This window comes from Sphingomonas sp. AC449 (assembly GCF_979253475.1).
In genome coordinates this window covers 1-56,225 of record NZ_CEEDCZ010000007.1, presented here as the reverse complement: position 1 = coordinate 56,225, position 56,225 = coordinate 1, and the positions used below count along the sequence as shown (strand labels likewise).

Annotated in this window: 54 protein-coding genes and 1 pseudogene (1 of these 55 running past the window's edge); 33 read left to right on the top strand and 22 right to left on the bottom strand. The window is 65.6% G+C overall.

What is annotated here, in order from left to right:
• Positions 1–81, top strand: partial view of a bifunctional methionine sulfoxide reductase B/A protein gene (locus tag AC0CH3_RS12610; protein WP_354299602.1) — the end only. The gene continues 876 nt to the left of window position 1, outside the view; only the last 81 of its 957 coding nucleotides appear in the window; the start codon falls outside the window, past its left edge; its stop codon occupies positions 79–81.
• Between the two features lie 111 nt (positions 82–192).
• On the top strand, positions 193–558 hold the full coding sequence (locus AC0CH3_RS12605) for a hypothetical protein (protein WP_465237961.1): 366 nt from the start codon (positions 193–195) through the stop codon (positions 556–558).
• A gap of 51 nt (positions 559–609) precedes the next feature.
• Here AC0CH3_RS12605 and rsgA read toward each other — a convergent pair whose 3' ends face one another.
• Positions 610–1,647, bottom strand: coding sequence for a ribosome small subunit-dependent GTPase A (gene rsgA / locus AC0CH3_RS12600; protein WP_354299598.1), 1,038 nt, complete (start codon positions 1,645–1,647; stop codon positions 610–612).
• Between the two features lie 385 nt (positions 1,648–2,032).
• Here rsgA and AC0CH3_RS12595 point away from each other — a divergent pair, with 385 nt between their 5' ends.
• The 3 genes from AC0CH3_RS12595 (at position 2,033) to nhaA (ending at position 4,998) form a co-directional block, all read left to right on the top strand.
• The gene (locus AC0CH3_RS12595) at positions 2,033–2,872 is read left to right on the top strand and encodes a hydroxypyruvate isomerase family protein (protein ID WP_354299596.1); all 840 of its coding nucleotides are present in this window, start codon (positions 2,033–2,035) and stop codon (positions 2,870–2,872) included.
• Positions 2,873–3,054: 182 nt separating this feature from the next.
• Positions 3,055–3,618 (top strand): peptide-methionine (S)-S-oxide reductase, encoded by a 564-nt coding sequence (locus AC0CH3_RS12590; RefSeq protein WP_354299595.1) that lies wholly within the window; start codon positions 3,055–3,057, stop codon positions 3,616–3,618.
• A 171-nt stretch (positions 3,619–3,789) separates the two neighbouring features.
• On the top strand, positions 3,790–4,998 hold the full coding sequence (gene nhaA / locus AC0CH3_RS12585; RefSeq protein WP_354299593.1) for a Na+/H+ antiporter NhaA: 1,209 nt from the start codon (positions 3,790–3,792) through the stop codon (positions 4,996–4,998).
• A 22-nt stretch (positions 4,999–5,020) separates the two neighbouring features.
• Here nhaA and AC0CH3_RS12580 read toward each other — a convergent pair.
• A pseudogene (locus tag AC0CH3_RS12580) lies at positions 5,021–5,635 on the bottom strand (HAD family hydrolase); the annotation flags it as partial.
• Between the two features lie 555 nt (positions 5,636–6,190).
• On the opposite strand from AC0CH3_RS12580, the gene AC0CH3_RS12575 reads away from it, so the two are divergent.
• From AC0CH3_RS12575 to AC0CH3_RS12560, 4 genes are all read left to right on the top strand, one after another.
• Entirely contained in the window at positions 6,191–7,363 is a 1,173-nt protein-coding gene (locus AC0CH3_RS12575; RefSeq protein WP_333993143.1) for a zinc-dependent alcohol dehydrogenase, read from the top strand.
• A 76-nt stretch (positions 7,364–7,439) separates the two neighbouring features.
• The gene (locus AC0CH3_RS12570) at positions 7,440–7,943 is read left to right on the top strand and encodes a ferritin-like domain-containing protein (protein WP_354299591.1); all 504 of its coding nucleotides are present in this window, start codon (positions 7,440–7,442) and stop codon (positions 7,941–7,943) included.
• Between the two features lie 65 nt (positions 7,944–8,008).
• Positions 8,009–8,284, top strand: a complete 276-nt coding sequence (locus AC0CH3_RS12565) for a hypothetical protein (RefSeq protein ID WP_354299589.1) — start codon at positions 8,009–8,011, stop codon at positions 8,282–8,284.
• A 179-nt stretch (positions 8,285–8,463) separates the two neighbouring features.
• Complete coding sequence (locus AC0CH3_RS12560) at positions 8,464–9,651, top strand: DUF2252 family protein (protein WP_354299587.1); 1,188 nt, start codon at positions 8,464–8,466, stop codon at positions 9,649–9,651.
• 143 nt (positions 9,652–9,794) lie between these two features.
• Here the strand turns inward: AC0CH3_RS12560 and AC0CH3_RS12555 are convergent, their stop codons facing one another.
• From AC0CH3_RS12555 to AC0CH3_RS12515, 9 genes are all read right to left on the bottom strand, one after another.
• Entirely contained in the window at positions 9,795–10,982 is a 1,188-nt protein-coding gene (locus tag AC0CH3_RS12555) for a UxaA family hydrolase (protein WP_465237984.1), read from the bottom strand.
• A 56-nt stretch (positions 10,983–11,038) separates the two neighbouring features.
• Entirely contained in the window at positions 11,039–11,338 is a 300-nt protein-coding gene (locus tag AC0CH3_RS12550; protein WP_354299586.1) for a UxaA family hydrolase, read from the bottom strand.
• A complete protein-coding gene (locus AC0CH3_RS12545) occupies positions 11,335–12,369 on the bottom strand; it encodes an aldo/keto reductase (RefSeq protein WP_354299584.1) in 1,035 nt (344 codons plus the stop codon). Before AC0CH3_RS12545 ends, AC0CH3_RS12550 begins: the two co-directional genes overlap by 4 nt.
• Positions 12,366–13,244, bottom strand: a complete 879-nt coding sequence (locus tag AC0CH3_RS12540) for an amidohydrolase family protein (protein WP_465237960.1) — start codon at positions 13,242–13,244, stop codon at positions 12,366–12,368. Before AC0CH3_RS12540 ends, AC0CH3_RS12545 begins: the two co-directional genes overlap by 4 nt.
• 1 nt (position 13,245) lies before the next feature.
• Positions 13,246–14,100 (bottom strand): fumarylacetoacetate hydrolase family protein, encoded by an 855-nt coding sequence (locus AC0CH3_RS12535; protein ID WP_465237959.1) that lies wholly within the window; start codon positions 14,098–14,100, stop codon positions 13,246–13,248.
• On the bottom strand, positions 14,097–15,245 hold the full coding sequence (lldD, locus tag AC0CH3_RS12530) for an FMN-dependent L-lactate dehydrogenase LldD (protein WP_354299579.1): 1,149 nt from the start codon (positions 15,243–15,245) through the stop codon (positions 14,097–14,099). The genes AC0CH3_RS12535 and lldD overlap by 4 nt, the downstream gene beginning before the upstream one ends.
• 7 nt (positions 15,246–15,252) lie before the next feature.
• On the bottom strand, positions 15,253–15,999 hold the full coding sequence (locus AC0CH3_RS12525) for an SDR family oxidoreductase (protein ID WP_354299578.1): 747 nt from the start codon (positions 15,997–15,999) through the stop codon (positions 15,253–15,255).
• A gap of 15 nt (positions 16,000–16,014) precedes the next feature.
• Positions 16,015–17,316, bottom strand: a complete 1,302-nt coding sequence (gene fucP, locus AC0CH3_RS12520) for an L-fucose:H+ symporter permease (protein ID WP_354299576.1) — start codon at positions 17,314–17,316, stop codon at positions 16,015–16,017.
• Between the two features lie 222 nt (positions 17,317–17,538).
• Complete coding sequence (locus AC0CH3_RS12515; RefSeq protein ID WP_354299575.1) at positions 17,539–17,877, bottom strand: L-rhamnose mutarotase; 339 nt, start codon at positions 17,875–17,877, stop codon at positions 17,539–17,541.
• Between the two features lie 172 nt (positions 17,878–18,049).
• Here AC0CH3_RS12515 and AC0CH3_RS12510 point away from each other — a divergent pair, with 172 nt between their 5' ends.
• Together AC0CH3_RS12510 and AC0CH3_RS12505 are read left to right on the top strand one after the other, a co-directional pair.
• Entirely contained in the window at positions 18,050–19,063 is a 1,014-nt protein-coding gene (locus tag AC0CH3_RS12510; RefSeq protein ID WP_354299573.1) for a zinc-binding alcohol dehydrogenase family protein, read from the top strand.
• Between the two features lie 103 nt (positions 19,064–19,166).
• A complete protein-coding gene (locus tag AC0CH3_RS12505) occupies positions 19,167–19,982 on the top strand; it encodes an IclR family transcriptional regulator (protein WP_354299572.1) in 816 nt (271 codons plus the stop codon).
• 102 nt (positions 19,983–20,084) lie between these two features.
• Here the strand turns inward: AC0CH3_RS12505 and AC0CH3_RS12500 are convergent, their stop codons facing one another.
• On the bottom strand, positions 20,085–20,324 hold the full coding sequence (locus tag AC0CH3_RS12500) for a hypothetical protein (protein WP_354299570.1): 240 nt from the start codon (positions 20,322–20,324) through the stop codon (positions 20,085–20,087).
• Between the two features lie 294 nt (positions 20,325–20,618).
• On the opposite strand from AC0CH3_RS12500, the gene AC0CH3_RS12495 reads away from it, so the two are divergent.
• Complete coding sequence (locus tag AC0CH3_RS12495) at positions 20,619–21,593, top strand: glutathione S-transferase family protein (RefSeq protein ID WP_465237958.1); 975 nt, start codon at positions 20,619–20,621, stop codon at positions 21,591–21,593.
• An 84-nt stretch (positions 21,594–21,677) separates the two neighbouring features.
• On the opposite strand, the gene AC0CH3_RS12490 is transcribed toward AC0CH3_RS12495, so the two are convergent.
• Positions 21,678–22,472: a formate/nitrite transporter family protein gene (locus tag AC0CH3_RS12490; RefSeq protein WP_465237957.1), complete on the bottom strand. Its 795-nt coding sequence runs from the start codon at positions 22,470–22,472 to the stop codon at positions 21,678–21,680.
• A gap of 228 nt (positions 22,473–22,700) precedes the next feature.
• Here AC0CH3_RS12490 and AC0CH3_RS12485 point away from each other — a divergent pair, with 228 nt between their 5' ends.
• Complete coding sequence (locus tag AC0CH3_RS12485) at positions 22,701–23,381, top strand: cytochrome c oxidase assembly protein (protein WP_354299564.1); 681 nt, start codon at positions 22,701–22,703, stop codon at positions 23,379–23,381.
• Positions 23,378–23,869: a CopD family protein gene (locus AC0CH3_RS12480; RefSeq protein ID WP_354299562.1), complete on the top strand. Its 492-nt coding sequence runs from the start codon at positions 23,378–23,380 to the stop codon at positions 23,867–23,869. Before AC0CH3_RS12485 ends, AC0CH3_RS12480 begins: the two co-directional genes overlap by 4 nt.
• Here the strand turns inward: AC0CH3_RS12480 and AC0CH3_RS12475 are convergent.
• A complete protein-coding gene (locus tag AC0CH3_RS12475) occupies positions 23,839–24,363 on the bottom strand; it encodes a DUF2231 domain-containing protein (RefSeq protein WP_354299561.1) in 525 nt (174 codons plus the stop codon). The two genes, AC0CH3_RS12480 and AC0CH3_RS12475, sit on opposite strands and share 31 nt — an antisense overlap.
• Before the next feature lie 78 nt (positions 24,364–24,441).
• Between AC0CH3_RS12475 and AC0CH3_RS12470 the strand changes: the two genes are divergently transcribed.
• From AC0CH3_RS12470 to AC0CH3_RS12445, 6 genes are all read left to right on the top strand, one after another.
• Entirely contained in the window at positions 24,442–25,044 is a 603-nt protein-coding gene (locus tag AC0CH3_RS12470) for a cytochrome c oxidase subunit II (RefSeq protein ID WP_354299559.1), read from the top strand.
• Positions 25,041–27,527: a cytochrome c oxidase subunit I gene (ctaD, locus tag AC0CH3_RS12465; RefSeq protein ID WP_465237956.1), complete on the top strand. Its 2,487-nt coding sequence runs from the start codon at positions 25,041–25,043 to the stop codon at positions 27,525–27,527. Before AC0CH3_RS12470 ends, ctaD begins: the two co-directional genes overlap by 4 nt.
• Complete coding sequence (locus AC0CH3_RS12460) at positions 27,506–27,820, top strand: hypothetical protein (protein WP_465237955.1); 315 nt, start codon at positions 27,506–27,508, stop codon at positions 27,818–27,820. Before ctaD ends, AC0CH3_RS12460 begins: the two co-directional genes overlap by 22 nt.
• A gap of 120 nt (positions 27,821–27,940) precedes the next feature.
• Entirely contained in the window at positions 27,941–28,279 is a 339-nt protein-coding gene (locus tag AC0CH3_RS12455) for an HNH endonuclease (RefSeq protein WP_465237983.1), read from the top strand.
• A gap of 173 nt (positions 28,280–28,452) precedes the next feature.
• Positions 28,453–29,628, top strand: a complete 1,176-nt coding sequence (locus tag AC0CH3_RS12450) for an energy transducer TonB (RefSeq protein ID WP_354299556.1) — start codon at positions 28,453–28,455, stop codon at positions 29,626–29,628.
• A gap of 365 nt (positions 29,629–29,993) precedes the next feature.
• Positions 29,994–31,247 carry a DUF2254 domain-containing protein gene (locus AC0CH3_RS12445; protein ID WP_465237954.1) on the top strand — a complete coding sequence of 418 codons (1,254 nt, stop codon included), beginning with the start codon at positions 29,994–29,996 and terminating at the stop codon, positions 31,245–31,247.
• On the opposite strand, the gene AC0CH3_RS12440 is transcribed toward AC0CH3_RS12445, so the two are convergent.
• Both AC0CH3_RS12440 and AC0CH3_RS12435 read right to left on the bottom strand, forming a co-directional pair.
• Positions 31,227–32,711, bottom strand: a complete 1,485-nt coding sequence (locus tag AC0CH3_RS12440; RefSeq protein ID WP_465237953.1) for a DUF389 domain-containing protein — start codon at positions 32,709–32,711, stop codon at positions 31,227–31,229. The two genes, AC0CH3_RS12445 and AC0CH3_RS12440, sit on opposite strands and share 21 nt — an antisense overlap.
• Positions 32,712–32,725: 14 nt before the next feature.
• On the bottom strand, positions 32,726–34,060 hold the full coding sequence (locus tag AC0CH3_RS12435) for a chloride channel protein (protein WP_354299553.1): 1,335 nt from the start codon (positions 34,058–34,060) through the stop codon (positions 32,726–32,728).
• Between the two features lie 744 nt (positions 34,061–34,804).
• Here AC0CH3_RS12435 and AC0CH3_RS12430 point away from each other — a divergent pair.
• The 6 genes from AC0CH3_RS12430 (at position 34,805) to AC0CH3_RS12405 (ending at position 41,225) form a co-directional block, all read left to right on the top strand.
• Entirely contained in the window at positions 34,805–35,704 is a 900-nt protein-coding gene (locus AC0CH3_RS12430) for a hydrogen peroxide-inducible genes activator (protein ID WP_465237952.1), read from the top strand.
• Positions 35,705–35,792: 88 nt separating this feature from the next.
• A complete protein-coding gene (locus AC0CH3_RS12425; RefSeq protein ID WP_354299550.1) occupies positions 35,793–37,478 on the top strand; it encodes an ABC transporter ATP-binding protein in 1,686 nt (561 codons plus the stop codon).
• Positions 37,468–38,559: an efflux RND transporter periplasmic adaptor subunit gene (locus AC0CH3_RS12420; RefSeq protein WP_354299548.1), complete on the top strand. Its 1,092-nt coding sequence runs from the start codon at positions 37,468–37,470 to the stop codon at positions 38,557–38,559. The genes AC0CH3_RS12425 and AC0CH3_RS12420 overlap by 11 nt, the downstream gene beginning before the upstream one ends.
• Complete coding sequence (locus AC0CH3_RS12415) at positions 38,556–39,974, top strand: TolC family protein (RefSeq protein ID WP_465237951.1); 1,419 nt, start codon at positions 38,556–38,558, stop codon at positions 39,972–39,974. Before AC0CH3_RS12420 ends, AC0CH3_RS12415 begins: the two co-directional genes overlap by 4 nt.
• An 86-nt stretch (positions 39,975–40,060) precedes the next feature.
• Positions 40,061–40,321 carry a DksA/TraR family C4-type zinc finger protein gene (locus AC0CH3_RS12410; protein ID WP_354299544.1) on the top strand — a complete coding sequence of 87 codons (261 nt, stop codon included), beginning with the start codon at positions 40,061–40,063 and terminating at the stop codon, positions 40,319–40,321.
• Between the two features lie 601 nt (positions 40,322–40,922).
• Positions 40,923–41,225: a hypothetical protein gene (locus AC0CH3_RS12405; protein ID WP_354299542.1), complete on the top strand. Its 303-nt coding sequence runs from the start codon at positions 40,923–40,925 to the stop codon at positions 41,223–41,225.
• A 94-nt stretch (positions 41,226–41,319) separates the two neighbouring features.
• Here AC0CH3_RS12405 and AC0CH3_RS12400 read toward each other — a convergent pair whose 3' ends face one another.
• Positions 41,320–41,505: a hypothetical protein gene (locus tag AC0CH3_RS12400; RefSeq protein WP_354299541.1), complete on the bottom strand. Its 186-nt coding sequence runs from the start codon at positions 41,503–41,505 to the stop codon at positions 41,320–41,322.
• Between the two features lie 552 nt (positions 41,506–42,057).
• On the opposite strand from AC0CH3_RS12400, the gene AC0CH3_RS12395 reads away from it, so the two are divergent.
• On the top strand, positions 42,058–42,969 hold the full coding sequence (locus AC0CH3_RS12395; RefSeq protein ID WP_354299539.1) for an ABC transporter ATP-binding protein: 912 nt from the start codon (positions 42,058–42,060) through the stop codon (positions 42,967–42,969).
• 5 nt (positions 42,970–42,974) lie between these two features.
• Positions 42,975–46,562: an ABC transporter permease/M1 family aminopeptidase gene (locus AC0CH3_RS12390; RefSeq protein WP_354299538.1), complete on the top strand. Its 3,588-nt coding sequence runs from the start codon at positions 42,975–42,977 to the stop codon at positions 46,560–46,562.
• Positions 46,563–46,833: 271 nt separating this feature from the next.
• On the opposite strand, the gene AC0CH3_RS12385 is transcribed toward AC0CH3_RS12390, so the two are convergent.
• The gene (locus AC0CH3_RS12385; protein WP_465237950.1) at positions 46,834–47,568 is read right to left on the bottom strand and encodes a metallophosphoesterase family protein; all 735 of its coding nucleotides are present in this window, start codon (positions 47,566–47,568) and stop codon (positions 46,834–46,836) included.
• Positions 47,569–47,696: 128 nt separating this feature from the next.
• Positions 47,697–48,095, bottom strand: coding sequence for a RidA family protein (locus AC0CH3_RS12380; protein ID WP_354299535.1), 399 nt, complete (start codon positions 48,093–48,095; stop codon positions 47,697–47,699).
• A 155-nt stretch (positions 48,096–48,250) separates the two neighbouring features.
• Here AC0CH3_RS12380 and AC0CH3_RS12375 point away from each other — a divergent pair, with 155 nt between their 5' ends.
• Positions 48,251–48,847 carry a TetR/AcrR family transcriptional regulator gene (locus AC0CH3_RS12375; RefSeq protein ID WP_354299533.1) on the top strand — a complete coding sequence of 199 codons (597 nt, stop codon included), beginning with the start codon at positions 48,251–48,253 and terminating at the stop codon, positions 48,845–48,847.
• Between the two features lie 152 nt (positions 48,848–48,999).
• On the opposite strand, the gene AC0CH3_RS12370 is transcribed toward AC0CH3_RS12375, so the two are convergent.
• Complete coding sequence (locus AC0CH3_RS12370; RefSeq protein ID WP_354299531.1) at positions 49,000–49,341, bottom strand: hypothetical protein; 342 nt, start codon at positions 49,339–49,341, stop codon at positions 49,000–49,002.
• A 381-nt stretch (positions 49,342–49,722) separates the two neighbouring features.
• Entirely contained in the window at positions 49,723–50,784 is a 1,062-nt protein-coding gene (locus tag AC0CH3_RS12365; RefSeq protein ID WP_354299530.1) for a serine hydrolase domain-containing protein, read from the bottom strand.
• Between the two features lie 275 nt (positions 50,785–51,059).
• Here AC0CH3_RS12365 and katG point away from each other — a divergent pair, with 275 nt between their 5' ends.
• The 4 genes from katG (at position 51,060) to AC0CH3_RS12345 (ending at position 55,351) form a co-directional block, all read left to right on the top strand.
• The gene (gene katG / locus AC0CH3_RS12360; protein WP_465237949.1) at positions 51,060–53,285 is read left to right on the top strand and encodes a catalase/peroxidase HPI; all 2,226 of its coding nucleotides are present in this window, start codon (positions 51,060–51,062) and stop codon (positions 53,283–53,285) included.
• Between the two features lie 530 nt (positions 53,286–53,815).
• Positions 53,816–54,244, top strand: a complete 429-nt coding sequence (locus tag AC0CH3_RS12355; protein WP_354299528.1) for a hypothetical protein — start codon at positions 53,816–53,818, stop codon at positions 54,242–54,244.
• Entirely contained in the window at positions 54,241–54,444 is a 204-nt protein-coding gene (locus AC0CH3_RS12350; protein WP_354299526.1) for a helix-turn-helix transcriptional regulator, read from the top strand. Before AC0CH3_RS12355 ends, AC0CH3_RS12350 begins: the two co-directional genes overlap by 4 nt.
• Position 54,445: 1 nt before the next feature.
• Complete coding sequence (locus AC0CH3_RS12345; RefSeq protein ID WP_354299524.1) at positions 54,446–55,351, top strand: alpha/beta fold hydrolase; 906 nt, start codon at positions 54,446–54,448, stop codon at positions 55,349–55,351.
• 147 nt (positions 55,352–55,498) lie between these two features.
• Here the strand turns inward: AC0CH3_RS12345 and AC0CH3_RS12340 are convergent.
• Positions 55,499–56,225, bottom strand: a 727-nt coding sequence (locus AC0CH3_RS12340; protein ID WP_465237948.1) for a DUF4262 domain-containing protein, incomplete at its 5' end; no start/stop codon positions are given.

Below are 56,225 nucleotides of genomic sequence, written 5' to 3'. Positions count from 1 at the left end.
CTCGAGCGCAAGCCGAACGGCTATACCTGCCACTTCGTCCGCCCCGGCTGGACGCTTCCGCGCCGCGCCTCTGCGGGCTGACGCGTCTCCCGCCGCGTCGCAACGGTTCGCACGCGGCGTGGTTCGCTTGCGTCCTGGCCGTGTCCAAACGCCCGGCTTTCAGCTAGGCGGTTTGCGGTCAGGGTTGGAAGCATGATGAACGCAGTGTCGAAAGCATGGGATGGCGCGCTGGTGCGCAAATGGCTGGAGAGCCGTGTCGATGCCGCAAGGCTGGAGCAGGCCGCGGCGGACAGGCGCGGTTATGCGGCGCAGGACGATTATGACAAGGCGGCCGCCGAGGAATGGGTCTGCGGAAATCTGAAGACGTCGGGACATACCGACGATCAGGCGGGGTTCGCGGCGCGGGTCAAGACACTGCTCGCGCAGGAGGAATATCGGACGACGGGCATCCATGACGACCGCCGGTTCGACCGGTACGTCCGCGCCAACCTCCGGAAGATCGCCAAGATGACCAAGACGAATGATGGGTTCGCCAACACGCTGCGGTATCAGGGCTGACGCATCGCCACGCGGTCATGCATCGATGATGATGCTCGGGTGGGGCAATCGTCATCGCCGTTTTCGGGCCTTTCCAGCGCGCGAACGACGCCCCGCCGCGGTGCCGCTGTTCGCCGCATCCTCCTCGGCGAGCTTGCGCCACCGTTCGACGCGCGCGGGATCGAGCGTTCCCGCCGCGATCGCGGCACGGATCGCGCATCCGGGCTCGTCGGCATGGACGCAGTTCGCGAACCGGCACTCGAGCGTCACCGCCGTGACATCGTCGAAGACCTCGTCGACGCCCGAGGCCACTTCGGACATCTGGATCTCGCGCATCCCGGGTGTGTCGACAAGCCAGCCGCCCTCGCCCGCAGGACCGGCAACGCGGTGCATCTCGCGGACGGTGGTCGTGTGCCGGCCCTTGCCGTCGTTCTCGCGGACCGCCTGCGTCGCGATGCTGTCGGATCCCTTCAGCGTGTTGACGAGCGTGGACTTGCCGACGCCCGACGATCCCACCACCCCGACCGTTTCGCCGAGGCCGCAATATTCCGCGAGGTGCGCAGCGCTCGCCAGATCGCGCCCGTCGACCAGCTCCACCCGCAGTCCCGACTGGAGCGCGCGGGCCGCTTCGACCAGATGCTGGGGGGCCGGTGACAGGTCGGCTTTCGTGAGCACGACCACGGGCCGGACGCCAGCCTCGCGCGCGAGCACGAGATAGCGTTCGATACGCGCGACGTTGAAGTCCTGGTCGCAGGCGGTGACGACGAACAACGTATCGACGTTCGCGGCGATAAGCTGGATCCGGCGATCGTCGCCCGGTGCGGGCCTTTTGAACAGGCTCGTCCGGTCGAGGATGCGTACGAGGCTCCGCGTCGTCCGGTTGATCAGCAACCAGTCGCCGACGGTCGGTCGGTCTTCCGCCCCTGCTTGCACATGCCCGATCGAGGAGATCGAGTCCTCGACCCCTTCCCCGGCTACGGTCACCCGTCCGCGGTGGACCGACATGACGCGAACGGGCTGGCAGGCAAGGCTCTGCTCGGCGGAGACCTGATCGCTGAAGAAGCGCTTCCAGCCGAGCTGCGCGAGCGTGGGATCGGGCGAGTTGATCATCGCGTCAGCCGACTTACGATCCGCCGGGCTCATCCGCGTCCGGCGCCTTCTGTTCAGCCGCCCGCTTGTCGACCTTGGCCTGCGCCTTTTTGGCGGAGCCCGAAGCCTTTGCCATTTCGCGCTCGCGGCGCTCAAAGTCGTAATTCGGTTTGCGTGCTATGTCGGTAGCTCCGGACTCGGGGTCCCGGCTTGAGCAACACGCTCGACCTGAGGATCCGTACCTCCCGGTTACACGGATCGAGCGCGCGCGACTAGGGTTGCAGCAAAGGTCGCGCGTCCCTGCGCGTCGTTATTGGCAGACGTGCCTCCCGCCCGCCTTACGCGGGTGGCGGCTTCCGGTAGCAATACACCTTGCCGCCACGGCCTTCTGGATTACTGTGGCGGCATGATCACACGTCGCACCGCCATCGCTTCTTCTCTCGCTTTGTGCGCGACCGCGGGGATGGCCGCGGCGCCTGCGCGTCGCGGCCGGCTGAAGCAGTCCGTAAGCCGCTGGTGCTACCAGAATATTCCGCTTGATACGTTGTGCGCCGCCGCCGCGCGCATCGGGCTCCAGGGCATCGATCTGCTGGAGCCCGCGGATTACGAGGTGCCGCGCCGGCATGGATTGCGCTGCACGATGGGCTATGCCGCGGACATCATGACGATCCCCAACGGTCTGAACCGGCGTGAAAACCACGCGGCGATCGAACAGGCGTTCCGTATCGGCATTCCGCAAGCGGCCAAGGCGGGCGTACCCAATGTGATCGCCTTTTCGGGCAATCGCCGCGGCATGTCCGATGAGGAAGGCGCCGACAACGCCGTCGCGGGGCTGAACCGGGTCAAGCGGATCGCCGAGGATCATGGAGTGACGATCTGCATCGAACTGCTCAACAGCAAGGTCGACCACGCCGACTATATGGCCGACCATACCGCCTGGGGCGTGCGCGTCGCCAAGGCGGTCGCCTCGCCGCGCGTCAAGCTGCTCTATGATATCTACCATATGCAGATCATGGAAGGCGACGTGATCGACACGATCCGGAAAAATATCGAATGGATCGGCCATTTCCATACCGGCGGGGTTCCCGGGCGCCATAACCTCGACGACACGCAGGAGGTGAACTGGCACGCGGTTGCGCGCAGCGTTGCCGATGTCGGCTTCCAGGGCTTTTTCGCGCATGAGTTTGTGCCGGTCGGTGATCCGCTGACGGCACTCGCGCAGGCGGTCCGGACTTGCACCGTCTGACCCTCATCGGGCGTTGCTCGCTAGGTCGGGGCGTCGTCCAATAGCAGTCGGTAGAGGCACGGCGTGAACGCCTGACCGCAGGTGCGACCGGCGCATTCCGGCGTCGGCTTTGCAAGCGCCGAGCGGCGTCGCCATGTCACCAGCTCGACGATGTGCGCAGTCGGTGGCGCTGGAGATTGCCTGTGGAGAAGATCGGTTTTGGCGGTGGGTGCCATTGGTGCACCGAGGGCGTTTTCCAGGCATTGCGCGGTGTCGTCAGCGTCGACCAGGGCTTCATCCAGTCGGAAGCGCCGTCGGATGCATGGGCGGAAGGCGTCATCGTCACGTTCGATCCCCGCGTCATCGGTCTGGCAACGCTGGCAGAGGTTCACTTGAGGACCCATTCCGCAAACGGGACCTATTCGCCCGGCGGACGGTATCGGAGCGCGATCTACATCTTCGATGCGAGCCAGCGCGACGACGCTGCACGGACAGTCGGTCGCTATGCACGGGAAACGGGCGAGCCCGCCCGGACACTCGTATGTCCGTTCGTCGGCTTCAAGCCGTCCGACGCGCGGTATCAAGACTATTACCGAACCGACCCGAACAGACCGTTCTGCCAGCGGTACATCGATCCCAAGCTCGACTATATCCGGAACAACTTCGCGGACATCATGCTGCCCGATGCAAGGGGTCATGACGTCGAGCAACGCGGCCTTTCGACCGCGGCGCCTCTTGTGCCGCCAGAGGGCACCGGCGGGTCCTGATTCCCCCACGCCATTCCGAACGCCGCCGCTGCGTCTGAAAAGTCCAGCGACGCGGTTGTCCGGCACCGGATAGAATGCGATAGGGGTATCGGGTGTTCGCGGTGATGCGGGCAGGTTTTCCACGCTGGTCGGGCCGCCAGCGCCGAAAAACTGTGTCCGGAGACCGTCACGATGGGCCATGCGCCGCGCATCACGCCAAGTGCCATTCGCCGTTTTCTCGAAAGCCAGTCCTCGGCCGGTCTGGTGCTGATGGGCGCGGCCGTGCTGGCGCTCATCCTTGCCAACTCGCCGGTCGGGCCCAGCTACGACACGATCCTCCACGCCTATGTCGGGCCGCTGTCGATCGGGCACTGGATCAACGACGCGCTGATGGCGGTGTTCTTCCTGCTCGTCGGGCTCGAGATCAAACGCGAGATGCTCGACGGTCAGCTTTCGACATGGCCGCGTCGGGTGCTTCCCGGGATTGCGGCTGCAGGCGGCATGATAGTGCCGGCCCTGGTCTATCTCGCGCTCAATCGCGGCCCGACCGCGGCCGGCTGGGCCATTCCCGCTGCCACCGACATAGCGTTCGCGCTCGGCGTGATCGCGCTGCTCGGGACACGCGTTCCCGCATCGCTGCGCGTGTTTCTGGCCGCGCTCGCGATCATAGACGACCTCGGCGCGGTGGTGATCATCGCGCTGTTCTATACGGCGAAGCTGTCGATACCCGACCTTGCCGGGGCGGTTGCCGCGACCGGCGTCCTCATAGGGCTCAACCGGCTCGGCGTGCGACGCCTCACGCCATATCTGCTGGTGGGGGCGATCCTCTGGGTGCTGGTATTCCGTTCGGGCATCCACGCAACGCTTGCCGGCGTGATCGTCGCACTCACGATTCCGATGCGATGCACGCCCGGTCGTCCGGACGGTGACGCGGATAGCCCGCTGCATACGCTCGAGCACGCCCTGCACCTCCCCGTCGGCTTTATCGTCGTGCCGATTTTCGGCCTCGCCAATGCCGGGGTACCCGTGTTGATGCTGCCCGCCGAGGCGCTTGTTGCGCCTGTCACGCTTGGCGTCTCGCTGGGGCTGCTGCTTGGCAAGGTGACGGGCGTCTTCGGCTTTTCGATGCTGGCGGTTCGGCTGGGCCTCGCGGACATGCCCGCACATGCCGGGAAGCGGCAGCTGCTCGGGGTCGCATTGCTGTGCGGGATCGGCTTTACGATGAGCATCTTCATCACCCTGCTGGCCTTCCCGACCAGCCCGATCCTGCAGGCAGAGGCAAAGGTCGGGGTGCTCGCCGGGTCCTTCGTCTCGGGGCTTCTCGGTTACGCCCTGCTGCGCAGCGTACGCACGCCGGCACGACGCGCGGTCGATCAGCGTCCCAGCGGGGAGGTTGCATAGCCGGCGACAAGGCTGCGACGTCGTCATAGATCGCGACCGCGCCTGCTGCCTGAAGTTGTGCGTCCTCGAACTTGCCCGACCGGACGGCGACCGCGGCGATCCCGCATTTCGCCGCCGCCTCGATATCATAGGGCGTGTCGCCGACGACGATGACCTCCGAGGGATCAATCCCCGGCAATTTCTCGAGCGCGGTCGCGAAGATATCGGGCGCGGGCTTGGTCTTCTCGACGTCGTCGCTGCTCGTCGTCGCGGCGATGAGGTCGCGCGCGTTCAGCAGGCCGATATAGTGGTCGAGTTCTCCGCCCGAGGCCGATGACGCCAGCACGACCTGCTGACCCAGACCATGCGTATGCGCCAACAGGTCGTGCGCCTTTGCGAACGGCTTGGCGGTCTCGAGGTATTGCGCCTTGAAGATCGCACGGTGCGTATCGCCAAGCTCTTCCTGCTGATCCTCGTCGGCGTCGGGCAGTAGCGTCGGCACGAGCATGTCGGTGCCCTTGCCGATCTGGTCGTGGATCACCTGGCGATCGAACGACGCCCCCACGCGCGCGAAAGCCTCCTCCCACGCAAGGACGTGCATGTCGTTGGTATCGACCAGCGTACCGTCGATATCGAAGAGAATGGCTTTGATCTGCATGACATTATCCCGGTCGAAAGGCCTGCCGCCGCGCGTCTAAACGCCGAGGACCGTGGAGGTCGTCGCGTTCGAACAGCGTCGGCAGTGGGCGGTACCGTCCTAACGACCGGTTCGCCGAATGGTCCCCGTCTTCAGCGATCTCGTAATTCGCGGAGCCGGCTTTGCCATTGCCCTCCAGAAGTGCAAATTGTCGCGTCAAACTGTCCGGCGCTTCGGAAGCCAGATCGGCGTCACCGCAAGTCCTTGCAAACTATGAAGCTTTATCTGGCAACCCAATTCGTCTTCGGCGGATCGATACTGATATCTATCAATGCAAAATATAATCGCCCGTTTTGGGGATTTTTTCTGGAACGATACCGCAGGTAAGATCGCTATCTTATCCGGCTACAACAAGACGGGTAAACACAGCGCATCGATGTCCTGCAGTACTTGCAGGTAAAGACCAATGTCGTCTGCGTTGATAGATTTGTCACTCGACTATCGTTGATCACCGAACGTGCTGGCACTTGTATGGGTGCAAGTAACTTACCCCGATTTCAAGACGGAGACTTTCTGATGCGCGCACTGGTTTGGCATGGAAAAGGCGATGTTCGGGTCGATACCGTTGCAGATCCCGAGATCAAGCATCCACGCGATGCGATCATCAAGGTCTCGGCCTGCGCGATCTGCGGGTCGGATCTTCATCTGCTCGACGGCTACCAGCCGACAATGCAGGCAGGCGATATTCTCGGGCATGAAAATATGGGCGTCGTCGTTGCGCTCGGGTCGGAAGTAACCAATCTGAAAATCGGCGACCGCGTCGTCGTGCCGTTCACGATCAGCTGCGGCGATTGCTTTTTCTGCCGCAAGGGATTGTTCTCGGCGTGCGAGCGGACCAATCCCAATGCCGAACTCGCGATCAAGGCGATGGGCCATTCGCCCGCCGGTCTGTTCGGGTTCAGCCACATGCTGGGCGGCTATTGCGGTGGCCAAGCCGAGTATCTGCGCGTGCCGATGGCCGATATCGGCCCGATCAAGGTACCCGACAACGTCACCGACGATCAGGCGCTGTTCCTCTCCGACATCTTCCCGACCGGCTACATGGCCGCTGAGAATGCGAACATCGAAGAAGGCGATACCGTGGCGATCTGGGGCTGCGGCCCGGTCGGTCAGTTCGCAATTCGGTCGGCGCTGATGCTCGGCGCAGGCCGCGTGATCGCGATCGACGAGGTGCCCGAGCGTCTGGCGATGGCCGAGGCCGGCGGTGCGGAGACGATCAACTTCGCCGAGGTCGACAGCGTCTATGACGAGCTCCAGTTCCGCACCAAGGGTCGCGGCCCGGACAGCTGCATCGACGCGGTCGGTGCAGAGGCTTCGGGTCATGGCGCGATCGATGCGGTCATCGACAAGGTCAAGGCCGCGACATTCCTTGCGACCGACCGTGTCCATGTCCTGCGCGAGGCGATCATGAGCTGCCGGATGGGCGGCACCGTGTCGATCCCCGGCGTCTATGTCGGGATGGGCGACAAGATCCCGATCGGCGCGATGATGAACAAGGGTCTGACGATCAAGACCGGCCAGACGCACGTCCAGGCCTATACCAAGCCGCTGCTCGCGCGGATCGAGGCGGGCGATATCGACCCGAGCTTCGTCGTCACGCACCCAGCAAGCCTCGAGGATGCGCCCGAGATGTATCAGAAGTTCCGCGACAAGCAGGACGGCGTGATCAAGGTCGTGCTGCGCCCCTAATCCCGCCCGGTCCGATCCGCGCATGTCACATTCAACCGCCGGGCATCCCGCCCGGCGGCTTCCAGAGGACGATCCCATGTCTGCACCCGACGATCTCAAGGACATCTACACCGACGAGCTGAAGGACCTGTGGTCGGCGAACGACCAGATGAAAAAGATCCTGAAGAAGATCACGACCAAGGCGAGCGACGCGTCGCTGAAGGACATGCTTACCAAGTCGCAGGCGGACATCGAGACGCACACCGAACTCCTGAAGGCACTGATTGCCTCGAATGACGAAAAGGTCTCGAAGGAGCATTGCAAGGGCATGGAGGGCCTCGTCGCCGAAGCCACCAAGCACGTGCTCGAGGAAGGTCCCGACAAGGGTCCATTGCTCGACGTGATGATCATCGCGCAGTATCAGCGGATGACGCATTACGGGATCGCAGGGTTCGGCACGGCCGCGGCTTATGCCAAGGCGCTGGGCCTCAAGGATGACCACAAGAAGCTCAACGCGGCGACCAAGGACATCTATGGCGGCGACGAATATATGACGAAGCTCGCCGAGACGAGCGTCAACATCGAGGCCGAAGACGCCTGAGCCACCAGTGGCGCCCGCCGGCAGCGGGCGCCACCCGATGTACCCAGACGACGGGATCCACGACGATGACGACCTACCCTTTGAGCGAACCGGCCAGCATTGTTCCAGTCACGGCGTCCGGTGACCCCAGCCCCGCGGACATCGGACGGGGAACGCTCGAGGAGTGCGTCGCGATCGTCGCCGCGCAGTCGGCCGACAGACAGCGCGCGATGTCCATACGGATGGACAATCTCGACCTCGAGTTCGGGCCGGACGAGATCGGCGAACTCCTGCAATATCTGGGTGCGGAAAAACCGGGGCTCTCGGACACGCAGATTATGGAGATCAAGGCGGCTCTCTAGCGGTCGGCGCAGTTGCCGGCATCGTGAGAGGCAGCGCCTTCACCGATCTTCCGTCGTGACGGCGTATGTCGATTCCGCGGCCAACCCGGTAATTGCGTGGGCGCAGCGGTCCTCGTAGGCGCGCAATGCGCCATAGGAGGCGAACGCCGCTCCCCCCTCCCTTTCTGGAAAGCATGTCCATGGCCGTAGCTCCCGACGAACGCGCGGCCGCGCTTGCGCGCACCCGCTCGCTCAAGATGGCGCGATCGGTCCACGCGTATGTCCGCGGCAATACGGCGCAATTCTACGCATGGCTTGAAGAATCCCCCGTCGCTGCGCGCATTCCGCAAGGCCCGCCGGTATGGATTTGCGGTGACTGCCATCTCGGCAATCTTGGCCCCGTGGCCGATGCCGATCACCGCGTCGACATTCAGATCCGCGATCTGGATCAGACGGTCATCTCCAACCCTGCCTACGACCTGATCCGCCTCGGGCTGTCGCTCGAAACCGCGGCGCGGAGTTCGGACCTGCCCGGCGTGACGACCGCGCAGATGATCGAGGCGATGATCGACGGGTATAGCCGCGCGCTGACCCCGACCGTTGACGACGACCCGCGCGAACCCGACGTCGTCCGGTCCGTGAAGCGCGAGGCGATCGGCAGACGGTGGCGGCATCTGGCGAAGGATCGCCTCGAAGACGTCAAGCCCGTCATCCCGCACAACAAGCGCTTCTGGAAGCTCGCAAGCGCGGAAAAGACGGCAATTGCCGCACTGTTCGCCGATAAAGCCATTCGTGCCCGGTGCATGGAGCTCGCCGGCGTGGCCGGCGACGGGAGGCTTCGCGTCGTCGACGCCGCCTATTGGCGCAAGGGGTGCAGCTCGCTCGGGAACCTCCGGTTCGCGGTACTGATCGGCATTTCGGCTGGGAAGGCAAAGGAGGAACGCCTGGCGCTCGTCGATATCAAGGAGGCGGTCGCCTCTGTCGTACCGGTGGCGGGCGAGGTGACGATGCCGACTGACCCCGGCGAACGCGTGCTCGCTGGCGCGAGGGCATTGTCGCCAAACCTCGGGCAGCGAATGATCGCGGCGGACCTCATGGGGAAGCCCGTGTTCCTCCGCGAACTGGCGCCGCAGGACCTCAAGATCGAAGTTGCGCAGTTCAGCCGGAAGGAAGCCGTCGCCGCCGCATCCTATCTGTCGTTCGTCGTGGGCCAGGCGCACGCCCGGCAGCTTAGCGACAGCGCCAGACTGACATGGCGCGAAACGCTGACCGCCCGCGATGACAGCGTGAATGCGCCGTCATGGCTGTGGCAGGCCGTCGTCGCGATGGCCGGTGCCCATGAGGTCGGCTATCTCGAACATTGCCGCCGCTTCGGGCTGAACGGGTAATAAAGTCGCCGGGAGACGGGGTCCGCCCGCCTCGATCGCAGAAGTCCGTGCGGGAAGATGCGCAGAGCCTGATGGTGCTTTTTTGTAAAGGACATCACGGCGGATCGGGGCGGCAGATGCCGACCTCGATCCGCCGATCGCCATCATCGACATTCCGACGGGCGCGCCGGTGCGGACGCCTTGTACGTCAGGATGAACTCGGAATGCCCGAGCGCCTCGGATTTGGTCTGCGCGCCGTTCGCGATTGCCGTGATGAGATCGACGATCTCCGCGCCGACCTCGTCGAGCGAGCCAAGCCCTTCGAGGATGCGGCCCGCGTCGACATCCATATCGTCCGCCATCCGGCGATAGGTGTCGGGATTGGCGCAGATCTTCACGACCGGCGAGATCGCCGAGCCGACCACCGAGCCGCGCCCGGTGACGAACAGGTTGATATGCGCGCCGCTCGCCATCAATTCACCGATCTCGGCATTGTCGACGATGTTGGGGAAGCCGAACTTGGGATCGCCCGGCGGCACCACGTCGAGCAGATAGAGGCCCGGCCCCGGCACGAGCTCGGCCGGATCGATCACGCCGTCGATCGGGCGGCTCCCCGATTTGGCATAAGCGCCGGCGGACTTCTCCTCCTGGCTCGAGAGCCCGCCCTCGGCATTGCCGGGCGCAAAGCTGCCATAGCCCATCGCGCGGTAATAGATCTCGGCCTTGTGGACCGACGCGATCAGCGCGTCCGCGACTTCGGGCGTCGCGGCGCGGCTCGCCATATGGCCTTCGCAGCCGATCATCTCGCCGGTTTCCTCGAAGATGCACGCAGCACCCGCATCGATCAACGTGTCGAAGGCGCGGCCGACCGCGGGGTTGCCGGTGATCCCGCTGGTCCCGTCGGACCCGCCGCAGATCGTGCCGATCACGAGTTCGGACATGGCCATCGGCACGCGGTGCGCGCGCGCATCGGCTTCGGCGCGGACGCGCTCGACTGCGGCCATACCCGCCGCGATCGCCGGGCCGGTCCCGCCGACCTGCTGGATCACCACCGTCTCGACCGGACGGCCCCGCTCCCTCGCGTTCGCCCCGAGCAGTTCGCGGTTGAAGCTTTCGCAGCCCAGCGACAGCAGCACGACCCCGCCGACATTGGGGTGCGTCGTCAGCGCCTTCATCATCGCCAGCGCATAATCGTTGGGATAGCAGCCCGGAAACCCGATGAGCTGGACGCGCGGATCGTCGATCTTGTCGACGATCCGGCGTGCGACGTGATGCGCGCATTCGACCAGATACACGACCACGATGGCGTCGCGGATGCCCTTGCGGCCATCGGCGCGCAGCCAGCCGGTCATTGTCCAATCGTTCGGGGTCCCGTCGTTCGGGTTCATGGCGTTCCGGGTGATGGCGTTCATGAATGATCTCCTGCCGCGTCACGCAGGTGTGCGGGGATATAGTCGCTCTGCATGTTGTGCATGTGCACCCAGCCGCCCGCCGGCACGTCCGCCGTGGCCGACCCGATCGGCATCCCGTATTTGATGATCTTGTCGCCCATTTTCAAGTACGAGAGCGCGATCTTATGACCGAGATCGACCTTTTCGGTGATGGCCAGTGCGATCCCCTCGACCGCGATCGTCTCGCCGGGGGTCAGGTTGCGGCAGGCGACCGCGACGTTGTCGCTGGGCGACAGGCGGATTGCGGCGGCGGTCATGCTGTGCCCCCCGGCAGCGGCGCATCGGGGCGCAGCAGCCCCTCGCCGCGCAACTCGTCCCAGAACGCGGCCGGGATGGCGGCCTGATACAGGTCGACGGTCTGCGTCACGCGCGCGGCGCTGCCGATGCCCGGAATGACGCTGGCGACGAGCGGATGCGCGAGCACGAATGCGAGCGCTGCGGCAGGCAGGGCGACGCCGTGACGATCGGCAACCGCCTCGATACCGCGTACGCGCGTCAGCACGGGCTCGGGCGCGGGGCCATAGTCGTAATGGATCGTGCCGCCGCGCCGCGTACCGGTCGCGAGGATGCCGCTATTGTACGGGCCGCCGATGACGATCGACGTGCCCGCCGCCGCACAGGCCGGAAACAGCGCATCGAGCGCCGCCTGTTCGAGCAACGTATAGCGCCCTGCGAGCAGGATCGCGTCGAGCCGCGCCTCGGCCATCACGTCGAGACACACCTGGATCTCGTTGACGCCGATGCCGAAGCCCGCGATCGTGCCTTCGTCGCGCAACCGTTCGAGCGCCTTCAATCCGCCGCCGCTGGTCAGCTGCTGCCAATAGCCGTCCGCGGCATCGCCATGCGTGTACCGCCCGATATCGTGGACATAGAGCAGGTCGACCTGCGCGACGCCCATCCGCTGCAGGCTGTGCTCGTGGCTGCGCAGGATGCCGTCGTGCGTATAATCGTAGCGCATGCGGAACGGCATCGGCGAGCGGAAGCCGTTGCGGTCGCGATCGTCGGTGATCGACGCGTCCGGATCCATCAACCGCCCGACCTTGGTCGAAACGATGGTGTCCGGCTGCAACCGCACCGCGTCGCCGACACGGCGTTCGGACAGCCCGCGACCATAATGCGGCGCGGTGTCGACGTAGCACAATCCCGCGGCGAGCGCGACATCGATCGCGGCGCGCGCATCGGCGTCGGCGACCGGCGCGTAGAGATTGCCGAGCGAGGCGGCACCGAAGCCAAGTTCGGGCACCAACAGCGCGGTTCGGCCGATCGGCCGGCGGGGAATATGGGTCAAAGGTCGAGGTCCAGTCGGTAGATTCGGTTGGCGTTGCGGCCCCACAAATCGGCACGCTCGTCGTCGCTGCGATCGGCCAGCAAGGTCTCATAGGCCCCCAGCGTCTCGTCCAGCGTCGCGAACAGGCGGTCGGTGGGGAAATTGGTCGCGACCATCACGCGCCGCGTGCCGAACAGGTCGATCACCTCGGCGACGATGTCGGCAAAGGCGGCGGGGGCAAACGGCGCGTGGATGAACCCGGCGCCCGACAGCTTGATCGACACCTGCGGCATCGCCGCGAGCGCGGTCACCCCGGCGCGCCACTGGTCAAGCCCGTCGCCGGGAATCGGCAGGCCGAGATGATTGACGATGACGGGCACGCTCGGGTGCGCGGCGGCGATCGCGACCAGCCCGGGCAGCTGCGCCGGGAATCCGTGGAAATCGTAGCTGAGCCCGTGATCGGCGAGCAACCCGAAGCCGCGTCGCCATGCCGGATCGATCGTCAGGTCGCGCGGATAGGCTTGCCGCACGGCATCGGGGTGCCAGTTGACGAGATGGCGGATGCCGCGGACGCGGGGCCGCGCGGCCTGCCGCACGAGCAACGCCTCGACGTCGGGATCGTCGAGTTCGACGCGCGCGATGATCGCATCGGGCAGGCCGTGCGCATCGGCGACGTCGTTAAGCCAATCGGTCTCGCGCTCGCCATCGTCGCGGTGTGCGCCGGCGTCGATATGCACCGCGCCGACGAGGTTCCACGCCGCCGCCGCCGCACGGTGGTGCGCAACCGTATAGGTCGCCGCGATCGGCGCGGTCTCCGCGGTCTCGAGCCAGGGATAGCGCAGGCCATCCCTGTCCCAGAGGTGGAGATGCGCATCGACGAACGGCGGCCGGGTCATCTCAGCGCCGCGGCTGCCAGGCGACGAAGTCCTGGCGCTGCTCGCCCAGTTTCTCGATGCCGAGCGTGACGACGTCGCCCGCCTCGAGATACCAGGGCTCTGGCTTCTGGCCCATGCCGACGCCCGGCGGCGTGCCCGTCGTGATGATGTCGCCGGGTTCCAGCGTCATGATTTGCGAGCAATAGGCGACGATCTCGGCGACCGAGAAGATCATTGTCTTCGTGCTGCCGTCCTGCATCCGCTTGCCGTTGACGTCGAGCCACATCGACAGGTTTTGCGGATCGCCCACCTCGTCGGCGGTGACGAGCCACGGACCGACCGGGCCGAAGGTCGGGAAGCCCTTCCCCTTGTCCCAGGTCGCGCCGCGCTCGAGCTGCCAGTGGCGCTCGGACACGTCGTTGACCACGCAATAGCCCGCGACATGCGCCAGCGCGTCGGCGGTTTCGACATAGTCGGCGCGCGTGCCGATGACGATTCCCAGCTCGACTTCCCAGTCGGTCTTCTCGGAATCGCGCGGGATGACGACCGGATCGTTCGCGCCCTGCAGGCAGCTGACCCATTTGTTGAACACGACCGGCTCCGACGGGATCGGCAGGTTCGATTCGGCGGCGTGGTCGGCATAGTTCAGGCCGATCGCGACGAATTTTTGCGTGCCCGACACCGGCACACCGTAGCGCGGCGTCCCCTCGACCAGCGGCAGCGTCGCGGGGTCGATCGCGGCGAGCTTTGCCAGCACGTCCGGCGCCAGCGTCTCGCGGGTAATGTCGGCATGCCCGGTCAGCGCGCGCAGGCCGCCATCGGCATCGATCAGGCCCGGCTGTTCCTGTCCGGGGGCACCATAGCGACAGAGTTTCATAGATTATCCTTTGCAGAAACCAGAACGGAGCGATTGATCTTGGCGATCGTGTTGACGCCGGTGAGCGTCATCGCGACTCGCATTTCCTTTTCGATCAGGTCGAGCAATAGTGCCACGCCCGCCTCGCCCCGCGCGGCCAGCGCATAGAGCCACGCGCGCCCGAGCAGGACGCCGTGCGCGCCCAGCGCGAGCATCCGCACCACGTCGAGACCCGAGCGGACGCCCGAATCCGCCAGCACGGTCAGCCGATCACCAACCGCATCGGCGATCGCGGGCAGCGCGCGCGCGGTCGACAGCACGCCGTCGAGCTGCCGCCCGCCATGATTGGAGACGACGATCCCGTCCGCGCCGACATCGGCGGCGGCGCGCGCATCGTCGGGGTCGAGGATCCCCTTGATGATCAGCGGGCCGTCCCAGGCGGCGCGGATCCAGTCGAGATCGCGCCACTGGATCGACGCATCAAAATTGGCGCCGAGCCAGCCCATGTAATCGTTCATCCCGCTCGCATTGCCGAGCACAGGCTCCAGATTGCCGAGCCGGTGCGGCCGCCCGCGCAGGCCCACATCCCAGGCCCAGCCCGGTCGCCCCATCGCCTGCAACAGCCGGCGCAGCGGCGCGTGCGGCCCCGACATGCCCGAATGCGAATCACGATAGCGCGCGCCCGGCACCGGCATGTCGACCGTGAACACCAACGCCTCCGCCCCCGCCGCCTTGGCGTTCGCGATCAGGTCGCGCATGAAACCGCGGTCGCGCAGGACGTAGAGCTGGAACCACAACGGCCCATCGGTGGCGCGGCGGACCTCGTCGATCCCGCACAACCCGACGGTCGACAGCGTGAACGGCAGGCCGCGCGCATTGGCCGCCCGCGCCGCCTGCGTCTCGCCGCGGCGGCGGTACATGCCGCCGATCCCGATCGGCGCGAGTGCCACCGGCAACGGCATCGCGCGGCCGAACAGCGTGGTCGACAGATCGATCGTCGCCACGTCCTGCAACACCCGCTGGCGCAGCGCGACGTCGCCGAGATCCGCGGTGTTGCGGCGCAAGGTCTGCTCGGCATAGGCGCCGCCGTCCGCATAATCGAACAGGAAGCGCGGCAGCCGCGCCTTGGCGGCGCGCTGAAAATCGAGCGTGGAGGCGATCGTCACCATCGCATCAGGCCATGCACCAGCCGCCGTCGATCACGTGCAACTGCCCGGTGGTATAGGCGCTTTCGTCGGACGCGAGATACAGCGCGAGCGCCGCCACCTCGTCGGCCTTGCCGAGCCGCCCCATCGGCTGCCGCGCGACGAACGCGGCGCGCGCCGCGGCCTCGTCGCCGGTCGCCGCCAGTCGCTCGTCGAGCGACGGCGACTGGACCGTTCCCGGGCAGATCGCGTTGCAACGGATGCCCTTGGCGACATAATCGAGCGCTACCGAGCGCGTGATCCCCGCCACCGCGGCCTTCGACGCGCAATAGGCGTAGCGGTTGCCGACGCCGATAACCGCGCCCGCGACCGACGACATGTTGACGATCGACCCGCCGCCGCGCGCGATCATCGCCGGCAGCAGCGCGGTCAGCATGTGCGTGATCGCATGGACGTTGAGATCGAACGACAGGTCGTAACCCGAGTCCGCGGTCTCGAGCAGCACGCCCGCATCGACATAGCCCGCGCAGTTGAACAGCACGTCGACCCCCCCTGCACTTTCGGCGCCTGCACTTTCGGCAAACGTCCGGATCGCGGCGCGATCGGTCAGGTCGATGACGTACGGCGTGCATCCGGCAAGATCCGCCAGCGCGTCCGCGTTGCGATCGAGCGCGAGTACCTCGGCGCCCTCTGCGGCGAACAGTTCGGCCGCCGCGCGCCCGATCCCCTGGCCGGCGCCGGTCACGATCGCGCGCTTGCCCTTCAATCTATCCACGTCACGTCTTCCTTTTCAGATCGATGCCCGCGCGGCCGCACCGCGGGCGTAAAGCGCAAAGGCGAATACCGCTGCGAAACACGCGGCCGGCACCAGCATCGCGTGCGTGATCCCGGCGCGATCCGACACCCAGCCGATCAGCGCGGTCAGCGCCGCGCCGCCGATGATCGCCATGATGATCAGCGACGACCCCGCCTTGCGCAGCGGCCCGAGACCGTCGACGCCCAGCGCGAAGATCGTCGGGAACTGGATCGACATGAACAGGCTGGTCGCGACCAGCGCGTAGAGCCCGATCGTCCCGCCCACCGTGCCCGCAAACGCAGCCAGCAGCAGCGCGATCGCCGAGAAGATCGCCAGCAGCGCGACCGGCGCGAGCCGCGCCATCAGCGCCGTCCCCACGAAGCGCCCCGCCGCGAACAGCACCAGCGACACGAACAGCGCATCGGCCCCTCCCCGCTCGCCCATGCCCGCATTCGCCTGCGCATAGCGGATCGTATAGCTCCACAGACCGACCTGCGCGCCGACATAGAAGAACTGCGCGACGACCGCGGCGATCAGCTGCGGGCGACGGAACACGTCGGTGAAGCGCCCCGTCGGACCGTCATCGTCCGCGACGCTGCCGCGCGGGAACGGCACCAGCGCCGCGGCGACCGCGAACAGCAGCACGACGCCCGCGATCGCGACATAGGGCATCACCACCGCCTGCACTTCCGCACGGTAGAACGCGTCGCGTGCCGCATCGCTCATCGCGGCCATGCTGCGCTCGTCATGCTCGATTCCCGACAGGATGAAATTGCGCCCGACCAGGATCCCGGTGATCGCGCCGAGCGGATTGGCCGCCTGCGCCCAGTTCAACCGGCGCGTTGCGGTACGCGGATCGCCCAGTTCGGTCATCAGCGGGTTGGCCGAGGTTTCGAGAAACGCGAGGCCACATGCGATCACGAACAGCGCGAGCAGGAACAGCTGGTACATCCCCGCGACCGCGGCGGGATAGAACAACAGCGCGCCGCAGCCGTACAGCGTCAGCCCGGTCACGATCGCGGTCTTGTAACCGTACCGCCGCATCACCGACGACGCGGGAATCGCGACGACGAAATAGCCGAAATAGAAGACCTGCTGGACGAAGCTGGTGCCGAAATCCGACAGTGCGAACGCCTTGCGAAACTGTGCGATCAGGATGTCGTTGAGGTTGTTCGCCATCCCCCACAGGAAAAACAGCGCGACGGTGATCACGAGCGCCGCGACATAGCGCCCGCCGCCCTCGCGATCCGCCTTGCGGGGCGCGCCATCGGTCTGGATCATCGGCGATAAGGCCATCAGCCTGCGCTCCCTGCCATCGCGTCGTCAGGACCTTCCGGCGACGGGGCCGTCGTAGTTGCTACGGCTGACCACGGTGTTCGCCCGTCCGCCATCACCCAATGAGAATATCGACCCGCCATTCCAATCTCCGTTATGAGATTTCTCTCTCGCTAGCGATAGTGCAAACGTCAGGCGCTTCGTTTTTCCGCCGGGACGAGCCTGTCGCGGGACCGGATGCCGCTATTGCTCGTCGAGTGCGAAGATACGCGCCATCGGCGCCCATTTCTCGGTGGCAGCGGCGTGCGGGAGAGGCCGCTGGAAAGCGTCCATCGCGACCTCCCACCGATCGTCGGCCGCACCTTGTTCCGGGGTCAGCGACCGTGGCCAGTCCTCGGCGACCGTCGCAATCATCACCAGACGATCCGCGGCACGCCAGATTTCCATGTCGAGGAATCCCTTGGCACGGATGCCCGCAGTCACCTCCGGCCATACCGCGCCGGGCGCATGCGCGCGCTCATACGCGGCGATCAGATCCGCATCGTCGACAAGGTCGAGGGCAAAGCAGACGCGACGCGCCATCGGTTCTCTCCTGCTGCTCCGCGGGTCGAACGTCATGTCAGCGACCCCGTCTCACGGTTGCATGGATGATATCGCACTATCATCTAATGATCTAGGGACTGATATGCGGTATGACGCATCGAACGCGACCGGCTCGCTCGATATCCGGCTGGAACACGCGAAAGGAACGGCAATGAAGGCTTTGATATGCACCGCGCCGAACGAGGCCCGGATCGAGGATCGGCCGATGCCGCGCCCGGCCGATGGCGAAGTCCTGCTGCGGATGCGACGCGTCGGAATCTGCGGCACCGATTATCATATCTTCGACGGCAGCCAGCCCTTCTTCACCTATCCGCGGCTGATCGGACACGAACTCGCCGGGGAGATCGTCGAAGCGCCGCATGACAGCGGACTGGCGACGGGACAGATCGTCACGGTCAACCCCTACCTCGCCTGCGGGACGTGCGTTGCGTGTCGCCGTGGCCGCCACAATTGCTGTTCGAACATCCGCGTGCTCGGCGTGCATGCCGATGGCGGCATGACCGAGTATCTGGCCGTCCCCGCCGGATCGATCGTCCCAACCGAGGGGCTGACGCTCGATCAGGCGGCAATGGTCGAATTCCTGGCGATCGGTGCGCACGCGGTACGCCGCGCGGCGATCGAGCCGGGGACGCGCGTCCTGGTCACCGGCGCCGGCCCGATCGGCATCGGCTGCGCGCTGTTCGCACGGATTGCGGGTGCAGGCTCGGTCACGCTGCACGATCGCAGCGCACGCCGGCTGGCGACCGCGGCCGAGCGCTTCGGGTTCGAAACCGGGGTGGTCGCTGGTCCGGATGCCATGACGGAACTGGCACAGCGCACCGATGGCGAGATGTTCGACTATGTGTTCGACGCGACCGGCAGCATCCAGGCGATGAACGCGGGCCTGAGCCATGTCGCCCATGCCGGGACCTATGTCCTGGTCGGCCTGTGTCGCGACGACCTCATGTTTTCGGATCCCGAATTTCACAAGCGCGAAACCACATTGCTGGCGAGCCGCAACGCGCTGTCGGTCGATTTCCACCACGTCATCGCCTCGATCCGCAACGGCGCGGTGCCGACCGACCGCTTCCTGACCGATCGCGTCGACCTCGACGATGTGCCCACCGCGATCCCGGCGCTGATCGCACGGCAGGAAGAGGTGCTGAAAGCCATCGTCACGATCTGAGCAGTGGCGCCAGCACACGGCGCCGTGCGCGACGCTGGAACGATGGCTTTCTCCCCTCGACAAACCGGGATATGTTCGGCTCCTACGACATCGATGGAACACCATGCCTAAACAAGACGGCGCGACGGCGCAGCGCAAGGGCACCTATAATGCGCCCGCGCTCGACAAGGCCTTCCTCATCATCGAGCTGCTCGCGGACAATCCGCAAGGGCTGCTGGCAAGCGAGATGGCGAGCGCGCTCGGCCGATCGCTCGGGGAGTTGTTCCGCATCGTCGTGGTGATGGAAGACGCGGGCTATCTTCAGAAATCGTCGGCCACCGATCGCTATACGGTGACGTACAAATTCCTCGACGTCGCCTATCGCGCGACACCCGCGCGCAAGCTCGTCGTCACCGCGCAGCCCGAAATGCAGGTGCTGGCCGCGGCGATCGGCCAATCCTGTCATCTCGTCGTGGTGCAGGCCGGCGAGGGCATGGTGATCGCGCGCGAGGAAAATCCGGGCGTCCGCGGCTTTGCGCTGCGGGTCGGCGCCTCGATCGACCTCGTGCGCAGCTGTTCGGGGCATGTGCTGCTCGCATTTTCGCCCGAGGAAGCGACCGAGCGGATGTTCAGCCGCGCCGCTGCGCTTCGCAAGGAACCGATCGGCCAGTCGGTTCTGGCCGCGCGTCTGCAACAGGTCCGCGACCAGGGGTTCGGCCTGCGCGAAAGCCCGGTCACGCGCGGGGTAACGGACATCAGCTGCCCGATCTTCGGCTTCGACGGCGAACTGCTCGCGGCGCTGACGGTGCCGTTCCTCGAACTGATCGACGGATCGCAGCTCGTCTCGATCGACGATGCCTGCGCCGAACTCCGCCAGACCGCGCAGAGGATATCGACGGCATTGGGCTGGCAGCCCCAACGCGTTGCCGACGCGGTGTGATACCGCAGCTCTGCCTGTGGCATAGAGCTGCGCGCCTGGTCCGCGGCTTATGAACGTTCGGAAGCAGGCTGACGCTGATCGATACCAGATGGGCGGCATCTATTAAGCCGCGCGATTGAAGGCGGCCCCTCCTTCCAGGCTCGATCCAGCCCGAGGGCCCGACAGCGAGATGGGCTGTTGCAGCGTCTCCCGCGGAGCGACTAACAGCACGGACGCGATCTTCGCCGCTGCGTCGCGTGCCGCCACCTTCAGCACGTCGTCGCCGAATTGAGTCACATATTTGAGGCCAAGCACCACCGCCTCGGTTTCCGCAGTGCTCAACATGAGCGGCGGGCGAAACATCCCTTCCCGCAGGACATATCCGACGCCCGTCTCGGCAGAAATCGGGGCACCTTGCGCGGTAAGCTCGGCAAGGTCGCAATCAAGGGTCCGTTCGGCTACCTCTATCTACGGGTAGCGCAGGCGCACATCGGCGACGCGACGCGGCAGGCCGCTCGACCAACTGGGCGCGATTGAAAAGGTCGACAGACGGTCGGTCGCCAATCGCTCGCATGGGACGAAAAGGGTCGCTGGTCGTTCCCGAAGGACAAATTACGGCGGACCGTGTGTGAGGTCCGGCTTCGATGGAGCGATGACATGGGTAGAATGATCGACGGTGCGTGGCACGCGGGCAAGGTGACCGAAGACAGCAAGGGCGGCGCGTTCGAGCGGCAGGACACGGGCTTTCGCGACTGGCTGACCCCGGTGGGCAGCGCCGGCCCAGACGGGGAGCCCGGCCGTCCGGCGACGCCCGGCCGGTATCACCTCTATGTCAGCTACGCCTGCCCCTGGGCGCACCGGACGCTGATCGTGCGCGCGTTGCACGGACTGGACGACGCGATCGGTGTCTCGGTGGTCGATCCTGTCATGCTGGAGAATGGCTGGACCTTCGGCACGAGCCGCGGCGGCAGTGGCGATCCGCTGCACGACGCCGAGTTCCTGTGGCAATTGTACGCCCGCGCCAGACCGGATTATACCGGCAAGGTCACCGTACCCGTCCTGTGGGATCGCGAGACCGACACGATCGTGTCGAACGAATCGGCGGAGATCATCCGGATGCTCGCCGTGTTCGGCGCGTCAGGCCCCGACCTCTATCCCCAGGCGCAGCGCGAGCAGATCGACCGTGTCAACGACCGCGTTTACGACACGGTGAACAACGGTGTGTACAAGGCCGGGTTCGCGACCACGCAGGACGCGTACGAGGCCGCGGTGCACCCGCTGTTCGAATCGCTCGACTGGCTGGAGGAGACGCTGTCGGGCAGCGACTGGCTGGTCGGCGACGCGATGACGGAGGCCGATATCCGCCTCTTCACCACGCTGGTCCGGTTCGATGCGGTCTATCACTTCCATTTCAAGTGCAACGTGCGCCGCATCTCGGACTATCCGGCGCTGGAGGCTTACCTCGAACGGATGCTCGCCGATCCGCGCATCGCGGGGACGGTCCATCTCGATCACATCAAGACGCATTATTTCGCCAGCCACCGTGACCTCAACCCTTGCGGCATCGTCCCCGTCGGCCCTGCCCTCCCCTGGGCTCACCTTACCGCGGGAGGCGATCAGCACCTCACCTGAGCAGCCGCTCCGGCACCGACAAGCCGGTCCGCCTCGGCGACCGGCTTGTCGGTGCGGATGCTCGCGCCAGCGCTGATCGGTGGATCATTCTTCTCGAACGAATTTGCCGTGTCCGTACGCGAGAACCAGCGAAATGCTCGCACCGCCGATCACGTTTCCGGCGGTGCTAACTGCCAGATTGCGGAGACCGGCACCCCACGGAACGGCGGAATTCGGGTCAGCGGCCCAGCCGATCGGCAGCAGGGACATATTGGCGACCGAATGCTCGAAGCCCGCCGCGACGAAGACAGCGACGGGACCGACGATCACGGCGACCTTGCCCGACAGCGTTCTGGCGAACATCGCCATCCACACGGCGAGGCAGACCAGCATGTTCGCCAGGATACCCGACGTCAGCGTCGCGAGCACGGATTTGTCCAGCTTCGACTCCATCGTCGCGGCTGCTGCGTCGCCGATCGTCCCGTCGAGGCCGTCGAGCCCGCCGGCCGCGACGAACAGGCCGGCGACCGCAACGCTACCGACGAGATTGCCGACCCAGACCAGCGACCAGGCCCCTGCCACGCGCGCTGCCGTCACACCGCCGATCGCGGCCGGCAGGACCATCATCGTGTTGCCGGTGAACAATTCGGTGCCGGTGACCATCACCAGGATCAGCCCGACCGAAAACGCCGCGCCAGACAGCAACTGCGTCGGGCCCGAGACCGCGCCGCCACCCGCCTGCACGATCAGATAGGCGATCGCGCCGAATGCGATGAAGCCGCCCGCGGCGATCGAAAGGGCCGCCATGCGGGCCCAGCAATGGTGCGCCTTGGCGGCCAGGGCCTCCGCAGCCTGCTCGGCGATAACGGCACCTGCCGGGTCTTTCGTCGTGTCGGTCATCCGGGCTCTTTCCTCGTGTTAGCGGTCCTTTTCGTCGCCGGGACGTCTGACGGCGATAAGGGCAAACCCATTACGACTGGCGAAAGGTTCCAAAGCTGCGGTAATGCCCAGCCGATGCGGCCATGTGGTGCGGTGGGCGTTTAGGACTGACAGGCAAGACGAATAAGGGGAACGATCATCGGTTGGTGGCGCAGCTATTGCGGACCCGCTCCGGGCGTGGACGACTGGATGTCACGGTGGAATGGCGACCCGGTGCTGCTGCTCGCGCTGGCAGTATCGGCACTGGCCATGACGCAATTGGCGGGTGCGCGGCGCAGTGCAGGGCTTGCCGGTGTCGGGGTGCTGTTCGTCGCGTTCGTGTCGCCGCTCTGTGCGCTGACGACGGCGTTGTTTGCGGCACGCGCGGTGCATCATCTGCTTATCGTGACGGTCGCAGCGCCGTTGCTTGCGGTCGCGCTGCCGCCGCGGCGCGCGATCGGCATGGCCATCACCACCGCCATCGCCCTCCCGCTGTCGACCGCGATCCTGTGGGCGTGGCACGCGCCGGCGCTGTACGATGCGGCGCTCGGCCATGTCGGGATCTACTGGATCATGCAGGCGACGCTGCTGGCGGGCGGGTGGCTGTTCTGGACCGCGGTTCTGCGCGGGCGGCCGGCGGAGGCGACTGCCGGGATCATCGGCGGGGCGGTGCAGATGGGGTTTCTCGGCGCGCTGCTGACCTTTGCGGGCCGGCCGCTCTATGCGTCGCATCTGTCGACCACGGTCGCGTTCGGCATGGGGCCGCTCGCCGACCAGCAGCTGGCGGGGCTCGTGATGTGGGTGCCAGGGATGGCGCCCTATGCCGCCGCCGCATCATGGATCGCGACGCGGCGCTGGCGGGCGATGTCGCTTGACGGCGCGGCGGCATGATCATCACATTGGTCAAGGCGCTGCATATCGCCGCGCTGATCCTGTGGTGCGCGGGGCTGATCGCGCTACCGCTCGTGCTTGCCAAGCATGACGAGGGCGAAGCGCAGGCCGATTATGCGCGGCTGCGACGGATCACGCATTACGGTTATACCCGGATCGTGACGCCCGCCGCGGTGGTCGCGATCGCAGCAGGTACCGCGCTGATCTTCCTGCGCGGCGCGTTCGTGCCGTGGATGTTCGCCAAGCTGGTCGCCGTCGGCCTGCTGGTCGCGCTGCACGCGCTGATCGGGCATACGGTCGTGCAGATGAGCGAGCGCCGCGGCGACTATGTACCGCCATCGGCAGCGCCATTGCTGGCCGCGACGATGGCGATCATGATCGCCGTGCTGCTACTGGTGCTGGGCAAGCCGCAGATGCCGGACCTGACCCCGCGCTGGCTCGACACGCCGCAGCACCATCAATTGCCTTTCGGGGCGACACCGACGTGATATTCGAACACCAGCTTTCCGCCATGCCATCCGGTAAACCCGGTAAAGGCGGCCGCGAACGCCGACAGCAGGATGCCGTAGGGCAGCACCGCCGCCTCATAGCCGCCGAGCCGATAGCCCCAGTTCGCACCGAGCACGGAGAGCAGCATCACCGCGATCACGAAATGCGTCCAGCTCGACGCGCGCGCGCGGATGCCGGGCACCATCAGCAGTTCGACCGTGCCGGCGATCCCGGCGAGCACGCCCAGCAGGAAACCCGCGCCCGAGGCCCACAGCGCCGCGCGCGCCCAGAACAGGTCGCCCGTCCACCAGTAGAACAGGTCCGCGCCGAGCGTACTGGCGGCCAGTGCGACCGGAAAGGCGACGAGCATCGCGTGGATCGGATGCCCGGCAACCGCGATCTTCGATTCCGTCCGGTGGAAGGCCGGATCGTTTTCGATCGGATCGGTCAGCGTCTCGTCGATCGGCGTCGTCGTCGTCGTCGTCTCAGTCATCGTATCGCACTCCCGAAGCGACTCTTGCATATAGGGGGAACGGCGATCCCGACAGCGGGTTGCACCGGGCCCTTGTCGGTGATCGACCCCGCGGGTCCGCACGCCGCCGCCGTCGCGCGGCTCTGGTGGGTGATGCTCGGCGGATCGGCGCTGCTTGCGGCGCTGGTATTCGCGCTGCTGGCGGTGGCGATGCGACGCCGCGGGACGCGCGACGCCGACGCGCCGGACACGCGCGTGTGGATCGTCTGGCTGGGGCTGATCATGCCCTCCACCGTCCTGGCGGTGCTGCTCGGCTATGCGCTGATCCTCGGCGGGCGGATCCTGCCGACGCCCGCGCCCGACAGCGTGACGATCGGCGTCGAGGCGCGGCGCTATGCCTGGGCGTTCCGGCATCCGGGCCTCGGTGGCACACGCACCGTCCTGCACATGCCCGCGGGCCGCCCGGTCGACCTGCGCATCACGTCGACCGATGTGATCCACAGCGTCTGGGTACCGCGACTGGCGGGCAAGATGGACGCCATCCCCGGCCACACCAACACGCTGCGTCTCGTCGCCAGCCGCCCCGGCACCTATCGCGGCGAATGCGCGGAATATTGCGGGCCGGGGCACAAGGATCACGGGTTCACGGTCGTCGTGCACGACGCGCGCGGCTGGGCCGCCTTTACCGGAGCGGCGCGATGAAGGCCCTGAAACTCCACCACGACCTGACCACGATCTGGCGTACCGAGCCGGGCTGGCGCGGGGTGCTGCGCTCGGTCAACCATTCGGACATGGGCAAGCGGTTCATCGTCGGCGCGTTCGCGTTCTTCGCGATCGGCGGCGTACTGGCGATGCTGATCCGCGCGCAACTCGCGACGCCCGACAGCGCGTTTGTCGGGCCCGAGGTCTATAACCAGCTGTTCACGATGCACGGCAGCATCATGATGTTCCTGTTCGCGATCCCGATGTTCGAGGGGCTCGCGCTGTACCTGCTGCCCAAGATGCTGGGCGCGCGCGACATGGCGTACCCGCGGCTCTCGGCGCTCGGCTGGTGGTGTTATCTGTTCGGCGGCAGCATCCTGATCGTCGCGATGCTGGCGGGCGTCGCGCCCGATGCGGGGTGGTTCCTCTATCCGCCGCTGTCGGGCAAGCAATGGACGCCGGGGATCAATTCCGATGTCTGGCTGCTCGGCATCACCTTCGTCGAGATCTCGGCGATGTGCGCGGCGATCGAGATCGCGGTGTCGATCCTGCGGTTGCGTGCGCCCGGCATGCGGCTCGACCGGATGCCGCTGTTCGCCTGGTATCTGCTCGCGACCGCGGCGATGATGCTGTTCGGTTTCCCGCCGCTGATCCTCGGATCGATTCTGCTCGAGATCGAGCGCGCGTTCGGATGGCCCTTCTATACGCCCGCGCTCGGCGGGTCGCCGCTGTTGTGGCAGCACCTGTTCTGGCTGTTCGGCCACCCCGAGGTCTATATCATCTTCCTGCCCGCGGCAGGCGCGGTGTCGACGATCCTGCCGGTGATGGCGCGCACGCGCATCCTTGCCTATGGCGCGCTCGTCGCTGCGGTGATGGCGCTGGCGTTCCTCAGCTTCGGGCTGTGGGTGCACCACATGTTCACGACGGGCATCCCGCACATGGCGCTTGGGTTCTTTTCCGCTGCCTCCACACTGGTCGCCATCCCGACTGCGGTACAGGTGTTCGCGTGGATCGGTACCCTGTGGTCGGGACGCCCGCGGATGAAGCTGCCGATGCTGTATCTGATCGGTTTCTTCATCGTGTTCGTGCTCGGCGGTCTCACCGGCGTCATGCTCGCTGTGGTCCCGTTCGACCAGCAGGCGCACGACACTGCGTTCGTCACCGCGCATCTCCATTACGTGCTGGTCGGCGGATTCGTGTTCCCGATGCTGGCCGCGGCCTATTACTGGCTGCCGCATTTCACCGGGCGCGAGCGCGTGATGCAGCTGGGCGAGACCGCGTTCTGGCTGATCTTCATCGGCTTCAACATGACCTTCTTCCTGATGCACCTGACCGGGCTGCTCGGGATGCCGCGCCGGATCGACACCTATTCCGGCGCGATGGGCTGGACCTGGCTCAACCTGCTGTCGTCGGTCGGCAGCTTCGTGATGGCGTTCGGCTTCGCGCTGTTCACGATCGACGTCGGGCTGCAGATCTGGCTGGGGCGCCGCCACCGGCGCAATCCGTGGCAGGCCGGTACGCTGGAATGGGCGATGCCGATCCCGGCGCCCGCCTATAACTTCGCGAGCCTGCCGCAGGTGGCGGGGCGCGATCCGCTGCACGACCAGCCCGACCTCGGCGTGGCGCTGGCGCGCGGCGAGGGGTGGCTCGGCGCGGCGCGGCATGGCTGGCGCGAGACGATGGCGGTCGACATGGTCACCGGCGAGCCCGATCATATCGTGATCCTGCCGGGCAACAGCTGGCTGCCGATCGCCACCGCGGGCGTGCTGGCGGGCTTCTTCCTCACGATGCTCGCGGGGCTGTACTGGATCGCGCCGCTGTTCCTCGTCGGCGTCGGCGTGTTGGGCTGGCGCTGGGCGTGGACCAACGGGACGCGCGTAGACCACGGGGCGTTGCCCGCCGGGCCGGGCGTGGCCCTGCCGCTGTCGACCGAAGCGCCGGGGACGACCGGCTGGTGGGGCAGCGTGTTCGCGCTCGCCGCCAGCGCGACGCTCTTTGCCTCGCTGCTGTTCGGCTATTCGTTTCTGTGGACCGTCGCGCCCGACTGGCCGCCGCCGCAACTGATCGCGCGCACCGTGCTGGAACCGGCGCTCGCGCTGCTCGGGGCGGTGCTCGCCTTCGCCGCGGTGCGCCGCGCGGGTCCTGACGGACGCACAGCGCTCGCGGTCGCAGCGGGGGGGCAGATCGCACTCGTCGTAGCGCTCGTCCTCCTCGTCGTGCTGCGGCTGCCCTCGCCCGCCAGCCATGCCTATGCCGCGACCGGCGCGGTGGTGGCGTCCTATGCGATCTTCCACGCCGCGCTCGCCGCAACGATGCTCGGCTTTGCGCGCGCGCGCATTGGCAGCGGCCATATCGGCGGCGCGCGGCTCGGCGAATTGCGCATCATGCGGTTGTGGAGCGACCATGCGGCCGGCGCGGGCGTCGTCGCCACGCTGGTGCTCGCCTTGCCTGGGTGGGTCGCATGGTCGCCCTGGTCCGGATGAGCGCGGGACTGATCGTCTGGGCAGTCGCGTTCTGCCTGCTCTATGCGCTTCACGGTCTGGGCTGCGCGCGCGGCTGGGCGACGATCGGGCTGGGCGCGACAAGTGCGCATCAGGCGGCGCTGATCGCCGCGTGGCTGCTGTGCATCGGAACAGGGATCGGCGTCGCGCTGTGGCGATGGCCGGCGCGGAGCGGGACGCTGGTCGAGCGGACCGGCTGGCGCCTCGCACTGGTCGGCGTGGCCGCGACGGCGATAACCGGCCTGCCGATCGTCACGTTGCCCGCATGTCTCTAGATGTCAGCGGCGGCAGCCGAGCGACGGCACCAGACGTGCGACCCCGCCCCTCGCCAGCTGCAGGTCGCCCCTGAGCCAGTGCGCACTCGCATATGACCATCGAGCCCTCATATGGTGAGCATGGGCGGTCGCGTTAAACGGATAGCTGGGCTCGCGGAGGCTGCCGCGAGAGCCGAAACAGAGCCCAAAGACGAGGGCTGCGCATTATGTGGGCGGCTGCTCGGGCAACGCGTGGAGCGACATCACGTCGTTCCCAAGAGCGAGGGCGGCACGCAGACCGTGCCGGTTCATCCAATCTGCCACCGTACCATCCACGCCTTTGTGGCCAACCGCGATCTGGCATCGTCCTATGCCACGATGGATCGCTTGCGCGAACGCGACGACATACGGCAATATCTCCGATGGATCGCTGGCAAGCCCCCGGATTTCCGCGCACCTACCCGGCGACGTAACGCGTAACGGCGCCGCCGAAGCTGAAGGCGATGTTCGATGAGGACGCGGCCGGCGTGTGGCGGTGAAACCCGTATTCCCGGGTCAGCGATCGACCGCGAGTTGCCGCTCGCGCGACCCTATGGCAGTGTCGCTGCTGCGTGCGACCTGTCCCGACAGGCGTCTGGCACAGGAGGATTTGGATGAGCGTCATGCGTTGGTCGTGGATTCCGCTGGCGATCGCCGGATCGGTTGTTGCCGGGGCGCAAGGGATCAGGCCGCCGGTTCAATCATCACCACCACCGGTAATCCAGACGCACGACCATGCCGGGCCAAACAGCGCAGCGCCGGGCGCGCCGCAATCCACCATGACGATCTGGCGCGCGGGAGCGGCGACGTGCGGTGGGCAACCGGTCGTCGTGACACAGGCGCCGAACCCGTTACCGGCGCTGGGGTGGAGCGGGGTGACGGAGGCGCCGTTGCGCGCCATGTTCCGTATCGATGCGACCGGCCGGCCGCTGGCCATCGAGCGCGAGCAGCGGCGCTTCGGTCAAGCCACGGCTGACCTGCTGCCCGCACTGGCGGCCGCGCGCTTTGCGGCGGGTGCGGCGCGGACCGACTGCTCGATCACCTTCACGCCCGATCAATTACCGCTCGATCAGGTGCCGGCGGACATTGCGATGGCTTACACCGTGTTCCCGACCGGGGCCCGCGCTCCGGAGGCGCTGTGGCGGCGCATCCGTCCCGCCGACACGACGTGCTTCGACCCGACACCGGCACTGCTCAACCGCGCTTTTCCCGATTTCACGGCGATCGCAGGACAGCCAGGCCGACCGCTGTGGACCATGATAGGCTACGACATCGACGCCGACGGCAAGCCGGTGCGCGTCCGTACGCTGAATGGTTCGCGATCGGCTGCACTGGATGCCGCCTCGCGCCGTGCGGTGGAACAGTCCCGGTTCGTGAAGGGCGCGCGGCGAGGCTGCGTCTACCCCTATTGGAAAATCGCCGACCCAATGCCTGCGCCCGAGTCACCGGCCCGCGAGACCATGCCGGCGCAACCCGAGGCGTGCAACGCGCTCGGCGAGTGGACGCGCGCGCCGCGGCTCACCTACCCGAACGACTATCGCCGTCGCGGGATCGAGGGCTGGGCAATCGTCTCCTACGACGTCGCGCCGTGGGGCGCGCTCGGGAACGTGAAGGTGCTTATGGCCGAGCCGACGAGCGATTTCGGCGACGCCGCCAGGAGCATGTTTACAGGGCTCAGCCGCAAGCCGTCCGAAACCGGTGCAAGCGGGTGCATGGAGCGGGTGCGGTACGTCATGGGTGCGCCAGGCACGTCTCCGCCAGCCGACGAGGGACCGTTGCCGCTATACTAGCGGACGCCGGCTGGTTCGAATGATGGGACGAAAGCGGGCGCGGGTTGGGGCACGCATCGGCCTTCCTACCAGAGGAGATGCTCGGTGATCACGCCCGCTCTGACAGGAAAACCCAGGGCCGCTCCCACGCACAGGATGGCTCCATACACCGCGATGGCGCGCGTTCGACTGCGACGATCCGTTTTCTAGCTCAATCCCGCCCCCTTATCTTTCGTTTCCAACAAGGTTGACCGATCATACCCAGCACAACATCCGGACGAAACCGCCCGGCAAGGCGCATTAAGCGCGGGTAGCACGCGTCGTTTTCGCGAAGTCAAGGGTTTCAAGCGTGGCGATCGCGCGAACACTGATCAGGGGAACATGATATGAAACGATGGACGTGGATCCTCCATCGCATCGTCCGGCAAATCTGGTTCCGCGCAGGCGTCATCAGCCTGCTCAGCGTGGCGCTGGCGATCCTCGCCGGCATCGTCACGCCGTACCTCCCCTACACGTTCGACGTGGATATCGGCCAGCGCTCGGTCGGCACCATTCTCCAGATCATGGCATCGAGCATGCTGGCGGTGACGACGTTTTCGTTGACGGCGATGGTCAGCGCCTATTCGTCCGCGACGCAGCTCGCCACACCACGCGCGACGCAGTTGATGGTCAGCGATCCGACGTCGCAGAACGCCTTGTCGACGTTCCTCGGCGCGTTCGTCTTCTCGATGGTCGGCATCGTCGGGCTGAACACGAGTGCCTATGGCCATGACGGCCGCATCATCCTGTTCGCCGCCACCGTCGGCATCATCATGCTGGTGGTCGGCACGCTGTTGCGCTGGATCGGCCATATCACCGCGTTCGGGCGCATGGCCGACGTGATCGATCGCGTCGAGGAGGCCGCGACGCGTGCGATGACGGACTTCGCGGCCGCGCCGCATTTGGGCGGACGTGCAGCGATCGTCGTACCGCCACAGGCCGTGGCGGTCGCGGGGTCGCAGACCGGTTATGTCACGCACATCGACGTCGCGGCGCTGCGGGTCATCGCGGAGCGGGACGGACTCCGCATTCACGTCGGCGTCCTTCCCGGGACGATGGTGCACCCCAAGCGTGATCTCGTTCAGGTCGAGGGCGCGCTCGACGACACGACACGCGCGGCGCTGATCAAGAGCTTCACCATCGAACGGCACCGCAGCTTCGACCAGGATCCGCGCCTCGGCCTGATCGCGCTGTCCGAGATCGCCAGTCGCGCGCTGGCGCCCGCGACCAATGATCCCGGGACCGGGATCGAGGTGCTGAACGCGCTTTTGAGGGTGTTCCTGTCGCTCGGCTCGCAACAGACGAACGCAGGCGACGACGACAACGAGCAGCACGGGGTGTACCTTGGCCGACCCTCGATCGACGATATGCTGACCGACGCCTTCGGACCCGTGCTTCGCGAAGGCGGCAAGGAGGTCGAGGTGTCCCTTCGGCTCACCAACACACTGGCGGCGATGCACGCGAACCTGCCTGGGATGCGCAGGCCGATCGAAGGCTGGGCTGCACGCCACGCGCAGCGTGTGGGTGAGACGATGGAGGACCCCGCCGACCTCGCCGTATTCGAACAGGCCTACAGGCAGCTATGGCCTGCGCTCGCCTGATTCAGGCGCAGGTGGGACCGTATCCGCCGACCATCGCAGGCGCAGGGGACCGCCCGCACCGCCGGGAGCCGCGCTGCCCCCTCGCCCGGTGATACCCTGTGCGATTGCCGTGCGCTGCCGCAGCGTTCCGCCCAGCACGTCGAGCGTCCGACTTAGTCGGGCCGAGACCCAGGCTGCGTCGCCAAGCGCCTGATCGTCGATGACGCCCGACCGGATCGCCACGTCCGGCAAGGCGACCTCGTTCGGCGGCCCGAGAATGACATCCCAGTCGGCAACCGCCGCGCCCGCGCGACGTTCCAGGTCGCGATAGCCGGCGATCCCAAGACCAATGAGCGGCGCGGCCGTTACGCGGATCGTTCGGCCCGCCGAATCCAGCTGCACCGATGAGACGGGAACACCTGCGATCAGCGCAACGTCCGCGATCGCACGATCACGCTCGCGCGCCGCGCGCAGCGTATCGCCGTTGCCCGCCCGCGCGATCTGTGCTGCCTCGACCGCGCCGGTCTCGGGCGAGATGCGGACCTGGTCGACATGGACATCGACCGGCCGCGACAATCGCTGGCGAAGGTCCGCCGCGAGCTTGCGATCCGCCCCCGGTTCGATCCGCGGCGTCAGCATGACCGCGCGAACGCGGACCGGGTTCGCGCCATGGTCGATCTCGACCTGGCTCAGTCGCGCGCCGGGTGGAAAATCCTCGCCCAGCGCATCGCGCACCTGCCGCTGGGCGACCGCCTCGAACGCGATCCGACGCAGCCCCGCGCCGAGCGGGATCGACAGCACCCCGATCGCGACCGCGAACAGCACGAGCTGCCAGCCGGTGTGGTGCGGCGACAGATGGCTGCCGAACCCGTAACAGCGCGCGACGAGCGCCGCGGTCAGCGCGATGGTGATGGCATTGGTAAGGAACAGCAGCAACGCGCCCGAGAACACCACCCAGTTCCACGTCGCGATTCCGAACCCGACTACTACCAGCGGTGGCATCAGCGCGATGGCGATCGCCACGCCGACCACCGTACCCCCACGCCCCCGGATCAGCGCGTAGCCGCCCGCGATCGCCGACAGCAACGCGACGAGCAGGTCGAACAGCGTCGGCTGCGTCCTCCCGGCGATCTCGCTCGTGATCGTCTGGACCGGGGAGAGCAGGATCAGCACGACCGACAGCGCCACCGCGATGACCGCCCCCAGAATCAAAGCGGTCGCCGCACGGCGTATCTCGTGGAAGTCGAGCGTCGCGATGCCGAAGCCCAGGCCGATGATCGGCATCATCAACGGTGACAGCAGCATAGCGCCGATCAGCACCGCGACCGAGGGCATCAGCAGGCCGAGCAACGAGATCGCGGCCGAAATGACGATCAGGAAGGCGTAGCGCCCCGACCATCCCGCTTCCTCGGCAATCTGTCGCAGGACGCCGTCATGGTCGACGCCTTGCATGGCCTTGGCCATCCACGCCCGGGGAAGCGTCACGAATTGTGCAGGGTTCAGGTGGATCGGGTCGTCTCCGTCATGGCGAAGGTCTTCGATAGACCATGGTACAGCTTCTCGCGGCATACCCACTGGCTGGCCGCATCGGCGATGAACGCGGTCGCAAACATCGGCAGCATCAGGCCGCGGCTCGCGGTCGTCTCCGACAGGATGATCACCGCGGTGAGCGGCGCGCGGACGACCCCTGCGAAATAGGCGACCATGCCCAGGATCACGATCGCGCTAGCCGGCTCGCCGGGGAAGACCTCGCGCAGCAGATTGCCGACGCCCGCGCCGACGGCGAGCGACGGCGCGAAGATCCCGCCCGGCAGGCCCGCGATCGCGGTCGCGGCGGTGGCGACCAGCTTGGCCGGCCCGAACCAGAGCGGCGCATCGACGCCGACGATCATCGCGCGCGCCGGGGCATAGCCGGTGCCCCAGGTCAGCCCGGTCACGACGCCGAGCACCGCGACGACGCCCCCGCAGATCCCCGCGAACGCGACAGGATGCGCGCGCGTCCATTCCGTCACACGGTTGCGGCTGACCGCCATCGCCAGCAGAATGCGCGAGAACAGCCCACCGGTCATGCCACCCGCGATGCCGGCGACCGGCGCGACGATCAGCGCGGACAGCAGCGGCATATGCGCCCCGATCGCGCCGAAATAGATATAGTCGCCCTGCACCGACTGCGCGACCATCCCTGCGATCACGATCGCCGCGAGGACGAGCAGCGTCACCCTCTGCTCATAGGCGGACGCGAGCTCCTCAATCGCGAACAGCAGCCCGGCAAGCGGCGTATTGAACGCCGCCGCGACGCCCGCCGCACCGCCAGCGATAAGGACGCCGCCCCGCAACGGCACGCGGACAAGACGGTGCGTGAACCCCATGACGGCCGCTGCCAGCTGGACCGTCGGGCCTTCCCGCCCGACCGATGCGCCACCAAGCACCGCGCCGATCGTCAGCACCGCCTTGGCCGCGACCGTCCGGATCGAAATCAGCGTGCCCGTGGCGTCGTTCGGACTGGCCTGCGCCGCGATCACCTGGGGAATTCCGGATCCGCGCGCGAATGGCGTATAGCGACGCGTCAGCCAGACCAGCCCCATGAACGTCAGCGGCGTCGTGACCAGCGGCATCCAGTGCCAGGTCCTTGCAAAGTCGCTGAAAACCTCGCCCGCCCAATCGGCCGCCTCGGCAAACAGCGTCGCGACGATCCCGATCAGGATCGCCCCCGCAAGGATCGCACCCCGCGTCCGAAACTGCGTCGATCGCGGCCCGCGCGCACGTAGCAGCGCCCTGTACCGCGACGGCGTCCAGCGTTTGGAGGGTAACACACGATTAAAAAGGCCGGCCATCGCGCTCTTTTAGGTCGCAGAGCCAGTTAGGCCACCCCCGGCAACACCCGCGTTCGGCGCTCAGCCTCATAACCAGACATGCGCCCGCCCTGCCCTGCCCCCAACTTTGGCCAATCATTCAGCTGGTCAGGTACCGCATTCAAGACGCTCATCGGCTGCCGGGGAGGCCTTCATTGAGGAGAAAGCAGGCCTTACTTCTCCAAAGCGGACACAAGATCCGTGAGAGCCTCTACGTTCGCTCTTTGATGCGAAAGCACCCCCGCAGTAATGTCCTCCGTATTTCCATCCGGCATGACAAGCTGAGCCTTCACGCCGCCGTTACTGAAGAGATCGACCTGTCGCAGAGCCTCGTCGCGCTGGTCATTCGCCCATTTGATCAAGTCATCTCGTGTTTTCATCGCCTGTAGCCCCCCTCCGTCGTCGGCAGCGTAGCACGGCATCGGATCATGCCTCCAGTGTCGCTTGTGGGCAAAACTGCTTGGCGGCGCGAAACTCTGAAGAAACCCAAACGGTCATGCGCGCGCCCTTCCCCGCTTCCCGGCTTCAGACACGTCCGACCTACCCCGGGTTCCGGCGCGTTACCGCGTCAGCTTTGGACCTCCATCCGGTCTGGCATCGAGATCCCAGACACGCGGAGCGGCGTCTTTGCCGTGCCCCTTTACGGAATGTCGCTCAAGGCGGCGCATTCGCTCCGTTCAGCACTCCGTTGATGCGTACAAGGACGCTTACCGGATAGCGTGCGCCATGCCTTTCCCCAAAACCACGATTCGTCACCTCAGCTATTTCGTCGCGCTGGCCGAAGCCGGCAACTTCACGCGGGCGGCCGAGCGGATGGGGGTGTCCCAGCCGTCGCTCTCGCAACAGATCCGTGCGCTGGAAACCATCATCGGCGCCGCGTTGTTCGAGCGCGGCGGCCCCGCGATCCTTACCCCGCTGGGACGCGATCTGCTCGACCGGGCACGGCGCATCCTGCTCGACGTTGCCGATCTCGAGGATTTCCGGGCGACATCGGCCGATCCCTTGATCGGCACGATCCGGCTCGGCGTCTCGCCGACGCTCGGCGCCTATCTCTTGCCGGCATTGGTCGCACGATTGCACCGCGAGCACCCGACGCTGCGCGTCCATGTCCGCGAAGGCCTGCCGACCGCGCTCGCGTCCGGACTTGGCACCGGCGTCCATGATCTGATCCTAGCACAATTGCCCGTGTCCGGCGGCGCGTTTCACAGCGAGCGGCTGTTTCGCGAACCGCTATATGTCGCGATGGCATCCGACCACCCGTTGAAAGCCAAGGCGATCATCGCGCCCTCCGACCTGCGCGGCACCAATCTGCTGACGCTGCTGCCCGAATATCGGCTCGCCGAGCAGGTGGCGGCGATCGCGGTCGATGTCGGGGCGAACGTGCTGCGCGACTATGAGGGGACCAGCCTCGACGCGATCCGACAGATGGCGGGCATGGGCATGGGGTTGGCGCTCCTGCCCGAACTCTATGTTCGGCAGGAAATCCGTGAGGGTGACGACGTGGTGGTCCGCAAGATCAAGGGCAGCCGCTATCACCGCGACATCGGCCTGCTGTGGCGCCAGGGCGCCGGTCGCGCGCCCGCCTATGGCGTGATCGCAGACTTGCTACGCGCGGTTTCCGCATAGGATATTCCTATGGAAATCATAAGTCTTACAGCGTTGCTCCAATGTTTTGATTGGGGAATACTCGCCTCGCATCAGACGCGAGGAACACATGGCAGGCGCACATATCGGATGGCGTTCAGCAGCTGGATGGCTGACCGAAATCGTCGGACCCGACATGCCCTATGTCCGTCTCGCGATGGTGTACGGCGTGGCGATCAGCCTGTTGTCGCTCGCCACCCCCATCTCGGTGCAGCTGCTGATCAACAGCGTCGCCAACACCGCGATGCCCGCGCCGCTCTGGACACTGGCTGGCCTCTTGCTCGGGCTGTTGCTGATCGTGGCGGGGCTCAGCGCGATGCGGTTCTGGATGATGGCACTGTTCGAACGCCGGCTGTTCGCGCGCATCGTCGCCGAGATCACCGTCCGCGCGGTGCATGCGCAGAACCCGTTCTTCGCCGACCAGAATCGCGGCGACCTGTTCAATCGCTATTTCGACCTCGTCGTCGTCCAGAAGGCCGTGCCGAGCCTGGTCATCGGCGCGTTCACGATCATCCTGCAATCCGCGGTGGGGCTGATCGTCACCAGCTTCTACCATCCCTTCTTCCTCGCGTTCAACGCGATCCTGCTGCTCGTCATCCTCGCGATCTGGCTGATCTGGTCGCGCGGCTCGATCCGCTCGGCGGTCGCGCTGAGCCATGCCAAGCACGAGGCCGCGCGCTGGCTGGAAAGCGTCGGCGCGTCGAACGGCTTCTACAAATCGAGCCGCCATTTCGATTTCGCGATGGACCGGTCGGAAGCCGTCACCGCCACTTATGTCGAGCGCCACCAGCGCTATTTCCGTTACAGCTTCACGCAGACCGTCGCCTTCCTGCTGCTCTATGCCTTTGCCAGCGCGGCGCTGCTCGCACTCGGTGGCAACCTAATCCTCAGCGGTGAACTGTCGATCGGACAGCTGGTCGCGGCCGAGCTGATCCTCAGCGGCGTCTTCTACGGCGTGTCGCAGCTCGGCTGGTATCTCGATACGCTCTACGATCTGGTGGCGAGCGCGGAGGAATTGTCGCTGCTCTACGCGATCCCGCAGGAGAGCGCGGTCGCCGCCGCGGGACAGTCGCCCGGCGACGGCGCGGTGCGGCTCGACCGCGTCGTGACCGAGGGTGCGCGCTTCGATTTCGAGCTCGCCGCGGGCGAACAGCTCGTCACGCGCGCGGACGACGGGGCCGAGCGGCTGCTGGCGATGGTGCTCAAGCGCCATGTCGTGCCCGAGCGCGGGCTGGTCCTGGTCGGCGGCGCGGACATGGCGACGTTCGACATGTATCTGCTGCGATCCGAGGTGATGGTGCTCGACCGGCCGAGCATCGTCGAGGTCACGATCCGCGAATATCTGACGCTCGCCGCCGCCGCATCGACCTCCACGGTGATGCTCGACGCGCTCGAGACGGTCGGCCTGCGCGACCGCGTCGTCGGCTTGCCGCACGGCCTCGACACGCCGCTGGCGGCCTCGGGCTATCCGCTGTCGATTGGCGAGGTGATGGCGCTGAAGCTCGCCAATGCGCTGCTGGTGCGCCCGCACGTGCTGATGTTGTCGCAGCTCTACGATCTGATCCCGACCAGCCGCCTCGCCGAGGTGCTGCGCCAGCTCAAGGCGGCGGGTACGACGGTCCTGCTGTGCACGGGTCGCCCCGAGGATATCGTGCTCGACGGCTGGTTCCATCTCGAACCCGATCGGCAACGCCGCTTCGACAGTTGCGCGGCGCTGGTCGCCGCGACTCAGCAGGGAGCCGGCCATGCCGTATAAGCCCGATCGCCTCGCGCATTTCCGGACACTCGCCGCGATGCGGGCACCACGGGTGGCATCGGCGGTGGCGTGGATGCTCGTGCTGGGCATCGCGATCGCCGCGGCGATCATGGCGCTGGTCCCCTGGGTGCAGACCGCCAACGGCACGGGGCAAGTGGTCGCGCTCGATCCCGGCGACCGCCAGCAGCAGGTCACCGCGCTGGTGCCGGGCAGGGTCGAGCGCTGGTACGTCCAGGACGGCCAGCACGTCGCGCGCGGCGATCCGATCGCACGCGTCGTCGATCTCGACCCCGACCTGCTCTCACGTCTGGGAGCCGAGCGCGCGCAAGTGCAGGCGGAGATCGCCGCGATCCAGCAGAGTCGCGCGGTCGCGGGAATCGACGTCGCGCGCACCGGGCAGTTGCTCGCCGAAGGGCTCGCCGCCCGCCGCGATTACGAGCAGACGCAGATCAAGGTCGCCGACGCCGGCGCCAAGCTCGCCGAGGCGCGCGCGAAACTCAACCGGATCGACATCCAGCTCAACCGCCAGTCGGCGCAGCTGGTGCGCGCGCCGCGCGACGGCCGCGTCCAGCAACTGAATGCGGCGAGCGGCAGCGCGCTGGTGTCGCCCGGCACGGTGCTCGCGGTGATCGCGCCCGAGCGCGTCGAGCGCGCGGTCGAGCTCTACGTCGATGGCCGCGACATGCCGCTGATCCGCCCCGGTCGCCCGGTGCGGCTCGAGTTCGAGGGCTGGCCGGCGATCCAGTTCAGCGGCTGGCCGTCGGTCGCGCAAGGCATGTTCAACGCGCGCGTTCGCATGATCGATCCCAATGCCGCCCCCGACGGCACGTTCCGCATCCTGGTCGAACCGCGGCCGGGCAAGCCGGGCTGGCCGACCGCCACCTTCGTCCGCCCGGGCGGCAAGGTGCGCGGCTGGGTGCAGGGCGAAACCGTCCTCGTCGGCTACGAACTGTGGCGCCAGCTTAACGACTTCCCGCTCGAATTCGGCCAGCGCGGCGCGGCATCGGCCAAGGCGCAGCCCAAGCCGCCCGCCAAGCCCAGCGCGGACGAAACTGGCAAGGACGGGGACGCCAAGAAATGACGCGGGTCCCCCCTCTTCTCGGCGTCGCTTTCCTGCTCGTCCTGCTGGCACCCGCCGCCGCGTCCGCGCAAAGCACGCCACTGACGCTCGACGAGGTGCTGCGTTCGTCCGCGCGGTCCGCGCCACAGATCGTCGAGGCGCTCGCCAAGGTGCGGCAGGCGGATGGCCGCGCGCTGTCCGCTGAGGGGGCGTTCGACACCGTGTTCGACGTCGACTCAAAGTCCCGCGTCGCGGGCTATTACGACGGCACCGTGGTCGAGGGGCGCGCGACGCGCCCGCTCACCGGCAATGGCGGCTATGTCTATGGCGGCTACCGTGCGTCGCGCGGGACGTTCCCGGTCTATGAGGACCAGGCCTATACCAACAAGCTGGGCGAGGCGAAGGTCGGCGCGCTGTTCGCGCTGCTGCGCGACCGGGTGATCGACGAGCGCCGCACGCGGCGGGCGATCGCCGGCACCGAGATCGACGTCGCGCGGTTCGAGGCGGAGATGGTCGCAATCGGTGTGCAGCGCCGCGCGGTCGACGCCTATCAGGCCTGGGTCGCGGCGGGCCTGCGCCTGCGCGCCTATCGCGACCTGCTGCAACTCGCGGAGCGGCGCCGCAGCGCGATCGGCCGGCTGGTGACGCTCGGTGCACGACCCGAGATCCTGCTCGTCGAGAACGACCAGAATCTCGTCCGGCGTCGCGCGCTGGCGGTGCGTGCAGAACAGGATGTCGCCGGTGCCGCCAATGCACTATCGCTTTACTTGCGCGACGAGGCGGGTGCGCCCGTGACGGTGTCGGACGATCGCATGCCCGCGGATGCCGGCGCGCTCGCCGCTTTATCCGTCGTAGCGACCCGCGCGGGGCCGGTCGAGCGTCCCGACTATCGCGCGGTGCTCGCGCGGATCGACCAGGCGACGTCGCGGCTGGCTCTGGCGGAAAACGACCTGTCGCCGCGGCTCGACCTGCGCGGCGAGGTCGGCAAGGATGTCGGGCCGGTCGGTCTGGGTGGCCCGAACCGGACGCCGCTCGAGGCGGCGATCGGGTTCAAGTTCAGCGTGCCGTTGCAGAACCGCGCCGCCAAGGGCCGCGTCGCCGAGGCGCGCGCCGAGATCGACGCGCTCGGCCAGCGCAGCCGCTTCCTGCGCGACCAGATCAGCGTCGAGGTCCAGGGCATCGTCATCGCAGTCGGCGCAGCCGAACGGCTCGCCGCCATTGCCGACGAAGAGCGTCAACTCGCCGACCGTCTCGCGGCCGCCGAGCGCCGGCGCTTCGAACTCGGATCGGCCGATTTCTTCCTGGTCAATCAACGCGAGGAAACCGCCACCGACGCACGCGTCCGCCTCGTCGACGCGCAGGCGCGGATCGCGTCGGCGCGTGCCGAACTGGCCGCCGCTACCGCAGATCGGGACGCCTTGCGACTTGTCCGCTGACCGCAATTGCACCGACTAGGAAACGTCGCGCTGGCATTGGCGCTGACGCTCCCTGGTCCCCATATGCCGCATGTAAGGAGAGGCATATGGCCGGCGGTTGGACGCGCGATGGCGCGGTTCAGGATCAGATCGATGATTCCGTTGCAGACGCAGTGCTGGCCGCCCGGGCAAGCATGCCAAGCGGAACAAGTGAACCCTTCTGTGCAATCTGCGGCGATGAAATCCCCGAAGGTCGGCGCGAGGCGGTGCCTGGCGTGCGGACGTGCGTCACGTGCCAGAGCGGCCGCGACCGCCCACTGGGCGCGGCATTCAATCGACGCGGCAGCAAGGACAGCCAGCTGCGGTGATCACCGCCGCATGGGTGCGGAGGTCGGCTGACCAGACCCACACCTGGACAATCCCACGTTGATTGCCGCCTTCCAGCTTCAGCCATTTGCCGAGGGTGAGCGCCTCACCGATGTGAGGCGACCATGATCGTTGCGATGGCGTGATACTGCTGAACGGCCAGCGCACGATCCGCTACGGTGTGACCTGGACAATGGTCGAACACAGGGATCGCCAGCGGCCGGACGCGCAAAGACGCCATTTGAATGTCACGGCTGCAGCCGGTGTCGTAGCGACAGGGCTTGTTGCTGGATGACGTGGATCGCCGTCCCGGCGTTCAGCGGCCCCTTGCATCCCGCCTACACGGGCTTGCCGGCAGATCCGGCTACATCGACCAACCAGATGTCCGTCCGCTTCGGCGCGCACCCGGTGATCTCGTCGGAGGGTCCGCAGTCCAGGCACGTGGTTCTCTGGGGTGGCCCATATCCCGGGCACTTCGCTTGTCTGGAAGTGAGCGGAAGCGGCCGTTCGATGCGATCAGCTCCGGAACGTCTGGAATTGGTGGATGGCGGACGAGCGTGTTTGCGGCTGGATCATAGTCAAACCTGCCGCTAAATCTAACCGATGGACTTTTCCGGCCTCATCGTGCTTCCGCTCGCTGCGCTAATCACTGCCTGCTGGATCGTTGGCGCGGCAGTCCTGTCAAAGAATGGTCCAGGCTTTCGAGCACCATTTCTCCTATCCTACGGCTTTGGCGTGATCTTCATGGAGCCATGGAAGATCGCGGCATGGCAAGAACTCGGTATGTTCGCGATTATGCTGGTAATGCTCGCGCTTTGGGTTGCGGCCGGATGCGTCGTTGGCGGCATTCCTGCTGCGCTGATCGTCGCACTCGCGACGAAGTTGCGGCAACGCTTCGGGCATTAAGGAACGGCAGCTTACTGATGCACGCATACCGGCATGTTACGTCCGACTTTGGGCGGAAGCGGAATGACCGAGATTGGTGGGAAGCGGACGTTCGTTAGAACAGGCCTGACTGTCCGGTCGCAAGCTTCTCCACGGCGTTTCCGACCACGATGAACACACCGATCCCGGCTCCGCACCACGCCGCCAACCGCTTGTTTCGCCTGTAAACCAGCACCAGCAGCAGCGGCACACCAAACAGGACAACGATGGCCACGGCCAAGTCAGCCAGCGAAATTGGCATCCATTTTCCCTTCGTAGCTAACCCTGCCAACTCGAGCGAATGTCTGCAATTGGGCGAAAGCGAAAGGGCGGCTTTGGAAAGGAATGCGGGCGGGCGTCTTTCAAAGCGGCACCCCGGGAAAACTGCGATCGAATGCGCCCGCAAACAACATCTGCCCTTCGTGCGTGCGGATACCCGGGCTACTTGCCGTTCGCTGGCTGACGCAGTGTCCGTGAATTTCGCATCAGAAATGGCGCCGAGATGCGGGCCTACCAGTTTACGCCCGCTCTACCCGACGCTGCCAGTTCTGGCGTTCAGTACACGAGGGCGTATGCCAATAAGAAGCCCCAGTATCCATAATGTTAGGGCTCCTTGAACGTGATCAGACCGGGCGGCGAACAGCCGTCTCGCAAACCAGCCTGCACTTCATCCCGAGCGGCCTTCCGTCGACCGTTCCGATAATGCCTCACACGACTGCGACGTCGGCGCTCGAGTGTGCGCATCATTAATCAAGATCAGCCTGCTTTACATCGACAACACACCTGATAGCTTGTCCCCGACGGGGGATCATCAATGCTCGAACTTACCAATGTCACGCATGTGTATGCCAATGGCACGCGAGCGCTCGACGATGTGACGCTTAGCGTGCCCAACGGGATGTTCGGGCTGCTCGGGCCCAACGGCGCGGGCAAGTCGACGCTGATGCGGACGATCGCCACGTTGCAGACGCCGACCGCCGGCACGATCCGGTTCGGGACGATCGACGTGATCGCCAATCCCGAGGCTTTGCGCGAAACGCTAGGTTACCTGCCGCAGGATTTCGGCGTGTACCCGCGGGTATCCGCCTATGACATGCTCGATCACATGGCTGTGCTGAAAGGCATCGCCTCGGCTCGCGAGCGCAAGGAAACGGTCGAGACGCTGCTCAACCAGACCAACCTCTGGAGCGTCCGCAAGAAGGCGATCGCGGGGTTTTCGGGCGGCATGCGGCAACGCTTCGGTATCGCGCAGGCGCTGATCGGCAACCCCGCGCTGATCATCGTCGACGAACCGACCGCAGGCCTTGACCCCGAGGAGCGCAACCGTTTCCTCAATTTGCTGGCCGAGATCGGCGAGAACGTCGTCGTGATCCTGTCGACGCATATCGTCGAGGACGTCGCCGACCTGTGCCCGCGCATGGCTGTCCTGGCGGCGGGACGGATCCAGCTCGAGGGCGCGCCCCTCGACCTGATCGAACGCACCCGCGGCAACGTGTGGGCAAAGACGATCGGACGCGACGAACTCGACCAAAGCCGCCTGCGGTACGAGGTGATCTCGACGCGGCTGTTTGCCGGTCGGACGATCATCCACATCCTGTCCCCCGAGGATCCGGGCGACGGCTTCACCGCCGCGCGGGGCGGTTTGGAAGACGTGTATTTCTCGACCCTCGCGCGGTCGCGGCGCGTACCGGCGGCAGACACTCCCTCCTCCGCCATCGCGGCCTGAGCGCCATGTTCGGCCAGATCGCCCGCTTCGAGCTTCGCTATCAACTGCGCAACCCGGTCTTCTGGACCGTCGCGATCCTGTTTTTCCTGCTGACCTTCGGCTCGATGACGATCGACCAGATCAAGATCGGCAGCGGCGCCAACATCCACAAGAATGCGCCGATGGCGGTGGCGCAGGTCCATCAGATCATGTCGATCTTCTTCATGTTCGTGACCACCGCGTTCGTCGCGAACGTGATCGTTCGCGACGACGAGAGCGGGTTCGGACCGATGGTGCGATCGACCCGCGTCGCCAAGTTCGACTATCTGATGGCGCGCTTCCTTGGCGCATTCGCCGCGGCGGCGCTGGCGTTCGCCGCGATCCCGCTGGCAATCTGGCTTGGCTCGCTGATGCCGTGGGTCGATCAGGAGACGCTAGGACCGAACCGGCTGCACGACTTCGCCTATGCGTATTTCCTGCTGGCACTGCCCAACGTCTTCCTGACCGCGGCGATCTTCTTCGCGGTGGCGACGATGACGCGGTCGATGATGTATTCCTATCTCGGCGTCGTCGTGTTCCTGATGCTGTATCTGGCGCTGAACTCGATCCTGCGCTTCAAGCCGGAATGGCGTGCGACGGGAAGCTATTTCGAGCTCTTCGGCATCGGCGCGCTCAGCACCACGACGCGCTATTGGACCGCGAGCGAGGCCAATAACGGGCTGCCTGCCTTTGCCGGGGTGCTGCTGTGGAACCGCGTGATCACGATCGGCGTCGGGCTGGTGGCGATGGCCATCGCCTATGCACGCTTCTCGTTTGCCGAACGCGGCGTGTCCAAGCGCAGACTGCGCAAGCAGCAGCGCGCGACGACGAAGCTTGCCGCGACCCCACCGCTCACGGTCGATCGCTTGCCCGCTGCCAGACCGTCCGAAGCGAACTGGACGCGGATGTCCGCGCGGTGCCGGTTCGAGATGGCGTTGGTGTTCCGCAGCCCGGCGTTCGTCGTGTTGATGCTGATCGGGTTGTTCAACACGCTGGGGGGGATGCTGTTCGCCAACGAGATGTTCGGTGCGCCGATCCGCCAGCTGACGTTCGCCGTGATCGCCACGCTGGAGGGGACGTTCAGCATCATCCCGCTGATCATCGCGATCTATTATTCGGGCGAACTGGTGTGGCGCGACCGCGAACGCGGGATGCACGAGATCGTTGATGCAACCTCGCTGCCCAACTGGGCCTATCTGGTGCCGAAGGTGCTCGCGATCACCGGCGTCCTGTTCGCGACCGCGGTGATGGCGGCGCTGACCGCGTGCGTCGTCCAGCTCGCACGCGGGCAGACCGACCTCGCGCTTGGTCAGTATCTCGCCTGGTGGGTGCTGCCGATGACAGCGGACGCGGTTATCCTCGCGATCCTGGCGGTCGTGGTACAGGCGCTCAGCCCCAACAAATATGTCGGATGGGCGATCATGGTCGTCTATCTCGTCGGCACGATCACGCTGACCAACATGGGATTCGAACACCCGCTCTATCAATATGGCAGCACCGGCACGGTGCAGCTGTCGGACATGAACGGGGCGCAAATCGGCGGACCGCGCGCATGGTGGCTCCGGCTGTATTGGGGCTCGGTCGCGCTGGCATTGTGCGTTGTCGCGCACCTGCTCTGGCGGCGCGGCACGGAGACCCGGCTCCGCGTGCGTCTCGCCCAGCTACCCCGGCGGTTGCTCGGAACGCCCGGTGTCGTGCTGGCCGGAGCGCTGTTCGCGACGGCGGCGAGCGGTGCGTATCTGTATCACGACATGAACGTCATCAACCGCTATCGTACCACACAGGATGGCGAGGCCCGACTGGCTCAATACGAGAAGAAATATCTCCGATACGCCACGCTGAAGCAGCCCTCGGTCACCGACATGCGCCTCAACGTCGCGCTCTATCCCGATCAGCGTCGGATGGAGTCGAGCGGCACCTATGCCTTCGTCAACGATACCGGCGCCCCCCTGTCCGACCTGCACGTCCGGCTGATGGACGACCAGACGCAGCTGGGCAAAATCGTCATTCCCGGCGCGCGACTGGTGATGGACGACCGCGATCTTCACTACCGCATCTACCGGTTCGCGACGCCGCTCGCGCCCGGCGCACGCGGCACCATGGCGTTCCAGGCGACGCGGTGGCAGCGTGGGCTGGTCGCCAACAACGACGACACGCGCGTCGTCGGCAACGGGACGTTCCTGCAGAACGACGAATTCGCGCCACAGATCGGCATGCGGCAGAACGGCCTGCTGCAGGACCGCGCGAAGCGGCGCAAATACGGCCTGACGCCGGTGCTGCGCCCTGCGAAGCTAGAGGATCGTTCGGCGCAGGCGCGCAATCTGATCAACAATGCGCCGTGGGTCCGCTCCGACATCACCGTCTCGACGATCGCCGGCCAGGTCCCGGTGGCGCCGGGCCGCAAGGTTGCCGACACGACCGCGGGAGGGCGCAGAACCGCGAGGTTCGTATCGACCGCGCCGATCCTCGCCTTCTTCTCCGTCCAGTCCGCCGCCTATGCCGAACGCTCGCGGACCGTCGACGGCACGCATCTGACGGTGTTCTACGACCCGCACCATGCGTTCAACGTCGACCGCATGCTCAACGCGATGCAGCGCTCGCTCGCCTATTACCGCGCGAATTTTGGACCTTATCAATTCGACTATGCGCGCATTCTCGAATTCCCTGGCTATGCGAGCTACGCGCAGGCGTTCGCGGGCACGATCCCCTATTCGGAGCGCATCGGCTTCGTCGCCGACACGCGCGATCCCCACAAGATCGACTATGTCAGCTACGTCACCGCGCACGAACTGGGGCATCAATATTGGGGCCATCAACTGGTCAGCGCCGACATGCAGGGCGGGTCGATGCTGGTCGAGACCATGGCGCAATATTCCGCGCTGATGGTGATGAAGCACCAATATGGCGAGGACAAGATCCGTCGTTTTCTGAAATACGAACTCGACAGCTACCTGCGGTCGCGCGGCGGCGACGTGGTAGAGGAAGTGCCGCTCGATCGGGTCGAGAACCAGGGCTATATCCATTACCGCAAGGGTTCGCTGGTCATGTACCTGTTGCAGGACCGTCTCGGAGAAGCGCGCGTTAACGCCATGCTGCGCGGTCTGCTCGCCCGCTATCGTTTCAAGGGAAAGCCCTATCCACGTTCGCTCGATCTGGTAGCGGGCTTCCTGTCGCTGGCCCGCACGCCCGGCGAACGTCAACTCGTGCTCGACCTGCTGGATCGCATCACGGTGTACGACCTGAAAACCACCAGTGCGGTCACGCATAAGCTGCCCGACGGTCATTTCGAAACCGTGCTGACGATCGACGCCGCCAAATTCTACGCGAACGGAACCGGCGTCGAAAAGGCATCGCCGCTTGCCGATACGATCGACGTCGGCGTCTTCGACCAGCGCCCCGGCTTCGGGAGCTTCGCAGCGACGGACGTGATCGCGAAGGTCCGTCGACCGATCGTCTCGGGCGTACAGACCATCCGTATCGTGACACGGAAGAAGCCGGCCTTTGCCGGGATCGATTCGTACAACATGTATGTGGACCGGAATGGCGACGACAATGTCGTCGCCGTTACCTCCTGACGCGGCCTGCTCGTTGTCGTCCCAACCTGCCCCCGGGCGTTGCTCGAAGAGCAACCTGCGCGACGCAGCGGCTCGCTCTCCTGACAGGCTGACAGTAGCGCCCCGCTACCGCCCGCAGATGCTGAATGCGCCGACGACAGCACCGCTGCGCGAGACGCCGATTGCTATAGAAGACATAGCGCGGCACCGCCTTTTCCGAACACGATCGAATTCCCAGGATCCACACGGCTACCCGAAACCCGTTTCGCATCGAGAAATAAGATATTCCGCGCTAGACCCGACCGGTCCGTAAAGCTCCGGAACAGTCGGTACGAGCATTCGCCTCGGCGTCACGGGCAGCCTGTTCCCAGTCATAATCGACGGATAGAAGCTCTGCCATCCAGCCAGCACCCTCGTTGGACAAGACGGCGTAGCGTGCGTGCGGCGATCCGCTTTCTGCGCGGTGAGCGTGGGGTCGATCATCGGCATATGCCGGAAGACCGACGCTTCCTGGGTTCATGATCATGCGCCCGTCGTCGAGCGTCATCACTCGTTGGATATGCGTATGGCCGCAGAGGATCACAGCCACATCTGTAGGTCCCGCACGGTGTTGGACTTCCTCGCGCGTGGCCTCACGAAGCCCCTCCTCTGTCACCGTCTCGAGAAAGTAGGTCAGGTCGCTGTCCGGCGTGCCATGAACCAGCAGCACATCCCTGGACAGGCGCATGGTCGTGGGCAACGCTGCTAGCCACGCAAGCTGTTCAGCGCCCAGCTGGTCGAAGGCGTGGCGATCGGACAATCCCATCCGCTCAGGAGGCTGTTCCATAAGCTGACGTTCGTGATTCCCGCGTATCGTCGGCAATCGCAGAGGCATCAGTCGGTCGGCCGTTTCACGCGGGAATAGGCCCCCCGAGCAGATGTCCCCGAGGTTCACGATCTGGCCGACTCGCCGAGAGGTGATATCGGCGAGAACTGCATCAAGCGCCGCGACATTCCCGTGGATGTCCGAAATCACAGCAATTTTCATTACGGACCTATAACGATCTCGTCATTCGATCGTAACCCCCGCGGTCCGGCATCTTCAGACCTCAGCCCGGCTTCCCGCTCAGGCAATTGTCTAACGGCCATTTCCCTGGGGTCCCTTATCCCCGTCGATCACTCGTGCGTCGGAATGCGAGCGATCACCTTGATTTCGAAATCGAACCCCGCAAGCCAATTGACCCCGAGAGCCGTCCAGGCCGGATAAGGTTTGCGTTCGAAGAACTCACGCTTGACGGCCATGATCGTGTCGAACTGCCGCTCGGGATCGGTGTGGAACGTCGTGACGTCCACAATGTCGTCAAACCCGCATCCCGCGGCCAGCAGGGTGGCTTCCAGATTGGCAAACGCAAGGCGAACCTGCGCCTCGAAGTCGGGTTCGGGCGAACCATCCTCGCAGCTGCCGACCTGCCCCGAGACGAACAGAAGAGTGTCCGACCGTATCGCGGCCGAATAGCCGTGGGCGTCGTAGAGCGCGTGCCGGTTGGCAGGAAACACTGCTTCGCGCTGGACCATGCTATCATTCCTTCGGGTATTGGGGGCAACAAAAGCAGCCTCTGGCCGCTCGACCTTTAGACATAGCTGGATAATCCGGATACGCCGCGTATATGAAAACATCAATCAGACGCTGCGTCAATTGATATACGCAGCGTATGTGAAAGGGTATTCAATTGGCAGCGAAACGCCGCGTTGAAACGATGGAAGAAAACCGCGCCAAGCTCATCGGTGCGGCACGCAGGGCGTTTGCCGCTTCGGGTTTCGCAGGCGCGTCGATGGACGATCTGACTGCAGAGGTCGGACTGACCCGGGGTGCGCTCTATCACGGCTTTGGCGACAAGAAGGGTCTGCTGGCTGCCGTCGTTGCGCAAGTCGACGGCGAGATGGCGGCACGCGCGCAACGCGCGGGGTCCGATGCGGCGACCGGTTGGGAGCGCCTGATCGCCGAAGGCGAGGCCTATATCGAAATGGCGCTCGATCCGGAGGTCCGACGGATTGTGCTGCTGGACGGCCCGGCCTTCCTGGGCGACCCCGCGACATGGCCGAGCCAGAATGCGTGCCTTGCCGTCACCGAGCAGGCGGTCGCCAAACTGATCGCCGAGGGGGTCATGCAGACGGTCAATGTCGAAGCCGCGTCACGCCTCCTGAGCGGTGCGGCGTTCAATGCCGCGCTTTGGGTTTCCTCCAGCGAGACGCCGCAAACTGCCCTACCGCAGGCGATCGCCGCGTTCCGGCTGATGGCGGAGGGCTTGCTGGCAAAGCGGGGCTAGCGTGACGATGATCCGGCGCTGTGCATCTCTTCCAGGAACTCCCCGATTAGGAACCTTGGCGGGTAAGTCGGCAGGGCGATCACGCCGATAGCCCCCTAACCAAGATCTCGACCCGTTTCTGCGCGTCGAGATCATGGCTCTGCGTCTACGACCTATTCTTCAGGTCCGCTCCGCGACGTGTCGAGGTCGATATCCTCCCCCGGATTGCCACCACCCGCGCCCGCTCCACTGCCGTGGACTTCACCGGTCTTGTTGTCGATATATGCGCGCTTGCCAGCCTCGGGCGGAATGTCCCTGCCGTCAGCCGTATCGGCTGGGTCAGCACCAGGCGCACGGTCCCTGTTCTGCAGATGCCGCTCGGCGGCGTGGTTCACGCTATCGTACTCGTCGCCCGAATACCCGTCCCCTTTGCCGAAACCGTCCTCGACAGGGTTTGCATCCCTGGATTTTACCCGGACATTTTCGTTAGGCTTCGGCGTGCTGTCGTCAGTCATGGCAACCTCTCAGTGCTGTCGGTGACCAACGCACAAGCGACATAAAGCTCCACGACTGTGGTGAAGGCTTTTTCAGTTGCGGTCCGAGCACGCCAGCGCCTTCGCGGTCGAACCACAGGTCGATGCCACCGAGCAGCTGCCGTGCCTCGGCAAAAAATAGCGTGATTGCGGAAGGATCCGAACGTCGACCGGCGATCACCCGCTGCTTCCCGGCGAGCGTATGATCAGTGCTCAGTAGCCCCTGCCCGAGGCGCTGGCCTCTAGATCTGGCGGGCGAAGACGCGGTCGCGCTGGAGGGGCTGTCCCGTCATTTTGCATCTCACGACCTCATCAAACTTCGACTGGCTGTGGAATGCTACCGTAGCCCATCCGGCATATATCTCACGATGCGCCCCGCTCGGCAGCGGGCACGACCGCGTTCTCCACGATGCTATGCAGCGCATCGATATGGCCTGTGTCTCGCGCGCCATTCGGGTCCGACGTCATGACGACCGTCAGTCTCAGATCGGGGATGACATAGACCATCTGGCCCCCATAGCCCCAGGCGAACCGCACGGGATGCCCCCGCATCTCGGTGAGGAACCAGCCATAGCCATATTCCTTCCCGCTCCACGGTGAGACGGCGCGCGGTGTCCAGCTTTGCTCGATCCATTGAGCGGGGAGGATGCGCCGACCATCGGCAATCCCACCTAGCCGATAGAGCTCGCCGAACCGGGCAAGCGCGCGCGGTGAGAGTTTCATTTCGTTGCCACCAAAGTAGATGCCCTGCGGGTCACCCGGCCAGGCCGGGATCGCGATCCCAAGCGGCTCACCAAGCCATTCGCGCGCGTTGGCAAGCGTGCTCTTCCCGGTCGCCCGCGTCAGCATCGCCGAGAGCAGATGGGTAGATCCGGTGGAGTAGAGCATCGCCGTACCCGGATCGGCGACGAACGGACGGGCGAGCGCGAAGCGTACCCAATTGGGGCTGGATACCCAGCGGCCGTAATTCTCGCCCGAAGTTCGCTCGAGCCCGGCTTGCATCGACAGGAGGTTGCCGATGGTCACCCTGGCCAGTCGTGGGTCGGGGTCCGCCGGCGCGTCACGCTTGAGTAACGGCAGCACCGGCTGGTCGACGCCGTCGAAGACACCGCGTTGCACGGCGATGCCGACCAGTGCGGACATCACAGACTTCGACGCTGACTTTATGTTGACCGGCCGGTCGAGCGGAGGACCGTCGTTGAATACACGCGCCGTCAGCGTCTGTCCGTCGCGAAGGACAAGGAGCGAACGAAGTCGCGGGAGCGCGGATGCCCTGACCTGCATGTCGCGCATCAACGCGGCATCGAGCCCTTCCGTGCGCGAACTCACATCTGGGTTCGGGGTAGTTGAACCCGCCGACGATGCTGGTCCGTCGCAGGCGGCAAGGACGATGAGCAGAGGAAGAATGAGGCGCATCGGCATCATGTTGCACGTCAGGCTGACCTTACAACCCCCAGGCTCCTCTGGTCTCACGCTGCCGCGATTAACGATGCATAGCGCTGGTGAACTTGAACGATCGATTGGGATGCAACGCGTTGCGCGAACGCAACGTTCGTTGTGACTGACTCACAGGGGTCAAACTTCCGGCCTGTGATCGACTTAGATGATGGCTCTCTCCCGAATAATCGATTGGACAAATCTACGGTGGATCCGGCATCTTGCCAGCACGATGGTAAAACTCATTGAGAGAGGACGCCAAGATGGCCGATTACGAACAGCCTAAGGCAAGCGGTTGCCCGATGGGCCCCCAGGGTGGCGGCGAGGTTAAGGCCCGCTCGCTGCTGGGTCGCACGAACAAGGATTGGTGGCCCGATGCGCTGCCGATCGACATGCTGCATCAGCACGGCGTCTCTCCCGACCCGATGGGCGAGGAGTTCGACTATGCCGAGTCGTTCAAGCAGCTCGACTATGCCGCGCTCAAGGCGGACCTGACGGCGCTGATGACCGACAGCAAGGCCTGGTGGCCTGCCGACTATGGCCATTATGGGCCGTTCATGATTCGCATGGCATGGCACGCCGCTGGTACCTACCGGGTGACCGACGGCCGCGGCGGGTCGTCGTCGGGCCAGCAGCGGTTCGAGCCGCTCAACTCATGGCCAGACAACGGCAACCTCGATAAGGCGCGTCGCCTGTTGTGGCCGCTCAAGCAGAAATACGGCAAGAACATCAGCTGGGCCGACCTCTTCATCCTAGCCGGCAACGTCGCGATCGAGAGCATGGGTGGCCCGGTGTTCGGCTTCGCCGGCGGCCGCAAGGACGTCTTTGCGTCCGAGGGCGATACCTTCTGGGGCGCAGAGGAACTCTGGGTCAACGAGGGTGCGCAGACGCGCATCAGCGAGGACATGCCCGAGCTCGAAGGGCCGCTGGCCGCAATCCAGATGGGCCTCATCTACGTCAACCCCGAGGGCCCGGGCGGTGAGCCCGACGCGCTCAAGTCCGCGCGCGACATGAAGGCGACGTTCCAGCGGATGGCGATGAACTCCGAGGAAACCGTTGCGCTGACCGCGGGCGGCCACGCCTTTGGCAAGGCGCACGGTGCCAAGCCCGCGCCGCATTTCAAGAGCCCGTCCTCGGAGTCGGTTCATATGCAGGGCCTCGGCTGGCTGACCGACAGCGAGGAGATCGGCCAGGGCCATATCACGACCTCGGGGATCGAGGGCGCATGGTCGAACAACCCGACCAAGTGGACCGGCGACTATCTGCGTCTGCTGTTCAAGTACGAGTATGAGCTGACCGAGAGCCCGGCCGGTGCGAAGCAGTGGCAGCCGGTCAACCCCGAGCCGGAGGACATGGCACCCGACGCACGCGACCCCAACAAGCGCGTGCCGACGATGATGACCACGGCCGACATGGCGCTGAAGGTCGACCCCGAGTTCCGCGAGATCGCGCTCCGGTTCCGCGACGACCAGTCCGCGCTTGACGATGCGTTCGCGCGCGCCTGGTTCAAGCTGACGCACCGCGACATGGGGCCCAGGGTCCGCTATCTCGGACCCGAGGTTCCCGAAGAGACGTTGATCTGGCAGGATCCCGTTCCCGAGGGCACCGCCCCGTCGGACGCCGACGTCGCGGCGTTCAAGGATGCCGTGCTGGCGAGCGGGCTGACGATCGGCCAGCTGGTCAAGACGGCCTGGGCGTCGGCATCGAGCTATCGCCGGTCGGACCATCGCGGTGGTGCAAACGGCGCACGGATCGCGCTCGCGCCGCAGAAGGACTGGCCGGTCAACGAGCCCGAGCAGCTCAGCCAGGTATTGGCCAAGCTGAACGCGTTGCGGGGCAGCATGTCGCTCGCCGACGCCATCGTGCTGGCGGGTTCGGCAGCGGTCGAGAAGGCAGCGCGCGATGCAGGTCACGACGTGACGGTCCCGTTCCTCGGCGGCCGCGGCGACGCGACGCAGGACTGGACCGATGTCGAGAGCTTCGTGTGGATGGAGCCGCAGGCCGACGGGTTCCGCAACTACCTGAAGACGCGTCACCCGGTGAAGACCGAGGAGCTGCTGCTCGACAAGGCCTCGCTGCTCGGCTTGTCCGCCCCGGAGATGACGGTACTGGTCGGTGGCCTGCGCGTGCTCGGCGCCAACTTCGGTGATGCGCCCGATGGCGTACTGACCAACCGTCCGGGGCAGCTGACGAACGACTTCTTCGTCAACCTGCTCGACAACGACACGTTCTGGGATCTGGTCGATACGTCGAGCGACGAAAAGTTCATCGGCTATGATCGTGGCGGTCGCGAGAAGAAGTGGCAGGCGACGCGCACCGACCTGATCTTCGGCTCGAACTCGCAATTGCGCGCGACGGCCGAGGTCTATGCCGAGAACGGTCACGAGAAGAAGTTCGTGCGCGACTTCATCCGTGCCTGGGTCAAGGTCATGAACGCCGACCGCTTTGACGTCACGGCCAAGCCTGTGTCGTCGAACCAAGCGACGTAAGCTACGTTGGTGGGCAGATAGGCCGTGATGGATCTGGACAAGTTTCCAGCGTCGCGCGGCTTATCTGCCACTGACCCTGGCTATGAGACAGACCCTGATCCGTCCATTATCCGTAGCCCGTAAGCCCTGCATCATGAAGGCAGAACGGGTTACTTTGCAGCGACAAGCCTTTATCGCGCTCGCGCGCGACTTCGTCGCCAGGCGGCTCGCACAGCCTTTATCCTGCTCGTGCCCGACAGCGCAGCGCGCCGCGGGCTCGTCGCCAGGCATTCCGACGCCGCGACAATCGCGGGCACCAGCGACTTCACCCATCGGCGGTCAATCTGCGCGTTCGAGCAGGCTCGATGGCCCTTATGAACGACCGGCTCTGGTCGATACCCGCCTTACCGCGCACCTCAGCGGCCTGACCCAGACACGGACATTCGCGCGCTATTGGTGAAGGCGCAGCTACAAGCTGTGGAAAGCCTACTTGACGTAAAGCGTACTTTCCATGACAAGCTTCCTTCACAACGAATCGAAGGGGCTTCACCATGACTACCAACGGCGCAACCGTCCGCTACCGAGACCCCGCGACCAGGCGCTATAACCGGCGGATGATCGTCGCGATGCTCAGCTACATCGTCTTGCTGATCGGCGTGCAGCGCGGCTTCCCCCTCGATGCGATGGACGGCCCTGCCCGCTGGGTGCTGGCGGCACTGCCCGGCCTGCCGATCGCGGCCGTCTTCTGGCTGATCGGCGCCATGATCCTCGACATGCACGACGAATATCTACGGCTTCTCGAGGTGCGCAAGGCGATGATCGCGACCGGCGTGACCATGACCGTCGTATCCATTCTGGGGTTCCTCGAGATGCTGGGTGGCGCGCCCCATCTGCCGCTCTTCTACGTGCCTGTGCTGTGGTTCGGATCACTGGGTGTCGGACAGTGCGCCAACATGCTGATCGAGCGTCAGCGGTCGTGATCAATCACCTGCGTGCGCTACGTGCGGCTCGCGGATGGTCGCAACAACATCTCGCCGATCTGCTGGAAGTGAGCCGGCAGAGTGTCAATGCGATCGAGACCGGCCGCTATGACCCATCGCTTCCGCTCGCTTTCAAGCTCGCCGAACTGTTCGACCTCGCCATCGAAGACGTCTTCGTCAGCCCTACAAAGGAGCAATAACATGATCCGACACCTCGGTTTGCGCATCGCTGCATCCGCCATGGCTCTCGGCAGCGCGTTCCTTCCCGTTGCAACCCAGGCCGCTGCATCCACCCCGATCATGCAGATGCCCCACATTTCCGTGGTTTCCATCGGCAAGGGCACGCCCGTCATCCTGATCCCCGGCCTGTCGAGCCCCCGAACCATTTGGGACGGCGTGGTACCCGGTCTTGCCAGGAACCACCGCGTCTACCTGGTGCAGGTCAACGGTTTTGCCGGCGATGCCCCGGGTGCGAACCTGTCGCCTGGCATACTCGACGGCATCGTCGAGGACCTCCATACGCTGATCGCGCGCGAGACGATCACCGGCACCGCGATCGTCGGGCATTCGATGGGCGGGCTCGTCGCGCTCAAGTTGGCGGAAAAGCATCGGGCCGATCCCGGCCGGATCATGATCGTCGACGCACTGCCTTTCATCGGCACGCTCTTTTCGCCCGCCGCGACGGTCGCCATGGTCGAGCCGCAGGCCAGGGCGATGCGCGACGTGCAAGTGGCCAGCTATGGCAAACCTGTCAGCGACGCGGCCGCGCAGGCGATTGCGGATCGGCTGGCCTTAAAGCCGGTCGCGCGTGCGCTGGTGTCGAGCTGGGCCAAGGCCGCCGATCCGCGCGTGTCCGGCGCTGCGATGTACGAGGACATGACCAGCGACCTGCGCCCGGTAATGAAGACGATCGCGACGCCGATCACGCTGGTCTATCCCTGGTCTGTCGGCGGACCCACCAAGCCGCAGGCGGATGCCCTGTATCGCGGAGCGTACAAGGACACGCCGCATGTCACCTTCGTCGATATCGGCGAGGCCGGGCATTTCGTGATGCTCGATCAACCGGTAGCGTTCGAGGAGGCGGTCGGTGCGTTCCTGTTGCATTGAGATATCGCGAAACGCACGTAACGAAAATGGCGCGTGATTGAGCAGGTCGCGAACGGCTGCGGCGGAGCGGGTTTCCGCGACAGCCATGGACAGGAATGGCCGGAATTGATGGTGAGGCGACCGGCAGCTTTCAAGCGCAAACCTCGATTAGCTGCCGTTGAAAGGCTCCTCTAGCTCTTTAATCCAACCGCGTTCCGACAGGTCAGGTTGGAGACTCGCGAGCGCTTCGTTGAAGCCACGTTCCCACGGGAACCGTCCAGCGCCATCGGCCCACACGAGTTGAACCGTCGGGAACTCGGTCCCTCGGTAAAACCATTCACTCGACCGTAGATATTTGACCCCGGCGTCTCGCTTCACCGGAAGGAGGTATACCGCCTTGTTAGACAAAACGCCCTTGATCGGCTGGCCAACACTAAACCGATGGCCCGCCCGCAATTTCTCGATCATTTGCGCAAACACATCGTGGGCTAGCTGTGGCGGGAAGTCGAACACGACTACTTCCGGCTGTTCGACGGCGAGCCAAAACCCGGTCGTATAGCTGAAAGCAGGATCGCCATTATCGTCGGACCCGACAGAGGTCGTCTGCCAGCCATGTTCCTGAACCCGACCAATCAGCTCCACTTCGTAAGCCTTAGGGTTCGAGGGCGGATCGCTGATGACGGTCGTGGACGGCGGCATAGCTGATGTATGTAGCCCAAGCCTAACGTCCGCAATTGGGAAAGGCAACTTGGCTGGCGAACGACCGACTTGGGGCGATAGCGGGCGTTCGCACAGGCACTGTGACGGATGTCCGGTGATGGTGATGGGGTGGACGCCCCCCGACTGCATCGATGTGCGATAGTGGAGGTGTTGAACACCACTGAGGGAGGCGTCC

Excerpts from the sequence above, each read along its gene's own strand:
- AC0CH3_RS12450 (WP_354299556.1), top strand. The coding sequence starts at position 28,453 with ATGAGCGTCATGCGTTGGTCGTGGATTCCGCTGGCGATCGCCGGATCG.
- AC0CH3_RS12390 (WP_354299538.1), top strand. The coding sequence starts at position 42,975 with ATGTTCGGCCAGATCGCCCGCTTCGAGCTTCGCTATCAACTGCGCAAC.
- AC0CH3_RS12490 (WP_465237957.1), bottom strand. The coding sequence starts at position 22,472 with ATGACCGACACGACGAAAGACCCGGCAGGTGCCGTTATCGCCGAGCAG.
- AC0CH3_RS12380 (WP_354299535.1), bottom strand. The coding sequence starts at position 48,095 with ATGGTCCAGCGCGAAGCAGTGTTTCCTGCCAACCGGCACGCGCTCTAC.
- AC0CH3_RS12570 (WP_354299591.1), top strand. The coding sequence starts at position 7,440 with ATGTCTGCACCCGACGATCTCAAGGACATCTACACCGACGAGCTGAAG.
- AC0CH3_RS12445 (WP_465237954.1), top strand. The coding sequence starts at position 29,994 with ATGAAACGATGGACGTGGATCCTCCATCGCATCGTCCGGCAAATCTGG.
- AC0CH3_RS12575 (WP_333993143.1), top strand. The coding sequence starts at position 6,191 with ATGCGCGCACTGGTTTGGCATGGAAAAGGCGATGTTCGGGTCGATACC.
- rsgA (WP_354299598.1), bottom strand. The coding sequence starts at position 1,647 with ATGATCAACTCGCCCGATCCCACGCTCGCGCAGCTCGGCTGGAAGCGC.
- AC0CH3_RS12550 (WP_354299586.1), bottom strand. The coding sequence starts at position 11,338 with ATGACCGCCGCCGCAATCCGCCTGTCGCCCAGCGACAACGTCGCGGTC.
- AC0CH3_RS12595 (WP_354299596.1), top strand. The coding sequence starts at position 2,033 with ATGATCACACGTCGCACCGCCATCGCTTCTTCTCTCGCTTTGTGCGCG.
- AC0CH3_RS12555 (WP_465237984.1), bottom strand. The coding sequence starts at position 10,982 with ATGACCGGCTGGCTGCGCGCCGATGGCCGCAAGGGCATCCGCGACGCC.
- AC0CH3_RS12540 (WP_465237960.1), bottom strand. The coding sequence starts at position 13,244 with ATGACCCGGCCGCCGTTCGTCGATGCGCATCTCCACCTCTGGGACAGG.
- AC0CH3_RS12415 (WP_465237951.1), top strand. The coding sequence starts at position 38,556 with ATGACGCGGGTCCCCCCTCTTCTCGGCGTCGCTTTCCTGCTCGTCCTG.
- AC0CH3_RS12485 (WP_354299564.1), top strand. The coding sequence starts at position 22,701 with ATGTCACGGTGGAATGGCGACCCGGTGCTGCTGCTCGCGCTGGCAGTA.
- AC0CH3_RS12560 (WP_354299587.1), top strand. The coding sequence starts at position 8,464 with ATGGCCGTAGCTCCCGACGAACGCGCGGCCGCGCTTGCGCGCACCCGC.
- AC0CH3_RS12400 (WP_354299541.1), bottom strand. The coding sequence starts at position 41,505 with ATGCCAATTTCGCTGGCTGACTTGGCCGTGGCCATCGTTGTCCTGTTT.
- AC0CH3_RS12355 (WP_354299528.1), top strand. The coding sequence starts at position 53,816 with ATGACTACCAACGGCGCAACCGTCCGCTACCGAGACCCCGCGACCAGG.
- AC0CH3_RS12460 (WP_465237955.1), top strand. The coding sequence starts at position 27,506 with ATGGTCGCCCTGGTCCGGATGAGCGCGGGACTGATCGTCTGGGCAGTC.
- nhaA (WP_354299593.1), top strand. The coding sequence starts at position 3,790 with ATGGGCCATGCGCCGCGCATCACGCCAAGTGCCATTCGCCGTTTTCTC.
- AC0CH3_RS12435 (WP_354299553.1), bottom strand. The coding sequence starts at position 34,060 with ATGGCCGGCCTTTTTAATCGTGTGTTACCCTCCAAACGCTGGACGCCG.
- AC0CH3_RS12565 (WP_354299589.1), top strand. The coding sequence starts at position 8,009 with ATGACGACCTACCCTTTGAGCGAACCGGCCAGCATTGTTCCAGTCACG.
- AC0CH3_RS12430 (WP_465237952.1), top strand. The coding sequence starts at position 34,805 with ATGCCTTTCCCCAAAACCACGATTCGTCACCTCAGCTATTTCGTCGCG.
- fucP (WP_354299576.1), bottom strand. The coding sequence starts at position 17,316 with ATGGCCTTATCGCCGATGATCCAGACCGATGGCGCGCCCCGCAAGGCG.
- AC0CH3_RS12535 (WP_465237959.1), bottom strand. The coding sequence starts at position 14,100 with ATGAAACTCTGTCGCTATGGTGCCCCCGGACAGGAACAGCCGGGCCTG.
- AC0CH3_RS12410 (WP_354299544.1), top strand. The coding sequence starts at position 40,061 with ATGGCCGGCGGTTGGACGCGCGATGGCGCGGTTCAGGATCAGATCGAT.
- AC0CH3_RS12425 (WP_354299550.1), top strand. The coding sequence starts at position 35,793 with ATGGCAGGCGCACATATCGGATGGCGTTCAGCAGCTGGATGGCTGACC.
- AC0CH3_RS12365 (WP_354299530.1), bottom strand. The coding sequence starts at position 50,784 with ATGATGCCGATGCGCCTCATTCTTCCTCTGCTCATCGTCCTTGCCGCC.
- AC0CH3_RS12510 (WP_354299573.1), top strand. The coding sequence starts at position 18,050 with ATGAAGGCTTTGATATGCACCGCGCCGAACGAGGCCCGGATCGAGGAT.
- AC0CH3_RS12385 (WP_465237950.1), bottom strand. The coding sequence starts at position 47,568 with ATGAAAATTGCTGTGATTTCGGACATCCACGGGAATGTCGCGGCGCTT.
- AC0CH3_RS12455 (WP_465237983.1), top strand. The coding sequence starts at position 27,941 with ATGGGCGGTCGCGTTAAACGGATAGCTGGGCTCGCGGAGGCTGCCGCG.
- AC0CH3_RS12605 (WP_465237961.1), top strand. The coding sequence starts at position 193 with ATGATGAACGCAGTGTCGAAAGCATGGGATGGCGCGCTGGTGCGCAAA.
- katG (WP_465237949.1), top strand. The coding sequence starts at position 51,060 with ATGGCCGATTACGAACAGCCTAAGGCAAGCGGTTGCCCGATGGGCCCC.
- AC0CH3_RS12395 (WP_354299539.1), top strand. The coding sequence starts at position 42,058 with ATGCTCGAACTTACCAATGTCACGCATGTGTATGCCAATGGCACGCGA.
- AC0CH3_RS12515 (WP_354299575.1), bottom strand. The coding sequence starts at position 17,877 with ATGGCGCGTCGCGTCTGCTTTGCCCTCGACCTTGTCGACGATGCGGAT.
- ctaD (WP_465237956.1), top strand. The coding sequence starts at position 25,041 with ATGAAGGCCCTGAAACTCCACCACGACCTGACCACGATCTGGCGTACC.
- AC0CH3_RS12495 (WP_465237958.1), top strand. The coding sequence starts at position 20,619 with ATGGGTAGAATGATCGACGGTGCGTGGCACGCGGGCAAGGTGACCGAA.
- AC0CH3_RS12345 (WP_354299524.1), top strand. The coding sequence starts at position 54,446 with ATGATCCGACACCTCGGTTTGCGCATCGCTGCATCCGCCATGGCTCTC.
- AC0CH3_RS12505 (WP_354299572.1), top strand. The coding sequence starts at position 19,167 with ATGCCTAAACAAGACGGCGCGACGGCGCAGCGCAAGGGCACCTATAAT.
- AC0CH3_RS12475 (WP_354299561.1), bottom strand. The coding sequence starts at position 24,363 with ATGACTGAGACGACGACGACGACGACGCCGATCGACGAGACGCTGACC.
- AC0CH3_RS12500 (WP_354299570.1), bottom strand. The coding sequence starts at position 20,324 with ATGTTTCGCCCGCCGCTCATGTTGAGCACTGCGGAAACCGAGGCGGTG.
- AC0CH3_RS12405 (WP_354299542.1), top strand. The coding sequence starts at position 40,923 with ATGGACTTTTCCGGCCTCATCGTGCTTCCGCTCGCTGCGCTAATCACT.
- AC0CH3_RS12370 (WP_354299531.1), bottom strand. The coding sequence starts at position 49,341 with ATGACTGACGACAGCACGCCGAAGCCTAACGAAAATGTCCGGGTAAAA.
- AC0CH3_RS12420 (WP_354299548.1), top strand. The coding sequence starts at position 37,468 with ATGCCGTATAAGCCCGATCGCCTCGCGCATTTCCGGACACTCGCCGCG.
- AC0CH3_RS12480 (WP_354299562.1), top strand. The coding sequence starts at position 23,378 with ATGATCATCACATTGGTCAAGGCGCTGCATATCGCCGCGCTGATCCTG.